Source organism: Lysinibacillus parviboronicapiens, assembly GCF_003049575.1.
GTDB lineage: Bacteria > Bacillota > Bacilli > Bacillales_A > Planococcaceae > Lysinibacillus > Lysinibacillus parviboronicapiens.
Genome location: NZ_PYWI01000005.1, coordinates 115,343 through 168,204, shown reverse-complemented (window position 1 = coordinate 168,204; position 52,862 = coordinate 115,343). Strand labels below are relative to the sequence as shown.

Here is a 52,862-nt window from a genome sequence, read left to right as displayed (position 1 = left end):
TGTAATTTAAATTCATTCGAATAGGTGCAATTTTTTCTTGGCATACAAAAATCCCCTTTAAGTAAAATGTTATCTACAGCGTACTGTAGTTTTTTTAACATTGTCTACTTAAAGGGGATAATATCAGGGTAAGTTTTTTTCTTTCCATCAACTTTTTCTCCTCTTTCGCACGTCTAGTAGTTGTATACAATGAAATGATTAAATACGCCACAGTGTAATTTCGTCCAGATTTTTACTTGAGCTTGCCAACACTCTCAAAAAATCTGTGACAAATCCGCCGAAAGCATGAACTTGTTTCAGATGGCGCATTACTACCACTGAATCGATAGCTTATGGTATTCATTTCAACACTCTATATAGAGTGGAACTTCAGCTGAATTAAGTTATAAAGGAGCTTCTTTAGACATGAAAACAAGAAATGCATTTCAACATGAAGAGGTGTTTGTCCAGTTTATTCGTGAACAGAAAGAGCGTTTTTATTTGCTCGCGTATAGCTACACAAAGAATGAACAGGATGCCCTCGATGTTGTACAAGACAGTATTCAAAAAGCTATGCTTTCTCTCGACCGCTTAGAAAATGTGGATTATATGAAAAGCTGGTTTTACAAAATTGTTGTTCGTACGGCAATTGATTTTTTACGCAAGCATAAACGCTTACAAGTGACAGACGATGACACCATGCAATATTTAACACCTGCTCAAGAGGATGTCTACGAAGACGTAGACTTGGAGCATGCCTTAGAAGAATTGCCTCAGATGTATCGTGAAGTTGTTATTTTGCACTATTTTGAAGATTTAAAGCTCGCAGATGTTGCCAACATACTTGACATTAAATTGAGTACAGCCAAATCGCGGCTTTATAAAGCGTTAAAACTACTAAAAATACAATTGCAAGATGTGAAGGGAGTAACATCACATGGATAAAAAATTAAAAGAATTAGAAAAACACTATAATAACGTACCGATACCGAAGGAGCTAGATTTCATCGTGGAGAATGCATTAAAACAAGGGAAAAAAAAGAAAAAGAATCGAACACCACAATGGTTACTTGGCTCTGCGGCTGCCGCTATGCTGTTTACAGCTAGTTTAAATGTTAGCCCTGCAATGGCACGTACACTTGCTGACATACCTGTTGTCGGTAGTGTTGTAAAAGTTTTAACGTGGACAGAATATGAAGTTGCCGAAGACACATACGATGCGAACATTAAAGTACCTTCTATTGAAAATTTAGAAAATAAAGATCTTGCCAATACATTAAATGAAAAATACCGTTCAGAAGGTAAAGCACTTTATAATGAATTTATAGCAGATGTTGGAGATTTAAAAGCAAGTGGTGGCGGTCATTTAGGCGTAGATAGCGGCTATGAAATTAAAACGGATAACGATGAGATTTTATCGATTGGTCGATATACCGTTAATACAGTTGCTTCTTCTTCAACTGTTATGCATTACGACACGATTGATATACAAAATGAAATTTTAATCACATTACCAATGCTCTTTAAAGATGATAGTTATATCAATGTGATTAGTGAAAACATCAAGGAGCAAATGCGTGCAGAAAGCGCAAGTGAGGCAGACAAAGTGTATTGGATCAAAGATGCTGGTATTGCTGATGAGGAACTTTTTGACGAATTTACGAGCATAAAAGCACAGCAAGAATTCTATATTTCTGAAAAGGGAAAACTCATGATTTCCTTTGATAAATACGAGGTCGCACCTGGCTATATGGGTGTTGTTGAATTTGAAATACCAACAGATGTCTTGCAAGATAAACTTGTTAGCAATAAGTATATACATTAATAGAAAGCACTATCTCAATTTACATGAGATAGTGCCTTTTTCATTACTTATAATCCTTCAACTTTTTGTCTAAGCTATATTGTATCAATATATGTTAGAGGGTTTTCATATGAAAAACGTAGGATCAATTAGTATATTACATGTTATCTTCCTATCAATGACAGTTATTGGCTTAAAAAATCATGTAACCATTCTCCCCCCACTGTTAGATGTTGCAGGAAGAGATGGTTGGTTATCGGTGATTATTGCGGCTTTCATTATATTCTTTTGGCTATTTTTATTAGTTTATATTCAAAAAAAGACGAAGCAAGATCCTCTAAAAGATTGGCTAGAGCAAAAGATTGGGAAAGTTAGCGCTAGAATTATTATTTATTTTACTGTGGGTTTTTTAGTCATCATGACAGCCTTTACGATGGTCGAAACATTGCAATGGATAAATACCACTTTCTTACCACAAACACCAGTCATTCTATTGTTATTTATTTATACAATCCTCTGTATACTACTCGTTACTACAAGCATACAAACTATTGTTATTTTAAATGTGTTTGTGTTATTTGGCGTAGTAGTCTTAGGATTTTTTGTTGCCTTTACAAATATGCAAGTGAAAGACTACTCATTACTACGGCCATTTTTCGAACACGGTTTTCAACCTATTGTCAAAGGCTTGATCTACCCCGCATCCGGATTTGTGGAGCTAATAATGCTGTTGTTTCTACAGCATCAAATTAAAGGACGTATCCGTTGGTATCATTTTACCATCATACTTATTATTTTAATGGGGCTGACAATGGGGCCATTAATTGGAGCCATTACTGAATTCGGACCTAGTGAAGCTGCAAAGCAACGGTATCCGGCCTATGAGGAATGGGGACTTGTGACAATCGGACGCTATATCGAACATCTTGATTTTTTCTCTATTTACCAATGGCTAACAGGTACATTTATACGCGTCAGCTTCATTTTATACATTGTAGCAGATTTGTTAAAAATGACCGGTGATCCAAAGCGCATATGGAAATTTCTCGCTCCACCCTTCTTCTTCCTGTGTTTACCGCTTATGATGTTGAATGAAAACATATTTTTAAAGGTTAAAGGGAATTATATACTGACAACTACTTTTATTTTCTTTTTACTTTTATCAATTTTATTTGTAATTGTTGCTTTCATATCAGATAAGGCATCTAAGAAGGTTAAACCACATAAACAAGAAATGGAAAGCGGTGAATCATAATGCCCCAGGTGGAGAAGGCTATAGATTTAAACACCTTGAAACAATTATTCCAAAAATCTGCTGATATTGATTTTCAAGAATATACATTTTCGCACCATAAAGTGCAGTTCATTACTTGTAATGCGATGATCGATCAGCAATTACTCAATGAAGTCATTATTCAACGTGTGCAATATTTTTTCAATAAATTAGCTGATGAGTCGATTGCCGAGAGCGTCATTACACAATTGCACATTCCAAATTTAAAGCAAGTAACGGATAAAGCAGAGGCCATTTCACTTGTTTACACAGGGTATCTACTGCTTTTCTTTGAAGAAGAATCACTTTTATATGCTAGTAATATTGCAAAAAAACCAAATCGAAATCCCGAAGAGACAAGATTGGAAGTTCTGGTCAAAGGTCCTAGGGATAACTTTATTGAAGATATTTCGGTAAATATCGCACTATTACGCAAGCGTCTCCCTACTAATTCTTTATGTGTGGAAAAAATGGATTTAGGCGCACGCTCAAAGACAACGGTCGCCATTCTGTACTTTGATGATATTGTGGACTTCAACATTTTACATGGCATTAAGAAGCAATTAGCAGCGGTAGATACTGACATTGTATTTAGTGGCGATTTATTGATGGAACGAATCAATAAAAACTCAAAATTATTCCCGAAATTCGATTATACCGGACGGCCAGATTATGCGATTCAAGCATTAGTGAGAGGACGTTTCATCATTTTCGTAGACGGTGTAGCGTATGCCATGATTACACCGGTTAATTTATTTTTACTGTTAAAGTCTGCAGAAGATAATGAGTATCCCGTAATTTTCAGTTCTCTTGAACGTGTCTTACGGATTGTTGGTATCTTAATCGGCTTGCTTTTACCAGCTTTCTGGTTAGCTTTAACGACTTTTCACCAGAACCAGTTACCACTACAGCTATTAGCAACGGTCGTACAAGCAAAAACAGGCCTTCCACTACCTTCATCACTTGAGATGCTCATTATGCTACTAATGTTTGAACTGTTTCGGGAAGCAGGCTTACGACTCCCCTCTGTTATTGGTGGCACAATTAGCGTCGTTGGTGGATTAATTATTGGTGATGCAGCCATACGGGCAGGTGTGACGAGCCCAGAAATGATTGTGATTATTGCTGTTTCTACAATTGCATCATTTACGCTTGTTAATCAGTCGCTTGTCACCACCATCAGTATACTAAGAGTCATCTTTATACTGTTGAGTGCCTTCTTAGGTTTATTTGGATTCTTCATTTCAATTTATTTTACACTGCTATACCTATGTAATACACGAATATTCGGTTACTCTTACATGAACCTTGCTGGAGATTTAGATTGGGCAACCATCAAAAAATCCATCTTTCGGGTATCACCAAAAGGCTATGTAGAGCGTCCTAAGCCACTTGCGCCACAAGATAACACTCGTACTTCTAAAAGCGGAGATAAAAAATGAGAAAAAAGTTTTTCTTACTTTTATTACTTGTCGTTACATTACTTTCTGGTTGTTGGGATGTGTCCGAGCCTCAAAGAATGTATTATATTCATGGAGTCGGTATTGATTTCAAGGATGATGAATATGAAATATTCATGCAAATTATCGACTTTTCAAACGTTGCTAAATCTGAGCAACCGAATCCAAATCCAACACAGGCTGAGATAGGACGTGCGAAAGGTAAAACGATGGAGGAAGCTCTTTTTAAATTATATCGTTCCATCGATCAAAAAGTATTTTGGGGACATATGACCTACCTTATTTTATCGGAGGAGGCCATGAAAAGTGAGCATGCTGTACCAATTATCGATAGCTTTTTACGTCATCGGGAAACAAGATATCAAATTTGGGCTTATTGCACACAGGAATCCATTGAAGAAATTCTCTTAATAACACCTATCATAGATAAATCGCTAACAGCATCCAAACTAAGTAACCCACTCAATTCAGATGCCCAAGAATCATTTGTTGAACCGGTTAATTTACGAAAGTTAATCATAGGGTTGAATGAACCAAGCCATGAAGTGAGTATCCCATTAGTGACCATAAATAAAAATTGGCAAACTGCAGACCAGTCTTCCGAGGAAACTGCCTTGACAGGTGTTGGCATACTTTCAAAAGATGGTTTTAAAGGCTTTATTAAGGATGATGCTGCGAGAGGTATGCAATGGATGAATAATAAAACAAAAAGAGGACAATTAACCTTTAAATTAGATGGTGAAGAAAGAGATTATTTAACGACAACATTGAAAAAAATTGGTGTAGACATTCATCCAATTGTCAAGAACGATCAGGTGACGTTTGAGATAGACCTCAAATACGATGTAACCGTTAATGGCTTTAAAGGTAAAATATCAGTGGACCAAATCAGAAAGAAAACAATACAAGAAGTCAAAAAGGAAATAAAAGCAACCTATGAGGAAGCATTGAAAAAAAATACTGATATTTACAATCTTTCTGAAGCACTCTATCGCGAAGATGTGAAAACATGGAAAAAATTACAGAAAGATAGGAAAATCAATTTAACATCTGATACGATTAGCAAAATTGATGTCCATGTAAATAAAGTGAATCCTGGACGAAAAACATTTGACGAAACGATCAATGAATGATTGCAACTAGAAAACAAGGGGCTATCTACCAAACCCCTTGTTTTTGGTGAGTCGTTGTAGCTGACTTTTGCTTCCCTTTCCACAGACTGTCCAGTAGTAGTCACTTCTTTTAATCTTGTGGGTCTGGTTTGTTGAGCAGGAGTGACGCAAAATCTGTTCTTTATCAGGCAAGGTTTTATTACGTCATATCAACAAATTCCTGCATGGTTTGTTGTCCTTGCACTTTTCGAAACTGGATATGGTGAAGCTTAGCAAAAATGCCGTTTTGCGCAACAAGTTCATCATAAGTACCATCCTCTTCAATCCCATTTGGTGTCACAACAAGAACACGGTCAGCATTACGAATGGTAGCAAGACGATGCGCAATAATTAGCGTTGTCCGATTAGCTGCAAGTTCTGTTAAAGACTGCTGAATAATCATTTCGGTTTCTGTGTCCAACGCTGAAGTTGCTTCATCCAAAATTAATATTGGCGGATTTTTCAAAAACATACGGGCTATTGCCAGGCGTTGCTTCTGACCGCCCGATAATTTTAAACCACGCTCGCCGATTTGTGTATTATAGCCATCTGGAAGCTCTGCAATAAAGGTCTGTAAATGCGCTTTTTTTGCAGCTTCTTGAATTTCTTCTTCACTTGCATCTAATCGACCATAGGCAATATTTTCACGAATAGTACCTGTAAATAAAAAGACATCCTGCTGCACGATGCCAATTTGTGCACGCAATGAGGCTTGTGTCATATTACGCACATCCATACCATCAATTGTAATCGCCCCACTAGTGACATCATAAAATCTCGGAATAAGAGAACAAATCGTCGTTTTCCCTGCTCCTGATGGACCAACAAAAGCAATCGTTTGTCCAGCACGAACGTCAAATGAAATATCATTTAAAACAGATTTTGACGTGTCGTAATTAAAATGTACATCTTTAAATGCTATATCACCACATAAATGTGTGACTGCCTGTGCGCCTTCTCGATCTTGCACTTCAGGTTCCTGTTCCACAAGCTCACGGAAACGTTTAAAACCTGCCATACCTTTCGGGTAAAGCTCTAGTAATGCACTAATTTTGTCAATTGGTTTGATGAGAACATTTGTATACAAGACAAAACTTACTAGCTCTCCGTAAGATAATTTACCATTAAAGCTTAACCAAGCCCCGACAACAAGGACTACCAAAGTTAATAAACGCGTCATCATATAAATACTTGAGTGTGTCCCTGACATAATTTTATAAGCATATAATTTTGCTGAGCGGAATAGCCCATTTTGTTCTTTAAAGCGCTCCATCTCAAATGCTTCATTTGTAAATGATTTTACAACGCGTATACCAGACACACTATCTTCCACACGACCATTGACATCGGCAATCTTACCGTACATCGTTTTCCATGCTTTGTTCATTTTCACATTACTGAAAGTAACAAGCCAAGTTAAAAATGGCACCATGATGGCTGCAATCAGTGCAAGTGTCGGATTCACATTGAACATAATAGCGAAAGCTCCAAGGAACGTCATGACTGCAATAAACAAATCTTCCGGCCCGTGGTGGGCAAACTCGCCAATATCAAATAAATCGTTGGTAATACGACTCATAATATGACCTGTTTTGGTATTATCGAAGAAACGGAATGACTGACGTTGCACATGGTTAAATAATTCTTGGCGCATATCCGTTTCAATATTAATCCCGAGTTTATGCCCAAGATAGTTAACGATAAAGTTTAAGGCTGTGCTCAGTGCATACACCAGCAATAATAATACACTGACGTTGACAATTGTGCCCCAATTGCCTGTTGGCAGTAGATCGTCTATAAACCACTGAACAGCTAAAGGAAAAGCCAGTTCTAAAATGGCCACAATAATCGCGCTCGAAAAGTCGATGACAAACAATCGTTTATGTGGTTTGTAATATGAGAAAAATTTTTTATACATGTATGTCTCCTCTCTAAGTTGTAAAAAATTTCACTTATCATTTAATAGTATCATTTGTTAGAACTGTTCGGAAAAATATTTTCAATTTATTGCTATATTTTCTTTTGCTTTTCACCGCACACATGATATAATTCTTTGTAAGAGAACTGAATAGCTTTTGACAATTTTGTCAAGGGGGAGTAGCTAGCAGATGTGAGCGATACATCTGGTTTCACATTCGTCATTACATGGCACTTGCCATCGGGTGTGATAGCAAAACCATCTACGCTTTTGTATAGATGGTTTCTGTACCGACAGCTTTAGCAACAATTACAAAGATGTTTGTCTAAGAGACAGATGTTATTTGTACCGAAAGCATCGTCACAGGTACGAAATATTTATCTGGAAAAATGTCAGATAATTGCTTAGCAAGACCTTTGCCTATTTTTTAGGCATGGGTCTTTTTCTTTTGCCTAAAAAATAAAAAATTGGTAGAAAGCAATATATTCTATTCTTTTCCAATCATAAAGGAGGAAACAAATTTGGAAGCAATATTATTAGAATACGCATGGGTACTTGTCGTATTAATCGTTCTTGAAGGCTTGTTAGCTGCAGATAATGCGGTCGTAATGGCAGTAATGGTAAAGCATTTACCTAAACCTCAACAACAAAAGGCATTATTATATGGTTTAGTTGGTGCCTTTGTTTTCCGTTTTGCGGCATTATTCCTAATTACTGTACTTGTTAACTTTTGGCAAATTCAAGCAATCGGAGCTGCTTACTTATTATTCATGTCCATTAAGCATATTTATGATTCTCGGAAAGCCTCTCAGGAAACCGAAGAAATTAAGGAACCGAAAAAACAATCTGGCTTCTGGATGACTGTTGTTAAAGTCGAACTTGCTGATATTGCCTTTGCTGTCGATTCTATTCTAGCAGCAGTTGCGATTGCGGTTACACTACCACATTTAGGTAATTTTGATATTGGTGGTATTAATGCTGGGCAGTTCGGTGTCATGTTCTTAGGCGGTATTATCGGAGTTATTATGATGCGATTTGCTGCACGTTGGTTCGTTCGCGTCCTTGATAAATTCCCATCACTTGAAACAGCAGCCTTCTTAATCGTTGGTTGGGTTGGTGTGAAGCTAGCTGTACTAACATTAGCGCATGAAAAACTAGGTGTGATTCCACACGAATTTCCACACTCAACGCTTTGGAAGGTCACTTTCTGGGTTGTACTAGTTGCTATTGCTTTAGGTGGTTACTTAGTAGGTATCAAAAACCAAAAGAAAAATGCATAATTATATAGTGAAAACATTCGCCTCGACAAATCGTCTTGGCGAATGTTTTTCTATATGCATCATTGACAAAGCTAATGTACGTTCAGAATCTTTTCTTACCATCATTCGTATACATACTATGACGTTATTTTACAAAAGAAAGGACCATGCAAAATGGCGTATGCCAATCGAAATCAAAAGTTAAATAAAATACTCAAACACTTTACCTTTATGTGGGTATTGACTGTAGTAGGTATGCTTGTTGCGACTCAATTGCCCCCTGCAATGGTAATGCCTTTATCAATTATTTGTATTATCCTACTTATTATTACCTGCTTTGTTCGAAGCATGAAGCTCGCTCATTCGATTATGTATTCTATCCCCTTTTTAATGGGTATTTTACTTTTTTGGACAACACAATTCTACATTGGGCAACTAGGGCAACAATTCGTTTTACTTGTTTTTGGCGCAACCGTTGTCATCTTCATAGCACTGGCACTCATTGGCATGCTGATGAATAAAGATATTTCAAATTGGGGAAGCTATTTATTCACTGTGTTGATGGTGGTACTTGTATTTTCCATTATTTTTATATTCGTCCCTGTCAGTAATATGGTTGGGCTTATCATCGCTGCAATCACTGTACTACTATTCAGTATCTATACGGTGTATGACTTTAACCAAATTCGGCATAATCATGTGTCAGACGAGGCAGTCATTGGTATGGCATTAAATCTTTATCTGGATTTTATCAATTTATTTACCAATCTGTTAGAACTTATTTGGCGCTTAAAAAATCAGTTTGACTAAATATTCTAATTGAGAACCAATATCAATTGTTTTTTGCAGTGATTACGATGAAAAACAATTTTTTTGTACGACAGCCTATATTCACTATATACTAGAAGAGTAAGTAGAAGGTATTTACTACTAAGGGAGGAAAACTTTTATGTTATCTGAAAAACTACACAAAGCACTGAATGATCAAATGAACTTTGAATTTTACTCTGCACATGCCTATTTGGCAATGGCAGCATACTGTACGGATGAGGCCTATGACGGTTTTGCCAATTTCTTTTTAGTACAGGCTGAAGAAGAACGCTTCCATGCCATGAAATTTTATAATTTTTTAAGTGATATGGGCTACCGTGCAACTATCTATGGTTTTGAAAGTCCAGATAATAATTTTGATTCTCTTTTAAATACTTTTAAATCTGCGCTGAAGCATGAAAAAGAGGTCACGCGTCGCATTTACAACCTCTCTGATATTGCATTAGACGAGCGTGAACACGCAACAATGGCATTTTTAAGATGGTTTATTGACGAGCAAGTAGAAGAAGAATCTACTTTCGATACATTAATTCATAAAATTGAACGTATCGAAAACGATTCAAATGCGATTTTCATGTTAGATGGCGAATTAGCAACACGTACCTTTACACCTGCAACTGAAGCCTAGTAACTAAGCACTAAAGTATCTTTTACTTTTCTTCAAACCTAAAAGGCTTACCACAGCGATTATGCTTATGGTAAGCCTTGTCATTTACGGCAATCTAGATATGATAACACTTGCCTTTTATTGAATTGCTGATTAGCAAGGCATTCACGCCTTGCGTCGTACAATTTACGCTCTTCGCTCATACGGCTTCACCGCTTCACTCGCTTTGAAATTATAAACAGGTTTAATGATTTTTAAAATATCAACTGTATCTTCGATAACTGAAGTTATTTCACTCATCGGCTTATAGGCCATTGGAGCTTCATCTAGTGTCTCTTCGTTTACAGAAGTTGTCCATATTCCCTGCATCGTTTCTTTAAAATCATCCATATTCAGCGCTTGTTTTGCGACACGACGAGAGTACATACGTCCAGCTCCATGTGGCGCAGAACAATTCCACTCAACATTCCCTTTCCCCATACAAATAAGTGAGCCATCTCGCATATTCATTGGAATAACAAGTTTTTCTCCTGCATCGGCACGCACCGCTCCCTTTCGTAGCGTCATTGTATCCGTATCTATATAATTATGAATCGTGTCAAACGTTTCTGTAAAATCCCAAGCCATGTGTTTAGCAATTGTCTCGGCAATTGTCCAACGATTCATGCGTGCGTATTGCTGGGCAATTTTCATATCATGTATATAATCATTAAAATACTCGCCTTCTAAATAGGCTAGCTCTTTTGATACTTTCGGATTTTGCTCTTTATAAGCCTGAATCATCGCTTGAATTTCCTGTGCACGCCCCTGATTTTTGAAGTCATTAATTTTTTCTGTTAAATCCTCACGACGTAACGTTTCATAGGCACGTTTTTGATGCCAATTAGCAATCTTTGCCCCAACATAACGAGAACCTGTATGGATTAATAAATAATGAGTATCCAGATCATCCTTTGCAAGTTCGATGAAATGATTACCACCACCGAACGTACCAAGGGATAAATTCGTGTAATCATCCTTTAAGCCACTTGCGATGAATTGTTTTCCCTCAAATTCAGCAAAACTACGTGCAGGTACTACTTCTTGATGAATCTCTTGTCCGCTCGGAACAAATTCTCGAATCGTCGCATCGAGCTTTGCAAAATCGATCTTTGACTCCTTAATTTCTGCGACAAAAACACCACAACCAACGTCTACCCCCACCAGATTAGGTACGACACGGTCTTTTAGTTGGATTGTTGTGCCAATGACACAACCTTTGCCTGCATGATAATCGGGCATAATACGTACCTTTGTCCCAGCCATAAAAGCTTGATTTGTTAATGCCTGTATTTGGTCAATGGCTGTTTGAAGCGGCGTCTGTGCGTAAATCTTCGCATCCGTGTAGTGTCCTTTAATATGAATCATCACATTCCCTCCTTATCTACTATACGTTTAAACACCATATTTTGTTTCATGTATTAAATATGCTATGTAAAGTTTTGATAAAGAATGGGCTCACTCCACAGCTTTCTTACGCCAATAATGCCTTTAAAGATTTCTTTTTCCAAACAACATGATGATAAGTAGCTTGCACAAGTAGATTGACCATAAACGCTACAGGATACGCAATCCAAATTCCTGTAATACCAAGTTCGGTATAATGCGACAAGAAATAGGCAGTCGGTACCTCAATTAGCCAAATACTCGCAATCATAAAGACAGTTGGCCACAAAACCGTGCCTGTTGCGCGCATGGTTGCAGACAAAGCTTGCATATGACCAAACAGTACATAACCCCAAAACGAAATAAATACAAGACTTTTTGCCATTTCAATAGCTACATCATTTGTTAAAAATATTTTTAATATAGGTTCAGCAAAGAGATAAACAATTACTATGAGTCCGCCACCAAGTAGATAATTTAACTTAACCCCAAGTTTTGTTATCTGTTGGATAGTAGCAGTTTTTCCAGCGCCAATGGCTTGGGCAACAAATACGGAAATCGCAATGGAAATACTCATTGCCGGAATTTGTATATAGCTTACAAGTTGATTGACAATACCGTACGCTGCAGTAGCATTGGAACCATAATCGTTGACAAATGTAATGACAGCTATTTCCGACATAGCGATTGCCACCATATTAATACTTGTAGGAATGGCTAATGTCAAAAGTTTTTTTACTATCGGACCTTTAAAATAGAGATTTCGCAAAATTGTACGATCAGGTTTTAACACATGCTTTGTTGTGTATAAGTACGCTATAAGGAATACAAAGGTTATGAAGTTGGCGAATACAGCAGCATATGCGGCACCATTTAACCCGAACGCAGGTAATCCTAGCCATCCAAACATAAGAAGCGGCAACAATGTGATATTTAAAACCGTATTCAAAACTAATGCGTACAAGGGCGTTTTGGAATCTCCAACCCCCCTCAGAAAAGTGGTATATGTCATATACATAAAAGTAATGGGTAACGACACAAACAAAATTCTAGCGTACTCTATACTTTCTTGTAGTATATTCTCGGGTGTTCCCATCCATCTCAAAATATTAGCTGTAAACATGCTACCAAGTATGGCAACAAAGGCTGAAGCAAGCATTGTAAAGGCTAGCGTTACGCCAACTACTTCTTTCATTTTGGATATCTTGCCCCCACCATACGTTTGCCCAATCAGAATTGAGCTTCCTGAGCCAATGCCAACGGCAAAGGATATAAGAAAAAATAATATTGGAAAAAATGCCGAAATGGCTGCGAGTGCATCAACGCCTAGTGTTTGACCAACAACAATAATCCCAAAGACCTGACCCAATGATTGTAAAACACTGGCGAAAATGACAGGAATCAAAAAAGCAATCATTGGATTAGCTTTCAACCTATCTAAACTTCCATTATTTCTCTTCATTTTCATAACCTCCTAATACATATTGAATTTCTATAATTTTAGAAAAACAATTCTTTTTTAATCCATTCAGTGAATTAGTAGAGCCCACTAATAAAGCTCGGTTCAAGCTCTTACCAAAATGGGGTGCTCAACTTCTTAAACGCTTCGACTAAAAATAAGAAAGACTAAACACAAACAAAATATTATAATGTTTGTTTATTTACAAACATAATAATACAACGTTTATATTCAGTCAATGACATATTTTTAAAAATGCAATTTAACGTATCCGTGGAATCTGTGCTTTTCACAGCACAGATAAATACGTCCTGTGGAGATAACTGTTAAGAGTGATTCAAAAAAGGAGAATTTTATGAGGAAACCATCTGAAGAGTAGCGTTAGCTATGAAAAAATAGGTTTTTAGAAAATTTAGGCAACGAAGAAACTGGATGAATACTACTGACGTTGCGCATAACTACAACGCAACAACGAAGAAGAACAGCATAAAACAAAAAAATGTCCTAAAAGAAAAATCATACTTTTAGGACATCTTTTTATTCATGGATTATCATTCATTATTATATTGTATATCCAATTTTCGAGGTATTTCTGGTATATCGTTTGAGATGACATCTGTTTCCGTTAAAGCTAAGATATGTAACAGATATTTTTCTTTTGCCTCAAAAGGTATTTCTTTGTTTTCCATTTTATTATTCATTTGACTTCGAGCAAGTAAGCCGTTCTTCGATAAATCAATGGCCATGATGTTGTTGATTGTTTCTGTAAGCATTTCTTGATCCTTAGCACGTAGTGGAAGTTTGTCATCCATTAAAAACGGCTGTATTGTCTCTTTTATATAACCCTGTGCTTCAATTAAACATGAAAATTCATTTAATTTGTCAGCATATAATTTTAACTGACGCTTTTCTTTAGCACGTTGATTATTGAGCTCTTGTACTTTTTGCTCTATACGCGCCAAACGCTTTTTTGCTAAATCCATCAAATAGCTTTGTATCGAATAGATTGCCTGAAGCATTGATGCTTCCGCTTCCTGTACCTTATCAAATTGTGCAATGCACACCACTTGCTGTTCATTTAACTTATTGACACGCTCCTTAAAAAATTCATTTTGTGTATGATGGCCAAAAATAGCTTTCATCAGCCCTTTTCCATGAATTTTTTTATGCTGTGCATCCAACCGTTCATATTCACGCATGTATTCACTATGCATATTTCGATATTCACGTAACATTTGTTGATAGTTAATAGCCTTTTCCGTAAAGTTTTCTACTATGTCATCTTGTAAATAATCATTTTGCGAGATAGTTTGCAACAGTTGATACAGTGTTTGAGCTTTTTTAAAGACATTTGCAACCTGTTCATACTCTTGTTCATATTCTTGTACAATTGCTAAATCACGTTGGTAACGTGAAAATTCATATTGTGTATCGCCGGCGTATTTTTCAATGTTTTCTACAGCAGATTGGAATGGATCACGTTGTGGAATAACCGTCAGTTCGAAGCGGAATCGCTCCAGCCATTGCAAGAAGCGAATTAAAATGGCGTACGTTTTCTTATCACTATTTACAGCAATACGATGAATTTGTGCAATCAGATTATCGTATTGGCTCTTTTGCCATAACTCTTCATTTTGAGTTTGTTTTGCTTCAAGAGCATCCGTGGCAGAAACTGCGATGAAATCACTCATTAATTGTCCGATACGTTCTTTCTCAGCCAACACAAATGCCTCGGAGTTATCATTTGTGTCAATGCCATTAATCACACAAAGAGGTTCGACCCCTTTATTTTTTAATGTATCAATTAATAAGACCTCTGCATCGATAGCCTTTGAGCCCGAACGTAAAACCCAAAAAATTTCGTCGACCCGGTTGATAAGTGACTCGGAGAAGTAGGCCATTTCTCCACTTCCTGCTTCTAATGAAACAGAATCAATAATTGTGACAGATTTCAATAAATCATTCTTCAGATAGACTTCTAAATAATCTAGATGCTCGCGTAAAATTTGTGATGCAAATGTATCTCCGGTTGTGAGTAACTCTAATTTACTCATATCAAATACCGCCACCACGCCATCTAAGAAATACGCCTTTACTTCCTCTTGCTCGCCGTATCGCAAAAATGTATTAACGCCTGTAGGATTTTTATCATTTACAGGTAAAACAGAGCGACCAAGAAGACCATTCACAAGTGTTGTTTTCCCGACACGCTCCTTGCCAACAATTAGTAGCATTGTTTGGTTGTTAGCATCTTGGATGATTCGGTTTAAGTGTTTAGCCGTATCTTTTACATATGTATTTTGTACAATAATGCCATGCAGTTGACGCAAACGATCTACAAGCTGTGGCAAAATATTATTCGCTGAGGCTGTATATTCAAGTGGAATATTGTCAAAATTCGTCATCCCCAAAACCTCTTTTCCTATATATCTATAGTTCCATTATAAATGAAACTAATATAATTCCTATACATTGTACTAGGGAGAGATAACAAAAAAGGATATTGTACTTATTTGCAGTTGTCACAAATAGTAATTATTACTTATGATATATGACCGTCTTCCTCAATAACTATTCCCTATCCAGATATAAAGAAATAATATTAATAATATAATTTTGGTAATGCAATCACACTCGTATCTAACTATGCAGGGAGCTGTACAAAGCCTTATCTTAAAAACTTGTTAGATCGGGACTAATACTCTTTATTCTTCACAGCCACTCATGCGTGCATAGACGGCTCCAAGAGTTGGCATGCCACCTTGTGCGCCAAATTTTTCAATTGATAAGGACGCTGCTATATTCGCAAAATATACTGCCTCATCCAACGATTGACCCTCTACCAATGCATGTGCTAATGCACCATTAAACGTATCTCCAGCACCTGTAGTATCCACCACTTTTGTCATATAGCCTGGGATATGAATAGGATATTCCCCATCAAAAAAACGCGCACCATCACTACCCAGTGTGATGATTAACTTATTTGGATATCTTTTCAGTACCTCGTCAAAGTCATCACCAAATAACAATAAACATTCTGATTCATTTGGCGTCATATACGTAATTTCCTCCATCCATCGCATGTCAAAATTCGCCGCTGGTGCGGGATTAAACAATACTGGCACATTCGCTTCTTTACATAATTTTAATGCATAATCCGTCGTCTCTTTCGGAATTTCAAGTTGCATGATTACCATCTGACTTTGCTGAATGACCTCCTTTGCAGCCTCTATGTGTACGGGACTCAATTCATAATTTGCACCTGGTACCACAATGATACGATTATCGTCATTGTATAATAGAATATTGGCAATGCCAGTGGGTACTGAAGCTGTTGTTATTGTGTCTGTATGAATATGCTCTTGTTGTAAAACGTTACGTAAAGTATCACCAAAGCTATCTGTACCCACACACCCTATCATATTTACCTGACTTCCTAATCGCGCCGCCGCAACTGCCTGATTAGCCCCTTTGCCACCTGGGATTGTTTGAAATTGTTCTCCAAGCACTGTTTCACCCTGCTTTGGAAAAACATCCATTTTTACTGCTAAATCCATATTTAAACTACCAATAACAGTGATCATATTTCTACCTCTTTCCTCGAAAGTTTGTAAGCATCTTGATAAGCAACGGTCTAAAAATACTTACGTTGTTCAACCAGTAAGCCAAAGTATAATAAACATATGATTATTTAAATGTAAATTTATTTTTTTCTAGAGTGATTGCTTCATCTGAAGTTTTTATAATAATATCAAAATGCTGGCTGTATGGCTGCATAAAGACCTCATACTGAATACGACGTTCTTCGTGTGACTGCCTTAAATAATTAATATCCATTCCCCTTTCAACAATATCACGACTCGATCTTCTCATAAATTCTGTTTCACCATCGGTATAGAAATAAATTTTCAAATCAAATAAAGCTGGATTCACAAATGCAACACTCATCCCTTCTACAATCGATACGCTTTTTTGTGACGAAAGTAACTCGCTTTTCATATAATGTGTATCGATTGTATATAGATTTAAACCATCTCTAAGCATCCGAATATCTCTTTCTAAAGAAGGTAAATGATGCGCGGATGGATGGCAAGCTGTCATTTTATAACGATGATTTTCATTTTGGTATGTATAGTCGATTATTGCTTGATTTCTTATGTTTGAACTAACAATATAAGGATCTGTATTCATGTAATTCACTTGTTGTTGATTTAGTTGGTCTACGAGCCTATTGGCAAATGTTGTTTTCCCAGCTGCACCAAGTCCTGAAATGCCAATAACTATCCGTTCATCCATTGTTTTGAGCCAAGTTGTTATTTCTTGTAATAATGTATCCATTTCTCTCCTCCTTTACGTATATAATAAGCTTATTTTTATGAATTGAGTACTAAAAAAAGCGCACAATCTTTATAGATTGTACACTTTCTAACAAAGAAAGAAGCCATCTCAAATGTTTCCTGAGACGACTCCCTTTGCTATTAGTACGCTACACGTTGTGCTTCATATGCAGCAATTTGTGCTTCATATTTAATAGTTAGAGCAATTTCATCCCAGCCATTCAATAACGTTTCTTTATAATAAGAATCGATGTTAAAGCTATAAACCTGACCATCTTCGCCTGTTACTGTTTGTGCTGCGAGATTTACTGCCATGCTATAAGGTTTTGCTAAACCTTTTGCTAATATTTCATCACACTGTGCTTCTGTTAGTTTGATAGGCAATATGCCATTTTTGAAGCAGTTATTATGAAAAATATCTGCAAATGATGGTGCAATGACTACATTAAATCCATAGTCTAAGATGGCCCATGGTGCATGTTCACGAGAAGAACCACAGCCAAAGTTATCTTGCGCCACTAATATTTTAGAGTCTTTAAATTGTGGTTGATTTAATACGAAGTCTTTGTTTTCATTTCCTTGTGCATCGAAGCGCCAGTGGTAAAATAAAAACTGACCAAAACCTGTGCGCTCAATCCGCTTTAAAAACTCTTTTGAAATAATTTGGTCTGTATCTACATTTTTACGATCTAGTGGTGTAATGACACTAGTTACGATATTAATTGGTTCCATTTTCAATCATCCTTTCCGTGTGAATGGCCCTTACACCGTTTCCTTTACGAATTCGCGTACATCCACGAAATGACCCGCAATCGCTGCAGCCGCTGCCATCTGTGGTGATACTAAATGTGTTCTCGCACCTGTACCTTGACGTCCTTCGAAGTTACGGTTTGATGTTGATGCACAGCGTTCACCGGCAGGTACAACATCATCATTCATGGCTAAGCACATTGAACAGCCTGATTCACGCCATTCAAAACCAGCTTCTGTAAAGATTTTATCTAATCCTTCCGCCTCTGCTTGCTTTTTCGTTGAATGAGATCCCGGTACAACGATGGCTGTTACATTTCCATGTACTTTTCGTCCTTGAATGATACTTGCTGCTGCACGTAAATCACTTAAACGTGAGTTTGTGCATGAACCAATAAATACGTGTTGGATATCGATTGAAGTTAGTGGTTGCCCTTCTTCTAAGCCCATATAAGCAAGTGCTTTGCGAAGTGCAGCCTGATCCGACTCATCCTGATAATCTGCTTGCATTGGCACATTTTTAGAAACACCTGAGCCCATCGAAGGGTTTGTTCCCCACGTGATAATTGGCTCGATTTCTTCAGCTTTGATAATGCGCACTTCATCATACGTTGCGTCGACATCAGATGCTAGACTTAACCAGTAAGTGGATGCTTCTTCAAATTTCTCGCCCTGTGGTGCATAGCGACGACCTCGAATGTAGTCAACGGTAATTTGGTCAGGCGACACAAGGCCTGCCTTTGCCCCTGCTTCAATGGACATGTTACAAATTGTCATACGTTCTTCCATTGATAGTTTGTGGATTGCCTCTCCAGTGAACTCCACAATATAGCCTGTGCCAACGCCGATGCCAAATTTAGAGATAATCGCTAAAATAATATCTTTTGCAGCAACGCCCACAGGTAGCTCTCCTTCTACACGAATTTCCATCGTTTTCGGCTTGTTTTGCCACAATGTTTGTGTAGACATTACATGTTCTACCTCTGATGTACCAATACCGAATGCGATGGCACCAAAAGCACCATGAGTAGAAGTATGGGAATCACCGCAAACAATTGTTTTACCAGGCTGTGTTAACCCTAGCTCTGGTCCAATGACGTGTACAATCCCTTGGTCGGGGTGCCCCATACCTGCAAGCTCAATACCAAATTCAGCAGCATTTTTTGCTAATGTCTCAATTTGGTTGCGTGCAATCGGATCATTGATAGTTGGTAAATTTTTTGTAGGTACATTGTGATCCATCGTTGCAAAGCTTAAATCAGGACGACGCACTTTACGACCGTTCATGCGTAGACCTTCGAAAGCTTGCGGAGAAGTTACTTCATGAATTAAATGAAGATCAATATATAACAGGTCCGGTTTGCCCTCTTCCTGATAAACAACATGTTTATCCCAAATCTTTTCAATTATATTTTTGCCCATTGTCTTCACCTATTTCTTAAATGTATGTTGTCATAATACTTTCTGATACAAAGCTAGTATCAATCTCATTAATCACCTTATCTGTCCATTCATTGGTAGATAACGTGCGACCACCGTCACGTGCAAGGTCCGCAGTGAAATATCCATCATCAAATACAGCACTTACTGCTCGTTCGATTTCTGCTGCTTCCTCTATTAGACCAAATGAGTATTGTAGCATCATAGCCACAGAAAGAATTGTTGCGGCTGGGTTTGCTACGCCTTGGCCAGCAATCTCAGGTGCTGAACCATGAACAGGTTCGTATAGTCCAAAATTATCACCACGGATGGAAGCTGATGGTAATACGCCAAGTGAACCTGTAATAACGGAAGCTTCATCACTTAAAATATCTCCAAACATATTTTCAGTGACAACAACATCATAGTGACCTGGATTTGTAATCAATTTCATAGCCACAGAATCCACTAAGTTATGCTCTACTTGCACATCCGGATATTCTTTTTTCTTCGCTTCTACAACTTCACGCCATAAGCGACTTGTTTCAAGTACGTTTGCTTTATCGACAGAGCATAATTTGCCTCCACGTAAACGTGCTAATTCAAAGGCATTTTCAACAATACGTTCAACTTCTGCTGTTGAATAAACTGTTGTATCAATTGCGCCATTTTCAGTACGCATACGTGGTTCCCCGAAGTATACGCCGCCTGTTAGTTCACGTACGATCATTAAATCTACGTTTTCGGCTACTTCACGTTTCAATGGTGAAGCATCTAGTAAACTCGGGAACGCCTTTACTGGACGTAAATTTGCGAATAAATCAAAGTACTTGCGAATACGTAATAATCCTTTTTCAGGGCGTAACTCAGGTGGGTTATTATCCCATTTTGGACCACCTACAGCCCCAAGCAAAATGGCATCACTTCCTTCACACATTTCAATTGTTTCATCTGGTAGTGGGTTATTGTGTTGGTCGATGGCAGCGCCTCCGATTGTTGCATAGCCTAAATGGAATGTATGGTTGAAACGCTTGCCAATTACTTGTAATACACGTACAGCAGAAGCCACAACCTCTGGTCCAATTCCGTCACCAGGAAGTACTGTAATTTTTTTCTCCATCGTAAAAACACCTTTCTTTATATAGTGTAAGTGCCTATCAAGGTTACGCTATTTTAGTAAAGACTCTCACCTACTTTTTGCAGATGAGAGACCTTTTTGTTTTGTAAAACAAGTACAATTAAATCACTTGTAGTGCACGAAGGCTTACTTGAATTAAATGACGGTTAATGGCATTTAAATAAGCTTTCGCAGATGCTTCTAACACATCTTGTGATGAGTTTCGACCAGTCGTTGAAACACCATCGTAACGAATATTAATAACAGCTTCACCCAGTGCATCACGGCCCTTACCGACAGATTTCACACGGTAGTCGATCACATTAATGGCTCCTGGAACGAGCTGTTCAAGCGTATTGAAAATAGCTTCCACTGAACCAGATCCAGTAGCCACAACATTTTTCACATTACCTTCTGGCGTAACAACTGTTGCTGTCGCAGTTGGAATATTTTCTGTTCCATATTGTACTTGAACCATTTTCAATTCAAATAAAGGCACATCCTCAATTTGCACTTGTTGCTCTGTCAGAAGTGTTAGTAAATCTTCTTCTGTAATCTCTTTTTTGCGATCTGCAAGCTTTTTAAATTCAGCAAATGCTTTATTTAGCTTGTCATCTGAAAGATTAAAGCCCATTGTTTCCGCACGGTCACGGAAGGCAGCACGTCCTGAATGTTTGCCGAGAACAAGAGGGACTTCCCCCTCACCAATAAGTGCTGGTGAAATAATTTCGTACGTTTCAGGATTTTTTAGCACGCCATCTTGGTGAATACCTGATTCGTGGGCAAATGCATTTTTCCCAACAATTGCTTTATTCGGTTGAATAACCACATTTGTTAATTTGCTTACTAATTGAGAGGTACGTTTAATCTCTTGTAAATGAATGCCCGTTTCCACAGGATATATATCTTTCCGAATATGAAGGGCAACCGCGATTTCTTCCAGTGCAACGTTGCCAGCCCGCTCACCGATACCATTAATCGTACCTTCTACTTGCGTAGCACCATTTTCGATGGCAGCGATGGTATTAGCAGTCGCCATGCCTAAATCGTCATGGCAGTGTGCAGAAAATTTAACATTTTCAGCGCCTTTCACATTCTCGAGCAGGAATTTAAACAATGCTCCATATTCCTGAGGAGATGCATAGCCAACTGTGTCAGGCACGTTGATTGTAGTGGCACCGGCCGCAACGACTTTATTCATAATACGAACTAAAAATTCACGATCTGAACGGAATGCATCTTCTGCAGACCATTGTACAAGTGGGAAGAATTTTTTGGCATATTTCACAGCTTCCACTGCTTGCTCCACCACTTGATGTGGTGATTTCTTTAACTTGTACTCCATATGAATGGGCGATGTTGCTAAAAAAATATGAATATGTGGTTGCTCTGCTAGCTTAATCGCTTCCCATGTTGTATCAATATCTTTTTGCACACAGCGTGCTAGTCCTGTCACGATGGAATTTTTGACAGTACCTGCAATACGGTTAACTGCATCGAAATCACCAGGTGATGAAGCAGGAAAACCTGCTTCAATAATTGTGACCCCTAAACGTTCGAGTTGCTTGGCAATTTCAATCTTCTCAGCGGTATTTAAGTTAATACCAGCAGATTGCTCGCCGTCGCGAAGTGTTGTATCAAAAATATCAATTTTTCGCACTAACGCTCACTTCTCTCACTACTTTTTCTTTTCCTTCGTTGATGAATGGCATCATAGCACGTAGCTTAGTACCAACTTCTTCGATTTGGTGGTTGGCACCAGCTTCTTTGAATTTCGTGTAGTCAGGACGACCGTTTTCATTTTCTTGAATCCAACGACGCGCGAATGTACCATCTTGAATGTCAGTTAATACATCTTTCATACGCGCTTTTACTGAATCGTCGATGATGCGTGGACCTGCAACATAGTCACCCCACTCAGCTGTATCGGATACAGAATAACGCATTGTAGCCATACCACCTTCGAACATTAGGTCAACAATTAGTTTTAATTCGTGTAATGTCTCGAAGTAAGCAAGTTCTGGTTGGTAGCCAGCTTCTACTAGTGTTTCAAAACCAGCTTTTACTAATTGTGTTGCTCCACCACAAAGAACTGCTTGCTCACCGAATAAATCAGTTTCAGTTTCCTCTTTGAATGTTGTTTCAAGTAAACCACCGCGAGAAGCGCCGATACCTTTACCATAAGCAAGTGCTAAATCTTTTGCTTGACCAGTTGCATCTTGATGGATTGCAAATAGACCTGGTACGCCAGCACCTTGTTGGAATTGACGACGAACTAAGTGGCCTGGACCCTTCGGTGCAACTAAGAATACGTCTACATCAGCTGGTGGTGTAATTTGGCCGAAATGAATATTGAAACCATGCGCAAACATCAGTGCTTTACCAGCTTCTAGGTATGGTGCGATTTCAGCTTCATAAACTGCTTTTTGACGCTCATCTGGCAGTAAGATTTGGATAACATCCGCTTCTTGTGCAGCCTCAGCTACAGTTTTTACGTCTACTCCATCAGCTTTTGCTGCATCGAAAGAACCGCCTGGACGAACACCTACTACTACATCGAAACCTGATTCTTTAAGATTTAGTGCATGTGCATGACCTTGTGAACCGTAACCGATGATAGCGATTTTTTTACCTTTTAATACGTCCTCGTTGATGTTTTGTTCATAGTACATTGTAGTCATTGTTTGTTTCCTCCTAAGTTTGGGTTTGTTTTTTGGTCCAGCTTTAGACATGTGCCACTTATCTGTGGAAACACACATCCAAAACTTTCATTTTATATGCAAACTATTTTAAAATAGAGAGCTGCGTATGCGTAATTTTTTGTGTTTCACGAACCGATGCTGTGGCACCCGTACGTGTTAACTCTTTAATGCCATATGGGCGAATTAACTCGATGAAAGCATCAATTTTTTCAGGATGCCCTACCACTTGATAGGTAACAACGTTTTTCGCTGTATCAATTATTTGTGGTCGGAACGGCTCAACAATCGAGTTCATTTCAAGTCGTAAATTTGGTGGTGAAATAACCTTCACAAGTGCAAGCTCACGAAGCACGATGGCTTTATCTGTAATGTCATTAACCTTTAACACGTCAATTTGCTTCGATAATTGCTTGACAAGTTGTTCAATTTTGCTTTCGTCTTCTACATGTACAACAAATGTCATTTTTGAGAAGTTTGGCTGTTCAGTATGACCAACTGTAATCGATTCAATATTGAATTGACGTTTCATAAGTAAGCCCGTTACACGATTTAGTACACCGCTTTGGTTAATCACCGTTACTGTAATTACTCGTTTCACTTCTTTTTCACCCCAATCATTTCATGTAAGCCTTTGCCTGGTGCAACCATTGGATAGACGCACTCAAGCTGTTTTACGCGACAATCGATTAATGCTGGCTCATCAGAAAGAAGAGCTTCACGGAAGATACTTTCTGCTTCGTCAATTGTGTTAATAAGATAGCCTTTAATGCCATATGCATCCGCTAACTTCACAAAATCCGGTTGAATCGGCATAAGTGAAGATGAATAACGTTCCTCATAGAAGGTTTCTTGCCACTGACGTACCATCCCTAGGCAACTGTTATTTAAAATCACAATTTTTACTGGTAAGTTGAATTCTTTTAATAGCGAGAGTTCTTGCGCAGTCATTTGGAAACCTGCATCTCCTACAATTGCAACAACTTTTTTGTCTGGCTTCGCAAATTGGGCGCCAATTGCAGCTGGGAAGCCGAAGCCCATCGTACCTAGTCCACCAGACGTTACCCATCCATGATCATTGTTTAAGCGATAATATTGAGCAGCCCACATTTGGTGCTGACCAACGTCTGTTGTAACAATCGCTTCACCTTCCGTAATTCGATGCACAAGCTCTAGTGCTTCTTGCGGTAACACTTCTGTATCACTTGCTGCTTTGGAATACCAAAGTGGATTTTCGTTGGCATGATTTTCTAATAAGTTCAACCAATCAGCTGTATCTGGTCCTTCAAAATCTTTTTTCAATAATGATTTTAATGCTTCCTTGGCATCAGCTACGATTGGAATATCTGTCGGAACGTTTTTGCCAATTTCAGCAGGGTCGATATCGATGTGGATAATCGTTGCATTTGGCGCAAATGTTGCTAAGTTACCCGTTAAACGATCATCAAAACGCGCACCAATATTTAGGAGTAAATCCGATTTTGTAATAGCAATATTAGCCGTCGCTGTACCATGCATGCCTGCCATACCGATAAATAATTCATGCTCCCCGTGGAATGATCCAAGACCCAGTAATGTATTGGTTACCGGGATACGATATTTTTCAGCAAAAGTCGTTAATTCTTCACGGGCATCAGCAAAAAGTACACCTGCCCCAGCTAAGATAACCGGCTTCTTTGCTAAAGAAATTGCTTGAATTGCCTTTTGAACTTGCAAATAATTCGGTTTGTAAGTTGGTTGGTAGCCAGGTAAATAAATTTCTTCCGGTGCTTTAGGTGGGTTTTCCACATCAAATAGCATTTGAGAGACATTTTTCGGGAAGTCAACAACTACCGGACCTTTCCGTCCTGTATTCGCAATATGGAATGCTTCTTGGACGATACGTGGAATGTCATTTACATCTTGCACTTGATAGTTGTGTTTGGTAATTGGTGTCGTAATCCCCATAATGTCAGCTTCTTGAAAGGCATCGGTACCAATAACTGAAGTGGCCACTTGACCTGTGAAAATAACAAGTGGAATGGAATCAATCATCGCATCGGCAATACCAGTTACCAAGTTCGTGGCTCCAGGTCCACTTGTGGCAATCACAACACCTGGTTTATTGGATACACGCGCATACCCTTCTGCTGCATGAATTGCGCCTTGTTCATGTCTTGTTAAAATATGGCGAATTGGATTTTTGTACATCGCATCATAAATTTGAAGTACTGCACCACCAGGATAGCCAAAAATAATCTCGACACCCTGATCATGCAACGACTGTACTAAAACGTCTGCACCATCTTTCGGTTGAAAAGTTTTTTTAGCTTCAGCTTCTGCTTCTGCTGTTGTTACTAATTCTTCTTTTTCATTGATAGAAACATTCGCACTCATCAAAATAAGCCTCCTTCAAGTAGTTAAAATAGCGAAAAACTATTTTAATATCGTGAAAAATAATAAAAAGCCCTTTTCTCCACACGCAAAGAACTACCTTACGTAGGGATGAAAAAGACTTTTCATGGTACCACCCTTGTTTATAGCAATAAAATTGCTACCTCGCGAATAAAAGAAAGCATTTATGAACCCATGCAAGTAAACTTACATCCAATACGGTGTCATAAACCATTTATTCATTAATAACGAGCACTTCGATTATGCCCGGAGCTATCTAATGGCGAACACGCGTTTAATAGCTCACTCCGAGGGGATGTCGGATTTAGTTGTATCGCCGGCTTCCAGCACGACCGGCTCTCTGGTAGATACAAGGCTCTAAACCCTTTAACCTCATCAACGTTTTTACATATATATTTTTAAATCTTCATGACGCCACCTGTCGAGGCGCTTGTGACTAATTTCGAATATCTTGCTAACCAGCCACGTTTGATTTTTGGTTCAAATACTGGCAATTTTTCAAGACGTTCAGCTAATACTTCCTCTGAAACTTCTAAGTTAATCGTGCGATTTGGTAGATCAATTGTAATGATGTCACCATTCTCCACTAAAGCGATTGGACCGCCCTCTGCTGCTTCTGGTGAAATATGACCAATTGAAATACCGCGAGATGCACCTGAGAAACGTCCGTCGGTAATCAATGCAACCTTAGTTCCTAAACCACGACCTTGAATAGCAGACGTTGGTGCAAGCATTTCAGGCATCCCCGGGCCACCTTTAGGTCCTTCATAGCGAATGACGACTACATGGCCTTCCTTTACTGTGCCGTTATCAATATTTTCTTGCGCTGCCTCTTGTGAATCAAAAACAATTGCTTCACCCTTAAACACTTTAATAGAAGGATCTACAGCACCTACTTTGATTACAGAACCATTTGGTGCGATATTACCGAATAATACCGATAAACCACCAACTGGGCTATACGGGTTATCTTTTGTACGAATAACTTGATCATTAGTAATGTGATAATCCTTTACAAGTTCACCCATCGTTACACCTGCAACAGTTGGACGATTTGGATGAATTGCGCCAGGAATGGATACTAATTCGTTTATAATGGCACTCACGCCACCAGCTTTATTAATATCATCCATTGAAATATCCGAAGCAGGCATAATTTTCGCTAAATATGGTACACGCTCTGCAACTTTATTAATATCTTCGATGTTATAGTCTATTTCTGCTTCATTTGCGATTGCTAATGTATGAAGCACAGTGTTTGTAGAACCGCCCATCGCCATATCAAGTGCAAATGCATCATCGATTGCTTCTTTTGTAATGATGTCACGTGGCTTAATGTCTTCTTCAATCATACGGACTAATTGTTTTGCAGCTTCTTTAATAAGCTTATGACGCTCATCAGATGTTGCTACGATTGTACCGTTACCTGGAAGCGCTACGCCTAGCATTTCCATCAAGCAGTTCATGGAATTTGCAGTAAACATTCCTGAACATGATCCGCATGTTGGACACGCATTGTTTTCAATATCTAACAGCTCTTCTGATGTCATTTTGCCTGATTTGTGAGCTCCTACACCTTCAAACACAGATGTTAGAGAAAGTTGTTTTCCTGTAGCAGATGTACCAGCCTCCATTGGACCGCCTGATACAAAAATCGACGGTACGTTTGTACGAACTGCTGCCATTAACATTCCTGGTGTGATTTTGTCACAGTTTGGAATGTAGAATACGCCATCAAACCAGTGTGCATTAATAACTGTCTCAGCAGAATCTGCGATTATTTCACGACTCGGTAAGGAATAACGCATACCAATATGTCCCATTGCAATTCCATCATCTACACCAATCGTATTAAATTCGAACGGAATTCCGCCCGCTTCGATTATGGCTTCTTTGACAACATCAGCAAATGTACGTAAATGAACGTGACCTGGAATAATGTCGATATAAGAGTTACAAACCCCAATAAATGGTTTGCCTAAATCTTTTGCTTTTACTTTGCCTGTTGCATATAAAAGACTTCGATGTGGCGCACGATCTACGCCTACTTTAATCATGTCACTTCTCATTTTAAACGCCCCTCATTTATTGCTATCCATTGCTATGTTCGTTGCTATATACAAAATGTTCTGTCTATTTTGTTTTTGTGTGTAAGTTAATTGCAGTAAATGCAACTAACTACTGTAACGAACGTATTAAATTGTTGTTATCATAGTACGAATAAGAGGGCCACGTCAACAGTATTTTTTGAATTGTTTAAACAATTCAAATACTCCATAAAATTTGAAATCGTTTTCATGCTGATTAAGCATCACTTTTATCTCGCTTTGATAAATATTTTGACATTTCGTTCAAATTTAAATTTTTTTATAATAAACAATATTTACATAGTTTAAATTTGAAAAACGTTCTAATATTTTTGCTATTTTCTTAGACTATCTTGCTACTCAGCGCGTAAAATTTCTAATTTCAATTAAATACCAAATTTTACAAAACGAATAATTTTTTTAGATAACCTGTGAAAAAAACATCATCTGGATCGTACAGGGCTCGGACTTCTAAGAACTTATCAATAGCTGGATACAAGCCATGCACATGTTCAGCTGTTAAATGACTTTGTTTTCCCCAATGCGGTCTACCTTTATATTTTTGCATCAATGTATGCACCCATTTAAAATAAGGCTCTTCTGACATTCCTTTATACATGTGGAATGCGATAAAAGCCGATTCTTGCCCTTGTGTTGGACTTAAATATCCCGCTTCACCCGCAGTTGTGCGACATTCTAATGGAAAATGGAAGTTTAGATGACCTTTTTTAAATGTCTCATGAATTTCTTCCATACATGCTTCAAATTGTGTTAAGGGAATGGCGTATTCACTTTCTTGGAACTTTACACTACGTGGCGAAGGATAAATTTCATAGCTTATCCCAACTTTTTCACCCTCAATAACATTTGCTGCAGCCAATCTACTCATCGCACCACTTAATGATGGCTTCCATTTGCACAGCTCTGAAATAGCAAAGAACGCACCATTTTCAACTATTTGAAGCTTTAATGTTTCCACACGCTTACTCCATTCACTTTGATAGACAGGTGCCATGGCATTCATACGCTTTACCTGAATCGTTTCACTACTAGGGAAATAAAACCACTCCACATGCCGATGCTGGCGAATATCCTCACGATATGTCGCAAGTCCTTTCGTGAATGTCTCCCGTGTTCCGACATAATGTAAGCTATAAAGAGGCATCACTTGCATCGTTACTTTTACAAGTACACCCAGCATCCCTAGTGATACGTGAATTGCCTCAGATAATGCATCTGTTCCCCTTAGGTGCTCTCTGTAAGTACCAGTGCCATCTACAAAGCCCCATGCCGTTACAGTGGACGATAAAGAACCTAGCGTAACACCTGTTCCGTGTGTACCAGTAGATATCGCACCGGCAATTGTTTGCTCTTGAATATCGCCCATATTCATTAATGCAAAGCCATGTTTTGCAAGCAGTGGTCCCATTTCATATAAATAAGTTCCAGCCCAAAATGTTGCCTCTTGCTTTTCTGAGTTGACAGCTATTAGACCGCGCATGTTATGTAAAGAAAGTGCAATATGCTCCGGCATCGCAACAGCGCTAAAAGAATGAGCCGCCCCTGTTACACGTATTGTTTTTGTCGTATCTCGCGCATGACTTACCACGTTTACCACCTCTTCGATAGAACGAGGTAAATACATCTCGCTTGGGTAAGAAATGATATTGCCAGCCCAATTCGTCCACTTTTCACCATTTTTCCATTTGCCTACAGAAAACATTGTCCTTCCCCCCTATATGTTGCATAAGTTCCTATATACTTGTCCTCTCTTATGACATGCAATACTAAGAATCGTTCACAAAGCTCACCTGCTTTCGCATGTCGAAAATACATGGTGTCCCCTATATTTACTGTTTTTCCTTTTATCTTTACTGGTGTTTGAACTTCTCCTGCACCTTCTAAGTTTAGAAATGAAAAATAGTTTGGTTCATAAAACGTTGGCAAGCGGTCCGCAGCAATTGCACCAGAAGCCGTATACCCACCACCATGACAGACCACAATATTTTTTTGAGGTTTTCGAGTTACTCTCAGCGCAAACCCTGCTGCCTTTGAGAGCTGTAAATGTGTAAACTGATCGAAAAGTGCTGGTGCATAAAATGCTGAACCAACCGTAATTTCCGTCACTTCTTTTTGTTGAGCAGTATATGTCATACTGCCTGAACCACCACCATTCACAAAACACAGATGAGGAAAATAGGCTTTTATATGAGCAATTGCTAGTCTACGAAACTGGGTTACTTGCTTTTTCGCTTGCTTCTGCATGGCTTCTATTATTTTTCCTTTCACAGCATTAGTCGGTCGATTACCGACTCCAGCTATTTGAGCTTCATAGCCCATAGCGCCAACAACGTCAATATACGATAGATTTTTTATAAATTGTAAAAATGGGGTGATGGACTCCAACGAATGAAGGGATGACCGTTTCGTACCAAAATAAAGGACCTTAAAATCATTCGACAAATTGATATCAATACAAATCGGCACACGTACATCAAGCTCTGCACCTAGTTTCTCCAAAAACGCAACATGTTCTTGTTTATCCACCATAAACGTGACAGTCTTGCCCTCTTTCACGAACTGTAACAATTGACGAACAGCTAATTCCTCCATTACTGGATAGCCAAGCAATAAATCATCAAATTGGTGTTCTAGTAAAAAAATCGTTTCTGCCGCTGTAAATGTCATAAAACCTCCAATATTTGAGAGGTTGTGTTGTATATAACGTAGCACCTCTAATGAACGAATCGATTTAGTCGCAATACGAATTTTTTTCTGTCCACATGCTTGCTGCACAGTCGCTATATTGTCATCCAGTGCATCTAAGTCCAGCCAGGCAAATGGACATTCTAGGCGATGAAACACACGTTCAAATCTCCTTGTCATCCTATCACTCCTTTATATGTTCTATGTATTTGATTTTCACAAGAAAAATTCCTTTTTAATGAAAAATTGTCTAAAAGGCTTACCATACATAGCATTTGTTGCGCACCATTAAACATTCAAATGCATTCTATTGCTATCCATGATTTAAAACATTGAAAATAAAAAAGTTTAGTCAGGACAACAAAAAACAACCGTGGACTACGACGAAATTGCCTTCACGGTTGTTTTAGTATTGGACGAGCATTGAACTCACCTTTCTATTATATTTTTACGAGACTACGAGACAAATAAAAATTCTACTGCTAAGTTTAGCATTACAAGCATATGCAAAGATGCGATTAGAAGTCCTTGACGATCTAAACGTTTCATAACAGCCATATTCATACATATCACCTCGCCTTTTTTCACATTATACTCGCACACAATTCAATTTTCAAACTATTCTTAATATTAAAATATAACTATTTTTCTGACAAACCAATCCAAATATGGCATGATAAAAGTAAATTTACACCAAAAGGAGTGTGTGGAAATTGAAAAAAGCGCTACTTGTAATCGATTATACGCATGATTTTGTAGCAACGGATGGAAAACTAACGTGTGGAGAACCTGGGCAAGCTTTAGACGAAAAAATTTCCGCATTAATTGAACAATTTATTGATGAAAATGAATTCGTTGTTTTTGCGAATGATTTACATGAAGTAAACGATCCTTATCATCCTGAAACTAAACTTTTCCCTCCACATAATATTCGCGGCACGAATGGACGCAATTTATATGGTCAAGTTGGTAAAGTCTATCAAATGCATAAAGAGCAAGTACTTTGGCTCGATAAAACTCGTTATAGTGCCTTTGCTGGTACAAATTTAGCGATTTTATTAAAACAACGTGGCATTGAAGAAATTCATTTAGTGGGTGTTTGTACAGATATTTGTATTTTGCACACAGCTGTTGATGCTTATAATCTTGGTATTTCGACTGTTATTTATGCACAAGGCGTTGCAAGTTTTGATGCGGCAGGTCACGACTGGGCACTGCGTCATTTTGAGCAGACATTAGGTGTAAAAGTCATTAAATAATATAATCCTGAAGGCCATTAACCTTAATTATTTTCGTGAATGAAGAGGAACTAAAATCAAAAAAGTAGCCTATTTATGTTTATTATTCTCCAGAAAGGATATAACTAAGTAATCGCCATTTTATATCTTAAATTTTGAGGAGATGAATAATTATGATAAGTTTCATTTGGTTTTTAATCATCGGAGGAATATTAGGTTGGTTAGCTGGCGTCATTTTAGGTAAAGATGTACCAGGCGGCATCATTGGTAATATTATTGCAGGGATTGTCGGTTCTTGGATTGGTAGTATGGTTCTTGGTAACTGGGGTTGGAAAGTCAGTGATTTTTACGTATTTCCAGCATTAATTGGGGCGATTGTTCTTATCTTTATCGTAAGCATTATTTTAAAAACTATGCGTAAAGCAACGTAATTATGCAAAATAAAGAGCTACCCTTTTTATTTTATTAATAATGAACAGAAAATTAAGACTGAATCCAATATTGGATTCAGTCTTTGTTTTGCTCAAGGGAACTGCCTTTATTATTTCATGAGATGTGTAAACTCCTGTTCATTGCTAGACATATGTTCAGCTAAAGCAAGAGCAGCATTTTTTACGGATGACATAACCATAGTATCGGCTATGAATTTTAAAAAGTGGGCGATGCTAGAGCTAGGCACCCGTTTTTATAGTTGTCACTCTGTATCAATATCTAAAGGTTTAACAACAGCCTCTTCATCTGTCTTATCTTCATGATTAGGTTTTACTCTTTTAATAAAGAAAGCAAGAATAAGTGCTATAACCGCAATCAATGTAGAAATGAAAAAGGTAAAATTAATACCATGTAACATCGCTTCATTCATAATTTGTTGTTGTAATTCAGCTGTAGCCTGTGCTGAAGGTTGAGCTGCATTTGCACCCATATTGGCCATTGCGTCAGCAGCTAATTCCTCTGCTTTTACGGTCGTTCGGTTGTTCATTACGGTAATCAACAACGCGGAACCAATAGCACCAGATACTTGTTGCAGTGTATTGTTCATAGCTGTACCGTGTGGATTATTTATCGCTGGTAGCTGATTCAAACCATTTGTCATTACTGGCATCATGACCATTGACATCCCAAACATACGAAAAGTATACAGCAGCACAAGGGTAGAATAAGCCGTATTCATACCAATTTTGCTAAAGTAATAAGAGGTTACAACGGTAATGGTCAACCCACTCACCGCCAAAATTCTTGCCCCATACTTATCAAAGAGTTTCCCTGTAATGGGCGACATGATCCCCATAACAATCGCTCCCGGAAGCATTAATAAGCCCGATTCCATTGGTGAAATCCCACGAATGGTTTGTACATAGATGGGCATTAAAATCATCGCCGAAAACATGGCGACCGCAATCACGATTGAAATGGCCGATGACAAGGCAAACATTGGATACTTGTAGATACGGAACTCAAGCATGGGATCATCCATCCGTAATTGACGCACTATAAAGCTAATTAAAGCAAGTGCACCAATAATAATCGTACCGTACACGAGTGGGCTATCCCAACCTTTTTCCCCTGCAGAACTAAAGCCATACAACAAACCACCAAATCCTATGCTTGATAAAACGAGAGACATGAAATCAAGCTTAATAGCACGTTGTGGTGTGACATCTTTTAATTTAAAGACTGCAAAAATTAAGGTTACAACGGCAATTGGCAGGACAAGATCAAATAACATTCTCCAACTATAATGCTCAATCAACCATCCAGAAAGAGTCGGTCCAATCGCTGGAGCTGTAATCATCACAAGACCAAACATACCCATTGCTGTCCCTCTTTTTTCGACTGGAAAAGCGGTAAGCATGACATTCATTAATAATGGCATCATAATCGCGGAGCCTGAAGCTTGAATCATTCGTGCCCCTAATAACACACCAAAGGCAGGTGCAATACTGGCCAGGAGTGTTCCCAATGTAAACAATAACATTGCTGTAATAAATAATTTTTTATCAGTAAAGCGCTGAATGAAGAATGCACTCGCGGGTATTAAAATACCGTTAATAAGCATATAACCTGTCGAAAGCCATTGAACCGTAGTTGCATTCACATCGAATTCTTCCATAATAGATGGAAGGGCAACATTTAGTAATGTTTCATTCAATATTGCAACAAAGGCCCCGATAAATAAAATGGCAATCATGCCATATGGTGGTTTTTTTTGCATAGCATTGGTTTTCTCAGACATATAATCAGTCCTACTTTCTATGTTAAAATAAGTGCATTGTTGTAAGGCACCAACCTTGCCGCTGTCAACTGCGCCCAAAACAATGAGAAGCTCCCTCAATCATGACGGATGACTCCGATTTTTGCTTCTGTTGAATGGTTGCTACAATTTGTACAAATTGTTTGTCATGTCGGTACCTTTGCTCAGTACCTGCTGTAAAATCTCGTTTCCAATGCTAAGACTCGTTTTCGTTCCTGCGCTGGGTAGCTCCTTCCTCCAATCTGTTAAAGCTCTCCTGAATGATTTCCATTTCTCTTTTCACTTGTTTTTGCTCCTGTTGAAATACGGCATTCATAGTAAACACTCCTTAAAAAAATAAATATAAGAGTTGACTAACGAATAGATTGTATCGTATAATTAAAGTAGGGATAATACGCGAAATTATAATTATACAATATCTATCTAATAAATTTACCACAAAACATTATTTTTTTCAACGCCTATTTAAGTCGCGTGACAAAAGTTTTTTAAAAAAATTACTAAAGAATAATTACTTTTACACCTTTCATCTTTAGGATAGGGATACATATTAATAGGACCCATAAATAACAACGAATTATATCATAAGCCATATCCCTTAGGCACAAGTAGTTGGCTCAAGTCATGTCGAAAAGCTAGGCAATTCCATTTAACAAAACAAAGACTGAATCCAAAATTGGATTCAGTCTTATTTTCTTCATTAAATATTGACTTTTAATGCTCCGTATTTATAAGAACGGCGGCTTTTAACTCATCATGGTAGTTATTATATAATTTATAATAATGCAAAACGTTTTCAACATACTCGTCACTATGATTATAGTTAAACACGGCACGCTTTACGTCCCCTTTAGCTGCACCGTACTTCGATAAATAATTGGCTGCACTGTACACCGCATCTTCAATATCATATGGGTCTGCTACCCCATCTCCATTCGCATCTACCCCATACCCACCATATTTTTGGATGGCAGCAGGGTTCATTAGTTCAGACTTAGCAATTTCGCCTTTGCCTAACCCAGAGCATGTTGGATGTTTCCAACCTACAAAGGTACAAGGCATAAACTGCATATGCCCTTCTGCCCCAGCTGGAGAAACAAGGGATTTCATAGAGGAGAAGCGCGTTTCGATGCGATGATGTGCCGCCAACAATGTCCATGGCACACCATATTTCTCCTCTGCAGCAATATAGATGGGAATATATTGCTCAGGTATTTTTATATCAAAATTTTGTTGAATTTCTTCTATCGCCTTCTGCTGTGCAAGCTTTTCAAAAATCGGTAATGTTTGTAGTTCTTTCCACGCAAAAAAAGCGAGAACATACACTGTTATTGCAATGGGTACTAATAATGCAATCATCCCCATTTTCACAGCCGGTGATAGCAATGGTTTTTTCTGTTTTTTTTTCGCCATATGTCACACCTAATCATTCGTTATCTTCTTCTATATTACCAAATTTACCGTTTATATGTAGACATTTTTTAGCCATTTTGTTTTCCCTATGAATATAGTTGAATTTATAGTGCAAAATATAGTAAAATACAATTTGATTGTTGTTAATTGGATAAATATAGGAGGAAATATTTTATGTGGAAAGACTTTAAGGAATTTGCTATGAAAGGCAATATTGTCGATTTAGCAGTGGCTGTTGTTATCGGTGGGGCCTTCGGTAAAATTGTTACCTCCTTAGTAGAAAATATCATTATGCCATTAGTTGGTGTATTAACAGGTGGCATTGATTTAACGAAGAGCTTTGTTTATGGCTCAGGTGAGGCACAAATTCAATTAGGTGTGTTTTTACAGTCTATTATTGACTTTTTAATTATTGCATTTGCGATTTTTATAGCCTTAAGAATCATGACGAAGCTTTCCAATAAAAAAGAAGAGGCTATTGTAGAAGAACCAGTTCCTGCGCTGGATGCAAAAGAAGAGCTTCTAAAAGAAATACGCGATTTATTAAAAAAAGAACAAATGTAAAATAGAAAGCAATTGCTTAGTTACAAGCAATTGCTTTTTATTTTTATCTTATTGTCCCAACGTTCCTTCCCTGTCTGTGTCTTGTAGAAAATACAACCCCTACTATTCCGACAAGATTTTAACACAATAATCTATCAAATTTTCTGAAATCATCTTGTCCTACCGAAGTTTACATGGTAAATTGATAACAATTATAGAGAATACTATATACATAATCAAATTATCCAATAAGAACCTAGGTCCATTGGTGATACGCGGACCTTTTCTATTATTATGATAAGGAAAAGAGTGACGACATGACAAACAACAGAAGTATTGAAACAAAGCTAGTACAATTAGGGAATTTAAGTGATCCAACAACAGGTGCTGTGAGTCCTCCAATTCATTTATCGACAGCTTACAAACATACAGGTATCGGTGAATCTACAGGTTTTGACTATGCACGTACAAAAAATCCAACGCGTGCCATTTTAGAAGCAGGGATAGCGGATTTAGAGGGAGGCGACATGGGCTTTGCCTGTAGCTCAGGCATGGCGGCCATCCAACTCGTACTTTCTCTATTCAAACCTGGTGAGGAATTAATAGTACCTGATGATTTATATGGTGGTACATATCGTCTTTTTAACTTCTTCAAAGAAACATACAATATTAAACCTGTTTATTCCAAATTTGACTCTGTTGAGCAGGTAGAAGCATTGATAAATGACCATACACGTGCCATTTTCATTGAAACACCAACAAACCCGCTTATGCAGGAATTTGATTTGAAAGTGTATGCGGAGCTTGCACATAAGCATGGAGCTTGGTTAATTGTCGATAACACTTTTTACACACCCTATTTCCAACGACCAATTGAATTAGGGGCAGATATAGTACTACATTCAGCAACTAAATATATCGGTGGCCATAATGATGTGCTAGCTGGCCTAGTTGTAGCAAAAGGTGCTGAGTTATCTGAACGTATAGGCTTTATTCATAATGGTAGCGGAATGGTGCTGGGTGCAATGGATTCCTGGTTACTAATTCGTGGTCTAAAAACTATGCACCTTCGCTTAAAACAACATGACACAAACGCCAAAGCCATTGCAGCTTATTTAGAGGAAGAAGAACTAGTGACCGATGTGCTTTATACGGGGAAAGGGGGTATGTTGTCATTCCGTCTGCAAAAGGCTGAATGGATTGATGTATTCCTACGCAATATTAAATTAATTACCTTTGCGGAAAGCCTTGGCGGTGTAGAAAGTTTTATTACATACCCAGCAACTCAAACACATGCAGATATACCGTATGAAGAGCGTGTTGAACGTGGTGTTTGTGACCGTTTACTCCGTTTCTCAGTTGGCATTGAAGAAGCCGAGGACTTAATTGCGGATTTGAAGCAAGTATTTGAAATCCTTAGAAAAGAGGCTTGAGCATGACACAACATATCGAAACAGCACTTATCCATGCAGGTGTGCGTGATGGTTATGAAAATAAAAAAGGTGCTGTTAATGTACCACTGTATGTATCCTCAACATTTCACCAAGAAAGTATCGATGCGTTCGGTGAATTCGATTACGCTCGTTCTGGTAATCCTACACGTGATGCTTTAGAAAAAGCTGTCGCAGAGCTTGAGGGTGGCGTTCGTGCACATGCCTTTGCCTCTGGTATTGCAGCAGTTTCTGCAGCGTTAATGTTACTATCACAAGGCGATCACATCGTTATAACCGAGGATGTTTATGGAGGAACGTACCGCTTCGTGTCAAAAGTGTTGCCGCGTTTCGGCATTTCACATTCCTTTGTTGATTTTACGGATTTAGCTGCGGTGGAGGCAGCAATTACACCTACGACAAAGTTATTGTATATGGAAACACCTTCCAACCCAACACTTGGTATAACAGATATTCGGGGTGTAGTAGCTCTGGCGAAACAACATAAATGTTTAACATTTTTAGATAATACATTTATGACTCCTTTGCACCAGCGACCACTAGATTTAGGTGTAGACGTTGTCATTCACAGTGCCACGAAGTTTTTATCGGGACACTCGGATATTATTGCTGGATTAACTGTCACTGCTGACGAACAGTTAGGCAACGACTTATACTTTATTCAAAATTCATTTGGTAATATTTTAGGTGTACAGGATTCCTTTACTTTACTTCAAAATATGAAAACAACGGATGTACGCTTTAGTCGTTCTAGTGAATCTGCACAGAAAATTGCATTATTTTTAGATGCTAATCCACTAGTTGAACAAGTATATTATCCAGGGCTTGCATCGCATCCTGGCTATGCTATTCATCAGAGCCAGTGTACAAGTGCAGGTGCTGTATTATCGTTCCGCCTACCGAATTATGAAGCAGCTAAGGCACTAGTAGAGGCCATGAAAATTCCTGTTTTCGCTGTATCCCTCGGGGGTGTTGAATCCATTCTTTCCTATCCAGCGAAAATGAGTCATGCCGCAATGGAAACTGATGAACGTGCAAAACGTGGCATAACAGACGGCCTTTTACGTTTTTCAGTGGGTTTAGAACATGTTGATGATCTAATCGCAGACTTCTCACAAGCATTAGAAATTGCTGCAAAGGCATAAAAATTACCGCATCTCTCGCTGAGATGCGGTGTTAATTTGTTGCTAGGTAAATAAAAATTGATTAGCTTGAGGAATCCTGCAACCAATTGTCAATCGTCTCATTAAAAAATGCCGGACTTGCTAATGCAAAACCGTGACCGATATCAGCAACGAGCATCCCGACACAATTACTGTTGCTATTCAGTAAGTCCATAACGGATTTTTTCATCATTGATTTTTCTTTTTCACCCACAATAACTAACATATGAGTCTCTACATGTTTAAAGTTCTCAGGAATGGCAAACGACAAATTTTCTTCCAGAACACGTGTTAATGTATGTTGTCGCATTTGGCGACTCTCTTCATAATATTGATTGAATTTTTCTGCAGGTATGTAAAGTGTCTTCGCTTGAATTTTTGAAAATGCCCTGATTGCGATTAGTGGTGAAGTTAGTTTGACAGTTGGCCCAATCCATTTTTTCATCAATGACATTGGCCTTACTAAAGCACTATTAATTACTGCATAATCTACCAAGTTAGGTCTCATGCTTAATAATTGCACGAGAATTTGAGCACCTAGTGAAAAGCCAATAACAATTATTTTTCGTTCCTCAGCAACTTTTTCAATTAGCTGGATCATCTTTTCTGCGGTGTTTTCTATTGAAAAGTATGTATCTTTGTAATTCTTGCCATGGCCTGGTAAGTCAGGTACAACACAATGATAGTGTGGAGCAAAGTGCTGAATTTGTTGTTCCCACATCCACCCACTGACTCCTCCTCCATGTAAAAACAGCATGAGTGGAGCAGATCTGTCACCATATTCTTTAAAATAAACAGCCATAGTTTCTCCCCCTATTTATGTTGTGCAACTTACTTCTAACACAAAAAACCCCCTATTTAATGTGCTTCAACCATATTAAAAGAGGGATATATAAATCTATTAATTTTTCACCCTTGCTAATACACGATATAGATAATCTCCATGCCCCTGCGCAAGTATCACATCATGCTCATCCTCTATCCAGTAAAACGTCAATTCCAGGTCTGCTTCATTCACACCTGTTGGACAATGTTGCCAACTATCACGCTGCTCATTCGTCGTTAAGTGATAAAAATAGCGTTTTTGTAAAGCGCCTGAATAGTGATTGTAATAGTCCTGTGCAATTAATTCCTTAACCGCTAAATACGTCAAACCAGTTTCTTCAAACATTTCTCGAGCTACTGCCTCAAGTGGTGTTTCCCTTTCTTCTACAGTGCCGTTAGGAATTTGAATACCCGCTCCATTCATATTTTGCTCAAATACTAGCACTTGCAACCGTCCCTCACGCTCTCTCGTAATATAGCCATACGCCTTTTCCAAAACTTGCATGAGATCATCCCCTTCCACATGGTTGTATGTTACAATCAATATAAAATTTGGAACTGTAGGTGAAAAGTATTGACATTAATTATACGACAGATGCGAGAGGAAGACATCTTTTTTGTGCAAGAAATTGCCAAGAGTAGCTGGCATGATACATATGAAGGAATTATTCCAAAAAAGGTACAAGAGCGTTTTTTACAAATTGCTTATAGTAAAGAAAGTTTATTAAAACGACGCCAAAAAAGCTCCTTTTTAGTCGCTGTACTTGACGAGTCATTAGTCGGCTTTGCAAACTTTTCAAAAACGAACAACGGACAGGCTGAGCTTTTCGCTATTTACCTTGTTCCAAATATGCAACATAAAGGTATCGGTACAGCTCTGCTGGAAAACGGTATTCAACAGTTAGAGAATCCAACCACGCTCACAGTGTGTGTAGAAAAAGAAAATACAATTGCTATGCGCTTTTATCAAGCAAAGGGCTTTCAATTTGTAGAGGAATTTGATGATTTGTTTGATGGTCATGTCTTAAAGACCATTCGCATGGCATTATTATTCCCTCGATAAACCTATTTTTCATTTCACTTTATCGATGGAATTTCTATGTGCTTTGCTTGAATAACTAGAGCTGTTAATCCGGTGTCACTTCCTGACGCATGCCCTTGCCCAGTTTGCCAGAGGACGCCTTCACCATTTCTTAATAATATTTTCTTACGATCTTCGCCACTTACCCATCCTTCGCCCTGAATTACTACAAATAATTGCGCCACTGGTGCTTCATGATGTCCGATAACACCACCAGGCTCTATGTAAACCAAACCAATATTGGTTGGCTCTACTGTTTTCATTATTTTAGTATAGAAAGCAGCAACCGAGTTATAATTGTCGATTGTCTTGCCATCATCCATCGTAAATTTATAAATTTCCATATGAAACTCGCCCAATTTATATTTCGCTCATCTAATTTTAGTTTATCAAAAATTATCAATAACTACTGTAATTTTACTTATTTAGTAATAATTTTATTTTTAACACCAGAAATTTTTAGACAAATTAAAAAAGCCCGGAAATAATATTTCCGGACTCGATACCACTTAATTCTCTAGCATGATTAAAACTGTCGGGCTTTCGCTTCACTTCTCAAGATACGGTTATGCAGAGTAATCTCCGTTTCACCATTTACTTGAGACTTCGAATGCTTAATCCTTGTCCAGTTGCGGTGGATTTTTTGAGATTTGGGGTCTAAATGTTCAGGCCTACTCATTTTACATCCTCCTCATCATTATAGATTTCATAAGTGAAATCTGTATTATAATGACCACATTCTATAATTATTATACATACATTTATTTACAAAATAGCTAATCCCGGCAAGGTCTCTATCGATTTAAACTGCCTTTCATCACCAATTCTCATCGTTTTAGAGCATCTTTTTTTGATTCACTAACAGATGCTTACAAGCGTAAAAGGCATGCACATTCTTTTTTATTGGTTTACTTTTTTTGCAAGAGAATATTAACAATCGTTTCAAGTTGAAGTTCTAAATAGTATGGATCTTCCATTACAAATTCGTCGTCAAATTCACCATACATATAAACATTACCCTTTTTAACGGTTGAAGCACTTTTATCATCACGTCATCCATATAAACATAATGTATGATTGACTCCGCCATTTTCTCTTCGTCGTTTTTTACACACTACAAAATAGTACGCAATGTTTGTCATAGCGTACATCTTGTCTTTTGCCTGTAGACGCTCTAAAAAGTCTAATTTATTTTTTAAGACCTCGATGCCCGCAAACATCCCTTCAAATTATATGCTCGGTAAAGTTACCAGCTCTATCACAAACTCTCAGCTGATTTCGACCACTTTCTTTTGCCACATAAAGTGCTTGATCCGCTTTATCAATCAGTTCATAAAACGTTGCTATTTCCCTAGCTATAGTATATTCAGCAATGCCAATACTCACTGTAATTTTAATCAATTGGTCAGCCATCTTATATGGATGCTCTTCAACGTTTATTCTGATACTTTCTGCTATTTTTACAGCGCTTTCCAATGTGGTTATTGGCAATAAAATGACAAATTCTTCTCCACCATATCTTGTTACAATATCTATACTTCGCATGGATTCTGCTATTCGTTTTGCAACATGCTTTAACACCTCATCACCAATAAGATGTCCATATGAATCATTTACCTTTTTGAAAAAATCGATATCAATAGCTATACAGGAACAGGGATTTTGCGCTTCTACACATTCCTGAAAAACATGCTCGCCTTGCTCAATTAGATAACGACGATTATATAACTTCGTCAGCTGGCAGGTGATAGAAAGTTCCCTCAATAAAATGGTGTCTGCCTTCACTTTAGCGCTCATTTCATTGAACGACGAACAAAGCTCCTGAAACTCTTTGGCATAAGGTGCCATCTGATGTTCATTAATTTTATAATCGTAGTGTCCTTGTTCCACCTTGCCTACTCCTTTAAGCAATTGCTGAATCGGCTCCTCGATACTTTTATTGATAAGTAACATGATTTTAATAGTGAAAAATGTGCCTAATAAAATACAGATTGCTAACAGGGCCAATCTTTTTAGCAATGGCAAATACGCTTCCAACACTGCGACTTCTGAAATAATGTACCATTTTCCTTGATTGATAGGCTTGCTTTTAGCCAGCACCCATTCGCCCTTTTTATCTTTATAGATAGTGAGTGATTGTGTCGAATGATGCTGAGCTGCCGTAAGAATATGCTCATCGATCATAAAATTTTGCTTAAACACATCATGCTTCGTTTCATTTGGAGATCTTTTGTTATTATTGGATGCGAGTTCGGTAAGTAATGTGCCATCTTGATTCACGATATAGGCATGCCCTAAAAAGCCAACTCTTGATTCTTGTAACAGCTCGTCGATTGTATGTAAATTGACGGTTCCAAAAACAACACCATTAAATTGCTGTTGCTCATCTAAAATAGGTGAAGCGAACGCAATAATGGGCTGATTTGTTACTTTACTAATAAGAATATCCGTTATATATTGCTGTTTCGTTTCCTTAGCGACTTGAAAGTACTTACGATCATTTACATTAACACCTACACCATTTCTACGATACTCGGTAACTGTATCGAACTGTACAATACCTTCCCTATTGACAAAGATTAAATCAGCAAACTCTGTTTGTTCTTTAAAATCTTGAAAATAACTCTGAGATTTTTCAAAATTGGTACCTCTAACAAAATCTAAATTAGCCATTGTATGTACATCTCTTGATCGCTCCATTAACCAGCTTTCAAAAAAATAGGTTTGTGCGTCTAAGTAATTTGCCATCTCTTCATTCTGATGTTTTATGGTTTGCTGATATTCGATAAAAAGCGTAGGAATAAAAATAAATAGACTAATGATGAAAGAAATAACAATATGCCCTCTGCGAAGTTGACTTTTTATCGTATTCTGCTGTTGAAGCTTCCCTAAAATTTTCAAGCTTTTCCCTCCACAAAATACTAAACATATCTTCCTAAATTGTTCGGAATTTTTATTCTTCACATTAAAAATACCACAACCTAATGATTGTGGCAGTGAGAAAGTTAATAATTCGTCATTTTTATTACAGTAAAATTTGCAGGATTGTCATAAATATAGCTGTTACTAAAGGTACTATTTTTAATAACGTAAATCCGACTGAAGATGTGCAGATTCGCTCTAAAAGTCTTTCATAGGAGAAGCAAAATATTGAATGAAGCGATTTTAACAGAGTGTATGACTGCTTTTGTCTTTTTTGCAATAGCGCTCTTGGCAACTAGATTTACTTTAAAAAGCATGCTTAGACAATGCACCGTGAGCATGCTTGTTGGTTTTGTTATTTTGAAATTCCCGCTACTCATTCACAATAAATTTATGAATGGCAGGTAATAAGTCTTGATGTAGTGGCAAAGTGGGATTTGCATATGTCGCTAAATTGCCTTCACGATCTGCTGGTGCAGTTTTCAAAACATGATTCATACCTTCGATATATAAAAGTTCGGCATCTTTTCTTCCGGTTTTTAATGCTTCAGCATCTGTCGCTTTCACTTGTATATCGGTGGTTCCTTGAATAATTAATACGCGGCTAGTCAATTTTTGTAGCACGCTAGCTGGATGATACTTTAACCAAGAAATCATATATGGTTGTACAGAAGGTCTAAACAATGCTTGTAGTTCTGGAGAAACATTTTCTACTAACTGACCTTTTTTTAACGCACGAAGGATATTCGTTGTTTCCTCCGTTAATGCTGGCGTTAACTGACCTGCTAATTGCTCAACTAATATTTCATCAATTGGTCTACCTGCACCTGCAATTGATATGAAAGAATCCACATTTGCTTTTTGGGCAGCGAGCATGCCGATTAGCGAGCCCTCACTATGCCCAATAATATGAACGCTGGAATAGGCTTTATCTGCTAAAAGAGTTTGAATAACTTGAACAGCATCATCTACAAATTGATCGATTGACACATCCTCTTCCTTTGTCAACAGGGATTGATTATCACCAACACCACGCTTATCAAATCGGACAGTGGCAACACCTTTGTTTACTAATTCTTCGGCAAGCATTTTTAAACTATTATTTTTACCAGCAATCACTGAATTACCATCCTTATCGGTCGGACCAGAACCTGCTATAATTAGCGCCACTGGTGATGGTTCCTTAGTGCTCTTTTGAAGCGCCACGGTTAAATCACCCTTTGTGACAGGAACAGTGATTGTCTCGTAGGATACTGGCTGTTCTTCGTAAGGTTTTAATAAAAGCGTGTACTTGCCACCGTTTTGGTTAAAAGTAGCTTCGATTTGCTGTCCTTTTAATGTACCTACAATTTCAATAGCTGAGCCATTTAAATTAATAGCGGCTTTTACTTGATCGCCATTATACTTCACACTGTTAATTGGATAATTTTTCAAACCTTGCGCGGGTACCGATAATGTCCCACCTTCTTGTTGTAAGTCCACTACAATTGATAGCGTGCCGTTTGGAATTTCAATATCGCCTGCCCATTTTCCTAACAGCTGTTCATTCATATCATTGTTCTCCTTTGTTTTATCGACCTGTGTTTCCTTGTCCTTTTGCGTACAGGCTGCTAATAACAACGCTACGAAACACACGACTAAAAGTTTTTTCATACCATTTCCTCCCTTACTTATATAAAAATAATTAAAAATATAGGTAACAATATAAGAAGTATAATGACAAAACTCCATTTATTCCCAAAATTAACTGTCCAGCCAACACCAAATTTCTTCTGTATAAGTAACGCTGGATCATCTTTATTTATGTAAAAAATACCCCACTTCCAGTATCGATCATCCCCTGGGACAGATTCATTTGTATGGATCGTCTCAAAACGCTCGTTACTTTTACTGATTCTCCAAATTAAGAGCAGTAGCCCACCAAATGTTAATATCATGAAACCGATAAAAAGAGGGAAGAAATAAGAAGCTGTTTCATTTTGCAAAATGATGGAAGAATATTGTAAAACGACAAATAAAATCGTCATACCTAAATTAATTGCAGTTAAATACCAACTCCCATATTTTCGCTGATGAAGTTCTCGCTCAGCAGATGCTTTCTTTTCCTGTGCACTCAATTGTATTTTGGCACTTTTCATACCTACCCCTAAAATTAAATACGTCAGTTGAATGCCAAGCAAAAGTAATGGTAGCTCTATAACTGATATCCTCGTTTTTTCTGTCCAACGCTAATCGTTACTTTGTATCTCTAATCCACCGTCTCGAATACCTTTTTGCGTGTTGACGAGCATAGGAAGATAGGCTTCTGGCATCCCTGCGCCTCTCATAATGTCGGTATAAGTTGCATCATCGACTTGTTGTACAAGGATTTCTTCCCCTAATACATCTCCAAGAGCAGCTACTAATTCCACTTGAGTCATTGGCTTACCGGAAAGTTCGTAAATGGTATTCTCGTGTCCATGCCCAATCAATACATTTGTTGCTGCCTCCGCTAAATCCTGTCGAAGTACCAGCCTACTTTTCCCGTTCCTGCGGATGTTACCCAAGGTGCTCCTGCTATCGCGCCTTGTATGCCTCCAATTTCATTTTCAACATACCAATTGTTACGTAAAAATGAGTAAGGAATACCTGTTTTCAAAATAGCTTCTTCTCTAGCTCTATGTGATGAAGCAAGGAAAAATTTGCCGTCACTTGCATTTGTTATACTAGTATAAGCAATAAATTTTACTTGAGCACGCACGGCAGCAGCTAAGGCATTCGTATGATGTCTCATCACTGTTTCATTATCCCCGAATGTAGAAGTAATGAAAAGCCTGATCAATCCCTGAAAAAGCAGCATCTAATGTTTTCGGTTGATCAAAATCTCCGTGTCGAACTTCCACGCCGCGAGCTCGCAATCCCTCTGCTTTCTCTCGATTTCGAACACTTACAGCCAACTCACTGGCTGGTTCAGTTTTTAATAGTGTTTCTACAACCTTTGCCCCTAATTGTCCTGTGGCACCTGTAACTAATATTTTCATTTCCTTGTCCCCCAATTAATTTTTTATATGGCATTATGAAGCTTAGGTATAAACTAAATCCATAGTCACAAAAAAAGTACCATTGCGAAAGAGAGGAAATTCAAACAATGGCTCGATTTAAATTTCAAGGTGAACCACCTCATGAAGAACAAGAAGAAGTATGCTCTTTGACACTTACTCAAAATGTAATCGCTGGAAGATGGAAAATTATTATTTTATGGTATCTAAGTCGGCGAACAAGAAGATTTAACGAACTTCAAAGGTTGTTACCAGGCATTTCAAAAGGCATATTAACAAGACAATTGAGAGAATTGGAAGAAGACGGAATGGTTCACAGAGAAGTGTATAAAGAAGTTTCTCCGAAAGTAGGATACTCACTAACATTACTAGGGAAAAACTTTATACCTGTATTAGACATTATGGGCGAGTGGGGTAAAAACTATATGGAGAAAAAACAAAAGGAATAAAAAGTTATAGTAGAGCCTTGTCGTATGTATGTTATAAGGTATTTATTCATACATCTTAGTCAATTAAATGATCCGATTATTGAGTAGCATACCTTACCCTCTTTTAGTAAATGAATTAACTTTTTGTCACTTTACAATTTTGGCATAAAAAAAGACCCAGAATCATTCTGGGTCCGAGGACACTTATTGCCTCTAATTATTGTTACTGTTTGGCTTCTGCTCCAGACCTCAAGATATAGCAATACAGAGTAAACTCTGTATTACCAATTCATTGAGTTTTTTGAAGCTCCACCTTATACAGTTGTGGCGGACTTTCCTGAGATTCTTTGTCTACTGGTGTATGACTACTCATTCTGCATCCTCCTCATCATAATAGATGAATAAGTGTAACCTTTAACAGTATGGGCTGTAGTTCATAAAGCTATACATAGAATGGTTAAATTTAATGGTACTCTCATAAAATTTCCGCGAGTTATCGCTGTGTTATTTGCGAAAATCGCTATGAGAAACAACATGAAGTTCTTTGACTCGTGCTATTAGTTTACCTTGAGCTGCTTTTCTTGAAAAACTTGCTGAGCCATCTTTAATGCATTTTGCACACGTGGAAAGCCAATGTATGGCACTAATTGCAGCAGTGCTTCCACAATCTCTGTCGGTGTTAAACCTGCATGCAAGCCTCTTTTAATATGTGTTTTTGTTTATGGTTCAGCACCTTGTGTAACAACCGCTGTAATCACGACAAGCGCGCGACTTTTGGCCTCGAGTCCTGGTCGTGAATAGACATCACCATAAGCAAACTCAATAATCATCTTGCGTAAATCTGGCGCTATATCAGCGAGTGTATCTGAATCTACCAAGCGAGTTGCTTCTTCTTCTGTGATATATTGTTTAATCGTTGCTAACCCCTTTGTAAAACGTTCCCCCATTTATTATCCCTCCCAAATTTTATATACAAAAACCCCAATTCCGCGTCTCCAGAATGGGGGATTGTCCTTCACATATGTAAGGTGCTCTTTTTCGTTTCACCCTCTGGCTCCTGCGAAAAAGGAAATGGTTTGTTCATAGTGTCTCACTGGACAGCTTTAATGAAGTTCTATGCAAAAGTCACGAGGACATGCACGCAAATTTAAGAATTGTGTGTAAATTGTGTGTGTGCCAGGCACTCTTTGGCTTTTTCGATTTGGATTTTTACTTGATCAAAGCCTGTACCACCTAATGAATGACGACGACGAACAGCCGCTTCTGGTGCCAGCACATCATAAATATCTGCCTCGATAAGCTCACTTTCTTTTTTCATATCTTCAATTGGTAAATCCAATAAATAGATATCCTTTTGAATACAAGTGAAGACTAGTTTGCCAGTTACTTCATGTGCTTCACGGAAAGGCATTCCTTTTGTTGCAAGGTAGTCTGCAAGTTCCGTGGCATTGGAGAAGTCAGAGTGCACTGCCTTGTGCAGACGCTCTGTATTGACAGTCATCGTGCGTACCATTCCTTCAAAGATTTTCAGTGAGCCAAGAATTGTGTGCACGGTATCGAACATACCTTCTTTGTCTTCCTGCATATCTTTGTTGTACGTTAACGGTGTACCTTTTAGCACAGTTAATAAGCCCATTAAGTTACCGTATACACGGCCCGTCTTTCCGCGAATTAACTCTGCCATATCAGGATTTTTCTTTTGTGGCATAATGGAAGAGCCAGTTGAAAACGCATCGTCTAGCTCAATAAACTTAAATTCATCTGTTGACCAAAGGATAATCTCCTCAGCAAAACGCGATAAATGTGCCATTAGTAATGAAGAATTGCTTAAAAATTCAACAATGAAATCACGGTCGCTTACCGCATCCATTGAGTTTGCATACACTTGAGAAAAGCCAAGTAGCTCCGCAGTTTTTAAACGGTCTATTGGGAAAGTTGTCCCTGCCATCGCTCCAGCGCCTAAAGGCAGAATATCAATGCGTTTTACAGACTCCGTAAAGCGTTGTTTATCGCGTTCAAGCATCCAAAAGTACGCCATTAAATGATGGGCAAACGAAATTGGTTGTGCACGCTGTAAGTGTGTGTAACCAGGAGCAATTGTTTCCACATGCTCTTGCGCCTTTTCTAGTAACGTTTTTTGGAATGTCTCGATTAAGCCGACAGCTTCCTGCACACGTTTTTTCAAGAAAATATGCATATCCGTTGCCACTTGGTCGTTACGGCTACGACCTGTATGAAGTTTCCCACCAACAGGGCCAATTAAATCGATCAGCATTTTCTCTAAGTTTAAATGGATATCCTCGTTCGCAACGCTAAATTCAAGCTCACCTGCAATTGCTTTCTCCTGCAGTTGTGCAAGGCCGCCAAGAATGCTCTCAACGTCAGTTGCTGGTAAAATTCCAGTTTCCCCAAGCATTGTAACATGAGCGACACTACCTTCCAGGTCTTCCATTACAAGTTGTTGGTCAAAGCCGATAGATGCGCCGAACTCATCAACCCATGCTTCTGCTGATTTTTGGAATCGTCCGCCCCAAAGTTTTGTCATAACAGCTCACCTTTTCCTTTAGTACTTATCGAAAAGGTGCAGTACAGCGCATATGCTACACTACACCTAGATTTTCGTTGTTTCTAGCTCCAGTGCCTAACCCTCACATCATGATTTGCTTCCTTAAGCGAAAGTGATACCACGTTACTTTTCGCTTCGAGCGCGCAAGCAGTGTTACGGAGATAAACAGAATGCTTCGTTTTTTTAACTATTTTTTATTGACCGAAGAGTTAACCACTGTTGGCAAGCCCCATAATTCGATGAAACCTACTGCTGAAGCATGGTTGAAGGCATCTTCTTTTGAGTAAGTTGCCAGTTTTTCATTGTATAAAGAATTTGGCGATTTACGTCCTTCAACAATTGCATGACCTTTGTAAAGTTTCACGCGCACCGTACCATTTACATATTGTTGTGATTCTTTTAAGAATGCTTCAAGTGCATCACGTAATGGAGAGAACCATAAACCATCATAGATTAATTCAGATAATTTTTTCTCAATTATAGGTTTAAAATGCGCTAATTCTTTTACAAGTGTTAAATCCTCAAGCTCTTTATGAGCAGTTAACAGTACTTTGGCACCTGGAATTTCGTATACTTCACGAGATTTAATACCTACCAAACGGTTTTCGACGTGATCGATACGACCAACACCGTGTGCGCCAGCAACTGCATTTAATTCTTGAATTAAATCAGCTAGTTTCATTTCTTTGCCGTTTAAAGCAACAGGTTTACCAGCTACGAATTCGATTTCTACATATTGTGCTTCATTGGGTGCTTGTTCTACAGAAACTGTTAAACCGTAAGCTTCTTCTGGTGGTGCAACCCAAGGATCTTCCATTACGCCTGCTTCGTTTGCACGGCCCCATAGATTTTGGTCGATTGAAAACGGTGAGTCAAGTGTAGCAGGAATCGGTACATTGTGTTTCGCTGCGTATTCGATTTCCTCGTCACGGCTCCAGCCCCATTCACGAACAGGTGCTAAAACTTCTAAATCTGGGTTCAATGCTTTAATTGACACTTCGAAACGAACTTGGTCATTGCCTTTACCTGTGCAACCGTGAGCCACTGCGTCCGCGCCTACTTGGTTGGCGATTTCCACTAATTTTTTAGAAATAAGTGGTCGGGAAAGAGCTGATACTAATGGATATTTTTGTTCATACCAAGTATGAGCTTGTAAAGAAACCAGTGCGTAATTTTCTGCGAATTCGTCCTTTGCATCCACCATGTATGATTCAACTGCACCTACTTGAAGTGCTTTGTTTTTAATGAATTCTAGGTCTTTTCCTTCACCAACATCGAGACAAACTGCAATAACGTCCCAACCTTGCTCTTTTAACCACGGAATTGCTACTGAAGTATCAAGACCGCCCGAGTATGCTAATACTACTTTTTTATTTGTCATGAAAAAATGCGCCTCCAATTGCTCTATAGGATATGTATGTTTATACATTCACTTAAAAGTTTATACACGAATAGTAACATGTTATAAAAATAAAAACAAGTGTATTTTTATAAAAAAATAGACTTTTATGTTTAATCGTAAAAGTCAGTTAATACAAGATTTTAGCCACTATTGGAACAGTAAAAATTTTTACTCGTAAATACGATTAATTCCTGACAAGGCTAATGTATACAATATAAAAAAATGATCTACTAACGAAAAAGAGAAGCCGTCTCAAAAATCAATTGAAACGACTCCTCTAGTAAGGAAGGCATCATCTAAGCTGTTATAGTTATTTCTTATTAAAAAATGGCTTACCCAAAAATTCAATTGTGGCTGGTGCTAAAGCATACAGTTTACTCGATAAACCCATAATACGTGGTAAATTCACTTCTCTTACAGGACGTTCAATGGTTTTTAGCGTCGCATGTGCAACTTCTTCAGGTGTTAATAGAAACCTACCTAAAGACTCTCGATAACCACTTTCGTCACTTACCTTATCTAAAAAAGGTGTGTCAATCGGGCCAGGATGAATCGCAGTAACCTTGACATTAAATGGTGCCAGTTCCATACGTAAGCCGTTTGTAAAGCCGACGATCGCGTGCTTTGTTGCTGCGTAAACACTAGCCTTTGGTGTTGCTACTTTTCCTGCCTGGGAACCAATGAAAATAAGCTGGCCCCGTCCACGTTCTATCATAGAAGCCGCTAAACGTTTTGCTAAGTAAATCGGTACACTGACATTGAGCTCGACCATTTCAGTGATAGCTTCATCAGATAATGCGGGTGCAATGCCAAACTTACCGACCCCTGCAGATAGAATCGCAACATCAATCGGGGGTAGCTGTGCACAAACTTCGTTAATTGCTGCAAGTGTTGTTAAGTCAGCTTGGATAACGTTAGCGCCTAATCGTTCTAGTGCTTTTAAGGCTACTGCATTGCGTCCTGTAGCATAGACCAAGTGGCCTTGTGCAACTAATAATTCTGTAATTTTCAATCCTACACCACTAGTCGCACCAGTAACAAAGATTGTCTTTTTATTCATTTTCATGTATAACCTACTTTCGTTTAAACAGATAGACACCTTCATCATTTTTCTTAGACGTCACAAGGTTAATTGCCTCTAAGTAGTCTAAATGACCAAGCGTTTTAGAAAGCGTTAGACCAAGCATACGCTGAAAAATCGATGGATATAATCGTTGTGTCATTTGTACCACTGTTAACTGATCATCATCAAGCAACTCAAAGACCTTCATCGATTGCAGATGTTGGCGTTCAAGTCGCTTATCGATTAAATCCGGAATATTTTGTAAATCTGCGCCATGCCCTGTATACATGGTTTTGACGGGTAATTGGCGCAAAATTTCAAGTGATGCATTATATTGCAGTAACGATTTCGTGCGCCCTATTGAACGATCTAATGGTGGTTCAATTAATGGATTAGGTGTAATCTTTTCAAGCAGTAGGTCTCCCCCAATAACATTATGTGTTTTTTCATCCCAAAAAATAAAATGACTTTGCGCATGTCCTAATGTTTCAAACGCCTGTAATCCAGGATGTCCCGGTACTTCATCACCGTCATTTAAAATTTGTGTCAACGGTCGTTCACCTACAAGCTCTAATTCACGACGTACATGGACACTCTGTTGAATATACTCATGAGGTACTCCATGTTCAAACAAACGCTCACTATAAAACTGTTCATGATAACGTAAAAACTCTTCGTCATGACGTAGCCATTTATCGTTATAGGCATGCCCTAAAATTTCTGCATGCGGAAATGCATCCACCCAGCCTGCATGATCTGGGTGATGATGGGTTAACACAACCTGTTCAATATCTTGCAAC

At 38.2% G+C, this 52,862-nt stretch carries 44 protein-coding genes and 2 pseudogenes (1 of these 46 cut by a window edge); 15 read left to right on the top strand and 31 right to left on the bottom strand.

Going from position 1 to position 52,862, the window contains the following annotated elements:
• The first annotated feature begins 405 nt into the window (after nucleotides 1-405).
• The 5 genes from sigV (at nucleotide 406) to C9J35_RS07190 (ending at nucleotide 5,649) form a co-directional block, all read left to right on the top strand.
• A complete protein-coding gene (gene sigV / locus C9J35_RS07210; RefSeq protein WP_054770081.1) occupies nucleotides 406-924 on the top strand; it encodes an RNA polymerase sigma factor SigV in 519 nt (172 codons plus the stop codon).
• Nucleotides 917-1,804, top strand: coding sequence for an anti-sigma-V factor RsiV (gene rsiV / locus C9J35_RS07205; protein WP_107923984.1), 888 nt, complete (start codon nucleotides 917-919; stop codon nucleotides 1,802-1,804). Before sigV ends, rsiV begins: the two co-directional genes overlap by 8 nt.
• A gap of 109 nt (nucleotides 1,805-1,913) precedes the next feature.
• Complete coding sequence (locus tag C9J35_RS07200) at nucleotides 1,914-3,038, top strand: endospore germination permease (RefSeq protein ID WP_107923983.1); 1,125 nt, start codon at nucleotides 1,914-1,916, stop codon at nucleotides 3,036-3,038.
• The gene (locus C9J35_RS07195; protein WP_107923982.1) at nucleotides 3,038-4,498 is read left to right on the top strand and encodes a spore germination protein; all 1,461 of its coding nucleotides are present in this window, start codon (nucleotides 3,038-3,040) and stop codon (nucleotides 4,496-4,498) included. Before C9J35_RS07200 ends, C9J35_RS07195 begins: the two co-directional genes overlap by 1 nt.
• Nucleotides 4,495-5,649: a Ger(x)C family spore germination protein gene (locus C9J35_RS07190; protein WP_107923981.1), complete on the top strand. Its 1,155-nt coding sequence runs from the start codon at nucleotides 4,495-4,497 to the stop codon at nucleotides 5,647-5,649. The genes C9J35_RS07195 and C9J35_RS07190 overlap by 4 nt, the downstream gene beginning before the upstream one ends.
• A gap of 178 nt (nucleotides 5,650-5,827) precedes the next feature.
• Here C9J35_RS07190 and C9J35_RS07185 read toward each other — a convergent pair whose 3' ends face one another.
• Nucleotides 5,828-7,585 carry an ABC transporter ATP-binding protein gene (locus C9J35_RS07185; RefSeq protein WP_107923980.1) on the bottom strand — a complete coding sequence of 586 codons (1,758 nt, stop codon included), beginning with the start codon at nucleotides 7,583-7,585 and terminating at the stop codon, nucleotides 5,828-5,830.
• Nucleotides 7,586-8,106: 521 nt separating this feature from the next.
• On the opposite strand from C9J35_RS07185, the gene C9J35_RS07180 reads away from it, so the two are divergent.
• From C9J35_RS07180 to C9J35_RS07170, 3 genes are all read left to right on the top strand, one after another.
• Nucleotides 8,107-8,865 (top strand): TerC family protein, encoded by a 759-nt coding sequence (locus C9J35_RS07180; protein WP_107923979.1) that lies wholly within the window; start codon nucleotides 8,107-8,109, stop codon nucleotides 8,863-8,865.
• 153 nt (nucleotides 8,866-9,018) lie between these two features.
• Nucleotides 9,019-9,654, top strand: a complete 636-nt coding sequence (locus C9J35_RS07175) for a Bax inhibitor-1/YccA family protein (RefSeq protein WP_107923978.1) — start codon at nucleotides 9,019-9,021, stop codon at nucleotides 9,652-9,654.
• Nucleotides 9,655-9,793: 139 nt separating this feature from the next.
• Nucleotides 9,794-10,303: a ferritin gene (locus tag C9J35_RS07170; protein ID WP_107923977.1), complete on the top strand. Its 510-nt coding sequence runs from the start codon at nucleotides 9,794-9,796 to the stop codon at nucleotides 10,301-10,303.
• 165 nt (nucleotides 10,304-10,468) lie between these two features.
• Here the strand turns inward: C9J35_RS07170 and C9J35_RS07165 are convergent, their stop codons facing one another.
• The 15 genes from C9J35_RS07165 to C9J35_RS07095 form a co-directional block, all read right to left on the bottom strand.
• A complete protein-coding gene (locus C9J35_RS07165; RefSeq protein WP_107923976.1) occupies nucleotides 10,469-11,689 on the bottom strand; it encodes an RtcB family protein in 1,221 nt (406 codons plus the stop codon).
• Between the two features lie 106 nt (nucleotides 11,690-11,795).
• Complete coding sequence (locus C9J35_RS07160) at nucleotides 11,796-13,169, bottom strand: MATE family efflux transporter (RefSeq protein ID WP_107923975.1); 1,374 nt, start codon at nucleotides 13,167-13,169, stop codon at nucleotides 11,796-11,798.
• 548 nt (nucleotides 13,170-13,717) lie between these two features.
• Nucleotides 13,718-15,571 carry a dynamin family protein gene (locus tag C9J35_RS07155; protein ID WP_107923974.1) on the bottom strand — a complete coding sequence of 618 codons (1,854 nt, stop codon included), beginning with the start codon at nucleotides 15,569-15,571 and terminating at the stop codon, nucleotides 13,718-13,720.
• A gap of 300 nt (nucleotides 15,572-15,871) precedes the next feature.
• A complete protein-coding gene (gene rbsK / locus C9J35_RS07150) occupies nucleotides 15,872-16,753 on the bottom strand; it encodes a ribokinase (RefSeq protein WP_107923973.1) in 882 nt (293 codons plus the stop codon).
• Between the two features lie 103 nt (nucleotides 16,754-16,856).
• The gene (locus tag C9J35_RS07145; protein ID WP_107923972.1) at nucleotides 16,857-17,507 is read right to left on the bottom strand and encodes a uridine kinase family protein; all 651 of its coding nucleotides are present in this window, start codon (nucleotides 17,505-17,507) and stop codon (nucleotides 16,857-16,859) included.
• A gap of 140 nt (nucleotides 17,508-17,647) precedes the next feature.
• On the bottom strand, nucleotides 17,648-18,238 hold the full coding sequence (gene leuD, locus C9J35_RS07140) for a 3-isopropylmalate dehydratase small subunit (RefSeq protein ID WP_107923971.1): 591 nt from the start codon (nucleotides 18,236-18,238) through the stop codon (nucleotides 17,648-17,650).
• A 30-nt stretch (nucleotides 18,239-18,268) separates the two neighbouring features.
• The gene (gene leuC / locus C9J35_RS07135; protein WP_107923970.1) at nucleotides 18,269-19,678 is read right to left on the bottom strand and encodes a 3-isopropylmalate dehydratase large subunit; all 1,410 of its coding nucleotides are present in this window, start codon (nucleotides 19,676-19,678) and stop codon (nucleotides 18,269-18,271) included.
• A 16-nt stretch (nucleotides 19,679-19,694) separates the two neighbouring features.
• A complete protein-coding gene (gene leuB / locus C9J35_RS07130; RefSeq protein WP_107923969.1) occupies nucleotides 19,695-20,795 on the bottom strand; it encodes a 3-isopropylmalate dehydrogenase in 1,101 nt (366 codons plus the stop codon).
• 118 nt (nucleotides 20,796-20,913) lie between these two features.
• Complete coding sequence (locus C9J35_RS07125; protein ID WP_107923968.1) at nucleotides 20,914-22,452, bottom strand: 2-isopropylmalate synthase; 1,539 nt, start codon at nucleotides 22,450-22,452, stop codon at nucleotides 20,914-20,916.
• Complete coding sequence (ilvC, locus tag C9J35_RS07120; RefSeq protein ID WP_107923967.1) at nucleotides 22,439-23,473, bottom strand: ketol-acid reductoisomerase; 1,035 nt, start codon at nucleotides 23,471-23,473, stop codon at nucleotides 22,439-22,441. Before ilvC ends, C9J35_RS07125 begins: the two co-directional genes overlap by 14 nt.
• A gap of 103 nt (nucleotides 23,474-23,576) precedes the next feature.
• Nucleotides 23,577-24,092, bottom strand: a complete 516-nt coding sequence (gene ilvN / locus C9J35_RS07115; protein ID WP_107923966.1) for an acetolactate synthase small subunit — start codon at nucleotides 24,090-24,092, stop codon at nucleotides 23,577-23,579.
• Nucleotides 24,089-25,867 carry a biosynthetic-type acetolactate synthase large subunit gene (gene ilvB, locus C9J35_RS07110; RefSeq protein ID WP_107923965.1) on the bottom strand — a complete coding sequence of 593 codons (1,779 nt, stop codon included), beginning with the start codon at nucleotides 25,865-25,867 and terminating at the stop codon, nucleotides 24,089-24,091. Before ilvB ends, ilvN begins: the two co-directional genes overlap by 4 nt.
• A 416-nt stretch (nucleotides 25,868-26,283) precedes the next feature.
• Nucleotides 26,284-27,954 carry a dihydroxy-acid dehydratase gene (ilvD, locus tag C9J35_RS07105; RefSeq protein ID WP_054767519.1) on the bottom strand — a complete coding sequence of 557 codons (1,671 nt, stop codon included), beginning with the start codon at nucleotides 27,952-27,954 and terminating at the stop codon, nucleotides 26,284-26,286.
• A 418-nt stretch (nucleotides 27,955-28,372) separates the two neighbouring features.
• Entirely contained in the window at nucleotides 28,373-29,695 is a 1,323-nt protein-coding gene (locus tag C9J35_RS07100) for a D-arabinono-1,4-lactone oxidase (protein WP_107923964.1), read from the bottom strand.
• Nucleotides 29,683-30,858, bottom strand: a complete 1,176-nt coding sequence (locus tag C9J35_RS07095; protein ID WP_107923963.1) for an amino acid deaminase/aldolase — start codon at nucleotides 30,856-30,858, stop codon at nucleotides 29,683-29,685. Before C9J35_RS07095 ends, C9J35_RS07100 begins: the two co-directional genes overlap by 13 nt.
• 533 nt (nucleotides 30,859-31,391) lie before the next feature.
• Here C9J35_RS07095 and C9J35_RS07090 point away from each other — a divergent pair.
• Nucleotides 31,392-31,937 carry a cysteine hydrolase family protein gene (locus tag C9J35_RS07090; protein WP_107923962.1) on the top strand — a complete coding sequence of 182 codons (546 nt, stop codon included), beginning with the start codon at nucleotides 31,392-31,394 and terminating at the stop codon, nucleotides 31,935-31,937.
• A 152-nt stretch (nucleotides 31,938-32,089) separates the two neighbouring features.
• Entirely contained in the window at nucleotides 32,090-32,347 is a 258-nt protein-coding gene (locus C9J35_RS07085; protein ID WP_054767518.1) for a GlsB/YeaQ/YmgE family stress response membrane protein, read from the top strand.
• 263 nt (nucleotides 32,348-32,610) lie between these two features.
• On the opposite strand, the gene C9J35_RS07080 is transcribed toward C9J35_RS07085, so the two are convergent.
• Both C9J35_RS07080 and C9J35_RS07075 read right to left on the bottom strand, forming a co-directional pair.
• Complete coding sequence (locus tag C9J35_RS07080; RefSeq protein WP_107923961.1) at nucleotides 32,611-34,149, bottom strand: DHA2 family efflux MFS transporter permease subunit; 1,539 nt, start codon at nucleotides 34,147-34,149, stop codon at nucleotides 32,611-32,613.
• A gap of 732 nt (nucleotides 34,150-34,881) precedes the next feature.
• Nucleotides 34,882-35,580, bottom strand: a complete 699-nt coding sequence (locus C9J35_RS07075) for a lytic transglycosylase domain-containing protein (RefSeq protein ID WP_107923960.1) — start codon at nucleotides 35,578-35,580, stop codon at nucleotides 34,882-34,884.
• Nucleotides 35,581-35,754: 174 nt separating this feature from the next.
• Here C9J35_RS07075 and mscL point away from each other — a divergent pair, with 174 nt between their 5' ends.
• The 3 genes from mscL (at nucleotide 35,755) to C9J35_RS07060 (ending at nucleotide 38,719) form a co-directional block, all read left to right on the top strand.
• Entirely contained in the window at nucleotides 35,755-36,144 is a 390-nt protein-coding gene (mscL, locus tag C9J35_RS07070) for a large conductance mechanosensitive channel protein MscL (RefSeq protein WP_107923959.1), read from the top strand.
• Between the two features lie 296 nt (nucleotides 36,145-36,440).
• Nucleotides 36,441-37,556: a methionine biosynthesis PLP-dependent protein gene (locus C9J35_RS07065; protein WP_107923958.1), complete on the top strand. Its 1,116-nt coding sequence runs from the start codon at nucleotides 36,441-36,443 to the stop codon at nucleotides 37,554-37,556.
• Nucleotides 37,557-37,558: 2 nt separating this feature from the next.
• Nucleotides 37,559-38,719, top strand: coding sequence for an aminotransferase class I/II-fold pyridoxal phosphate-dependent enzyme (locus C9J35_RS07060; RefSeq protein ID WP_107923957.1), 1,161 nt, complete (start codon nucleotides 37,559-37,561; stop codon nucleotides 38,717-38,719).
• Nucleotides 38,720-38,780: 61 nt separating this feature from the next.
• On the opposite strand, the gene C9J35_RS07055 is transcribed toward C9J35_RS07060, so the two are convergent.
• Nucleotides 38,781-39,539: an alpha/beta fold hydrolase gene (locus tag C9J35_RS07055; protein ID WP_107923956.1), complete on the bottom strand. Its 759-nt coding sequence runs from the start codon at nucleotides 39,537-39,539 to the stop codon at nucleotides 38,781-38,783.
• Nucleotides 39,540-39,638: 99 nt separating this feature from the next.
• On the bottom strand, nucleotides 39,639-40,067 hold the full coding sequence (locus tag C9J35_RS07050) for an NUDIX hydrolase (RefSeq protein WP_054767517.1): 429 nt from the start codon (nucleotides 40,065-40,067) through the stop codon (nucleotides 39,639-39,641).
• 69 nt (nucleotides 40,068-40,136) lie between these two features.
• Here C9J35_RS07050 and C9J35_RS07045 point away from each other — a divergent pair, with 69 nt between their 5' ends.
• Nucleotides 40,137-40,625, top strand: coding sequence for a GNAT family N-acetyltransferase (locus C9J35_RS07045; RefSeq protein ID WP_193767064.1), 489 nt, complete (start codon nucleotides 40,137-40,139; stop codon nucleotides 40,623-40,625).
• 14 nt (nucleotides 40,626-40,639) lie between these two features.
• On the opposite strand, the gene C9J35_RS07040 is transcribed toward C9J35_RS07045, so the two are convergent.
• From C9J35_RS07040 to C9J35_RS25045, 6 genes and pseudogenes are all read right to left on the bottom strand, one after another.
• The gene (locus C9J35_RS07040) at nucleotides 40,640-41,002 is read right to left on the bottom strand and encodes a cupin domain-containing protein (protein WP_235616222.1); all 363 of its coding nucleotides are present in this window, start codon (nucleotides 41,000-41,002) and stop codon (nucleotides 40,640-40,642) included.
• Between the two features lie 167 nt (nucleotides 41,003-41,169).
• Nucleotides 41,170-41,322: a YpzG family protein gene (locus C9J35_RS07035; protein WP_107923955.1), complete on the bottom strand. Its 153-nt coding sequence runs from the start codon at nucleotides 41,320-41,322 to the stop codon at nucleotides 41,170-41,172.
• Between the two features lie 545 nt (nucleotides 41,323-41,867).
• Nucleotides 41,868-43,544 carry a sensor domain-containing diguanylate cyclase gene (locus tag C9J35_RS07030; protein WP_107923954.1) on the bottom strand — a complete coding sequence of 559 codons (1,677 nt, stop codon included), beginning with the start codon at nucleotides 43,542-43,544 and terminating at the stop codon, nucleotides 41,868-41,870.
• A gap of 393 nt (nucleotides 43,545-43,937) precedes the next feature.
• On the bottom strand, nucleotides 43,938-45,218 hold the full coding sequence (locus C9J35_RS07025; protein WP_107923953.1) for an alpha/beta hydrolase: 1,281 nt from the start codon (nucleotides 45,216-45,218) through the stop codon (nucleotides 43,938-43,940).
• A gap of 17 nt (nucleotides 45,219-45,235) precedes the next feature.
• Nucleotides 45,236-45,703 carry a DUF5808 domain-containing protein gene (locus tag C9J35_RS07020; protein WP_107923952.1) on the bottom strand — a complete coding sequence of 156 codons (468 nt, stop codon included), beginning with the start codon at nucleotides 45,701-45,703 and terminating at the stop codon, nucleotides 45,236-45,238.
• 93 nt (nucleotides 45,704-45,796) lie between these two features.
• Nucleotides 45,797-46,585, bottom strand: a pseudogene (locus C9J35_RS25045) (SDR family oxidoreductase); the annotation flags it as partial.
• A 107-nt stretch (nucleotides 46,586-46,692) separates the two neighbouring features.
• Between C9J35_RS25045 and C9J35_RS07010 the strand changes: the two are divergent.
• Nucleotides 46,693-47,052, top strand: a complete 360-nt coding sequence (locus C9J35_RS07010; protein WP_107923951.1) for a winged helix-turn-helix transcriptional regulator — start codon at nucleotides 46,693-46,695, stop codon at nucleotides 47,050-47,052.
• Nucleotides 47,053-47,588: 536 nt separating this feature from the next.
• On the opposite strand, the pseudogene C9J35_RS07005 reads toward C9J35_RS07010, so the two are convergent.
• The 5 genes and pseudogenes from C9J35_RS07005 to C9J35_RS06985 form a co-directional block, all read right to left on the bottom strand.
• Nucleotides 47,589-47,978: pseudogene (locus C9J35_RS07005) on the bottom strand (carboxymuconolactone decarboxylase family protein).
• Between the two features lie 200 nt (nucleotides 47,979-48,178).
• Entirely contained in the window at nucleotides 48,179-49,576 is a 1,398-nt protein-coding gene (argH, locus tag C9J35_RS07000; protein ID WP_107923950.1) for an argininosuccinate lyase, read from the bottom strand.
• 208 nt (nucleotides 49,577-49,784) lie between these two features.
• The gene (locus C9J35_RS06995) at nucleotides 49,785-50,978 is read right to left on the bottom strand and encodes an argininosuccinate synthase (RefSeq protein ID WP_107923949.1); all 1,194 of its coding nucleotides are present in this window, start codon (nucleotides 50,976-50,978) and stop codon (nucleotides 49,785-49,787) included.
• A 331-nt stretch (nucleotides 50,979-51,309) separates the two neighbouring features.
• Nucleotides 51,310-52,065, bottom strand: a complete 756-nt coding sequence (locus C9J35_RS06990) for an SDR family NAD(P)-dependent oxidoreductase (RefSeq protein ID WP_107923948.1) — start codon at nucleotides 52,063-52,065, stop codon at nucleotides 51,310-51,312.
• 7 nt (nucleotides 52,066-52,072) lie between these two features.
• Nucleotides 52,073-52,862, bottom strand: the 3' portion of a protein-coding gene (locus tag C9J35_RS06985) for an MBL fold metallo-hydrolase (RefSeq protein WP_107923947.1). Its footprint extends 158 nt past the window's final position; only the last 790 of its 948 coding nucleotides appear in the window; the start codon falls outside the window, past its right edge — the gene reads right to left on this strand; its stop codon occupies nucleotides 52,073-52,075.

What these genes read in the sequence shown, in the direction of transcription:
- C9J35_RS07080 (WP_107923961.1), bottom strand. Translation starts at nt 34,149, where the DNA reads ATGTCTGAGAAAACCAATGCTATGCAAAAAAAACCACCATATGGCATG.
- C9J35_RS07085 (WP_054767518.1), top strand. Translation starts at nt 32,090, where the DNA reads ATGATAAGTTTCATTTGGTTTTTAATCATCGGAGGAATATTAGGTTGG.
- C9J35_RS07020 (WP_107923952.1), bottom strand. Translation starts at nt 45,703, where the DNA reads ATGAAAAGTGCCAAAATACAATTGAGTGCACAGGAAAAGAAAGCATCT.
- C9J35_RS06990 (WP_107923948.1), bottom strand. Translation starts at nt 52,065, where the DNA reads ATGAAAATGAATAAAAAGACAATCTTTGTTACTGGTGCGACTAGTGGT.
- ilvC (WP_107923967.1), bottom strand. Translation starts at nt 23,473, where the DNA reads ATGACTACAATGTACTATGAACAAAACATCAACGAGGACGTATTAAAA.
- C9J35_RS07050 (WP_054767517.1), bottom strand. Translation starts at nt 40,067, where the DNA reads ATGCAAGTTTTGGAAAAGGCGTATGGCTATATTACGAGAGAGCGTGAG.
- C9J35_RS07010 (WP_107923951.1), top strand. Translation starts at nt 46,693, where the DNA reads ATGGCTCGATTTAAATTTCAAGGTGAACCACCTCATGAAGAACAAGAA.
- C9J35_RS07060 (WP_107923957.1), top strand. Translation starts at nt 37,559, where the DNA reads ATGACACAACATATCGAAACAGCACTTATCCATGCAGGTGTGCGTGAT.
- C9J35_RS07170 (WP_107923977.1), top strand. Translation starts at nt 9,794, where the DNA reads ATGTTATCTGAAAAACTACACAAAGCACTGAATGATCAAATGAACTTT.
- C9J35_RS07025 (WP_107923953.1), bottom strand. Translation starts at nt 45,218, where the DNA reads ATGAAAAAACTTTTAGTCGTGTGTTTCGTAGCGTTGTTATTAGCAGCC.
- C9J35_RS07200 (WP_107923983.1), top strand. Translation starts at nt 1,914, where the DNA reads ATGAAAAACGTAGGATCAATTAGTATATTACATGTTATCTTCCTATCA.
- rbsK (WP_107923973.1), bottom strand. Translation starts at nt 16,753, where the DNA reads ATGATCACTGTTATTGGTAGTTTAAATATGGATTTAGCAGTAAAAATG.
- rsiV (WP_107923984.1), top strand. Translation starts at nt 917, where the DNA reads ATGGATAAAAAATTAAAAGAATTAGAAAAACACTATAATAACGTACCG.
- C9J35_RS07195 (WP_107923982.1), top strand. Translation starts at nt 3,038, where the DNA reads ATGCCCCAGGTGGAGAAGGCTATAGATTTAAACACCTTGAAACAATTA.
- C9J35_RS07155 (WP_107923974.1), bottom strand. Translation starts at nt 15,571, where the DNA reads ATGACGAATTTTGACAATATTCCACTTGAATATACAGCCTCAGCGAAT.
- C9J35_RS06995 (WP_107923949.1), bottom strand. Translation starts at nt 50,978, where the DNA reads ATGACAAATAAAAAAGTAGTATTAGCATACTCGGGCGGTCTTGATACT.
- C9J35_RS07065 (WP_107923958.1), top strand. Translation starts at nt 36,441, where the DNA reads ATGACAAACAACAGAAGTATTGAAACAAAGCTAGTACAATTAGGGAAT.
- C9J35_RS07165 (WP_107923976.1), bottom strand. Translation starts at nt 11,689, where the DNA reads ATGATTCATATTAAAGGACACTACACGGATGCGAAGATTTACGCACAG.
- C9J35_RS07160 (WP_107923975.1), bottom strand. Translation starts at nt 13,169, where the DNA reads ATGAAGAGAAATAATGGAAGTTTAGATAGGTTGAAAGCTAATCCAATG.
- leuC (WP_107923970.1), bottom strand. Translation starts at nt 19,678, where the DNA reads ATGGGCAAAAATATAATTGAAAAGATTTGGGATAAACATGTTGTTTAT.
- leuB (WP_107923969.1), bottom strand. Translation starts at nt 20,795, where the DNA reads ATGGAGAAAAAAATTACAGTACTTCCTGGTGACGGAATTGGACCAGAG.
- C9J35_RS07175 (WP_107923978.1), top strand. Translation starts at nt 9,019, where the DNA reads ATGGCGTATGCCAATCGAAATCAAAAGTTAAATAAAATACTCAAACAC.
- argH (WP_107923950.1), bottom strand. Translation starts at nt 49,576, where the DNA reads ATGACAAAACTTTGGGGCGGACGATTCCAAAAATCAGCAGAAGCATGG.
- ilvB (WP_107923965.1), bottom strand. Translation starts at nt 25,867, where the DNA reads ATGAGTGCGAATGTTTCTATCAATGAAAAAGAAGAATTAGTAACAACA.
- C9J35_RS07055 (WP_107923956.1), bottom strand. Translation starts at nt 39,539, where the DNA reads ATGGCTGTTTATTTTAAAGAATATGGTGACAGATCTGCTCCACTCATG.
- C9J35_RS07095 (WP_107923963.1), bottom strand. Translation starts at nt 30,858, where the DNA reads ATGACAAGGAGATTTGAACGTGTGTTTCATCGCCTAGAATGTCCATTT.
- C9J35_RS07190 (WP_107923981.1), top strand. Translation starts at nt 4,495, where the DNA reads ATGAGAAAAAAGTTTTTCTTACTTTTATTACTTGTCGTTACATTACTT.
- C9J35_RS07185 (WP_107923980.1), bottom strand. Translation starts at nt 7,585, where the DNA reads ATGTATAAAAAATTTTTCTCATATTACAAACCACATAAACGATTGTTT.
- mscL (WP_107923959.1), top strand. Translation starts at nt 35,755, where the DNA reads ATGTGGAAAGACTTTAAGGAATTTGCTATGAAAGGCAATATTGTCGAT.
- C9J35_RS07035 (WP_107923955.1), bottom strand. Translation starts at nt 41,322, where the DNA reads ATGAGTAGGCCTGAACATTTAGACCCCAAATCTCAAAAAATCCACCGC.
- C9J35_RS07075 (WP_107923960.1), bottom strand. Translation starts at nt 35,580, where the DNA reads ATGGCGAAAAAAAAACAGAAAAAACCATTGCTATCACCGGCTGTGAAA.
- leuD (WP_107923971.1), bottom strand. Translation starts at nt 18,238, where the DNA reads ATGGAACCAATTAATATCGTAACTAGTGTCATTACACCACTAGATCGT.
- ilvD (WP_054767519.1), bottom strand. Translation starts at nt 27,954, where the DNA reads ATGAGAAGTGACATGATTAAAGTAGGCGTAGATCGTGCGCCACATCGA.
- sigV (WP_054770081.1), top strand. Translation starts at nt 406, where the DNA reads ATGAAAACAAGAAATGCATTTCAACATGAAGAGGTGTTTGTCCAGTTT.
- C9J35_RS07145 (WP_107923972.1), bottom strand. Translation starts at nt 17,507, where the DNA reads ATGGATACATTATTACAAGAAATAACAACTTGGCTCAAAACAATGGAT.
- C9J35_RS07100 (WP_107923964.1), bottom strand. Translation starts at nt 29,695, where the DNA reads ATGTTTTCTGTAGGCAAATGGAAAAATGGTGAAAAGTGGACGAATTGG.